50 protein-coding genes and 6 pseudogenes (2 of these 56 cut by a window edge) are annotated in these 57671 nt (G+C 32.5%); 9 read left to right on the plus strand and 47 right to left on the minus strand.

The window, feature by feature from the left end:
* Nucleotides 1-244, plus strand: the end of a protein-coding gene (locus tag MNO09_RS18085; protein ID WP_088107184.1) for an MFS transporter. It extends 983 nt beyond the left edge of the window; only the last 244 of its 1227 coding nucleotides appear in the window; its start codon lies beyond the left edge, outside the window; it ends in the stop codon at nt 242-244.
* 92 nt (nt 245-336) lie between these two features.
* On the opposite strand, the gene MNO09_RS18090 is transcribed toward MNO09_RS18085, so the two are convergent.
* The 11 genes and pseudogenes from MNO09_RS18090 to MNO09_RS18140 all read right to left on the minus strand — a co-directional run bounded on the left by MNO09_RS18090 (nt 337) and on the right by MNO09_RS18140 (nt 14232).
* Nucleotides 337-1146, minus strand: a complete 810-nt coding sequence (locus MNO09_RS18090) for a MerR family transcriptional regulator (RefSeq protein ID WP_088107183.1) — start codon at nt 1144-1146, stop codon at nt 337-339.
* A gap of 115 nt (nt 1147-1261) precedes the next feature.
* Nucleotides 1262-2715, minus strand: a pseudogene (locus tag MNO09_RS18095) (serine hydrolase domain-containing protein).
* Nucleotides 2715-3227 (minus strand): DUF1700 domain-containing protein, encoded by a 513-nt coding sequence (locus MNO09_RS18100; RefSeq protein ID WP_002096590.1) that lies wholly within the window; start codon nt 3225-3227, stop codon nt 2715-2717. Before MNO09_RS18100 ends, MNO09_RS18095 begins: the two are co-directional and overlap by 1 nt.
* Nucleotides 3224-3529 (minus strand): PadR family transcriptional regulator, encoded by a 306-nt coding sequence (locus MNO09_RS18105; protein ID WP_000338007.1) that lies wholly within the window; start codon nt 3527-3529, stop codon nt 3224-3226. Before MNO09_RS18105 ends, MNO09_RS18100 begins: the two co-directional genes overlap by 4 nt.
* 426 nt (nt 3530-3955) lie before the next feature.
* The gene (locus MNO09_RS18110) at nt 3956-7126 is read right to left on the minus strand and encodes an ATP-binding cassette domain-containing protein (protein ID WP_000865433.1); all 3171 of its coding nucleotides are present in this window, start codon (nt 7124-7126) and stop codon (nt 3956-3958) included.
* A gap of 79 nt (nt 7127-7205) precedes the next feature.
* Complete coding sequence (locus tag MNO09_RS18115; RefSeq protein WP_000881623.1) at nt 7206-7685, minus strand: SRPBCC family protein; 480 nt, start codon at nt 7683-7685, stop codon at nt 7206-7208.
* Nucleotides 7686-7787: 102 nt separating this feature from the next.
* Nucleotides 7788-8525, minus strand: coding sequence for a hypothetical protein (locus MNO09_RS18120; RefSeq protein WP_001182539.1), 738 nt, complete (start codon nt 8523-8525; stop codon nt 7788-7790).
* A 79-nt stretch (nt 8526-8604) separates the two neighbouring features.
* A complete protein-coding gene (locus MNO09_RS18125; RefSeq protein ID WP_000985677.1) occupies nt 8605-9162 on the minus strand; it encodes a class I SAM-dependent methyltransferase in 558 nt (185 codons plus the stop codon).
* A 118-nt stretch (nt 9163-9280) separates the two neighbouring features.
* Nucleotides 9281-11521 (minus strand): SpaA isopeptide-forming pilin-related protein, encoded by a 2241-nt coding sequence (locus MNO09_RS18130; RefSeq protein ID WP_144524821.1) that lies wholly within the window; start codon nt 11519-11521, stop codon nt 9281-9283.
* Nucleotides 11522-11674: 153 nt separating this feature from the next.
* Nucleotides 11675-12478, minus strand: a complete 804-nt coding sequence (locus MNO09_RS18135; RefSeq protein WP_000828079.1) for a class C sortase — start codon at nt 12476-12478, stop codon at nt 11675-11677.
* Between the two features lie 92 nt (nt 12479-12570).
* Complete coding sequence (locus tag MNO09_RS18140; RefSeq protein ID WP_000719291.1) at nt 12571-14232, minus strand: SpaA isopeptide-forming pilin-related protein; 1662 nt, start codon at nt 14230-14232, stop codon at nt 12571-12573.
* Between the two features lie 569 nt (nt 14233-14801).
* Between MNO09_RS18140 and MNO09_RS18145 the strand changes: the two genes are divergently transcribed.
* Nucleotides 14802-16028 (plus strand): AraC family transcriptional regulator, encoded by a 1227-nt coding sequence (locus MNO09_RS18145; RefSeq protein WP_000162839.1) that lies wholly within the window; start codon nt 14802-14804, stop codon nt 16026-16028.
* Between the two features lie 298 nt (nt 16029-16326).
* Here MNO09_RS18145 and MNO09_RS18150 read toward each other — a convergent pair whose 3' ends face one another.
* From MNO09_RS18150 to yqeK, 7 genes and pseudogenes are all read right to left on the minus strand, one after another.
* Nucleotides 16327-18999: a M4 family metallopeptidase gene (locus tag MNO09_RS18150; protein WP_088107182.1), complete on the minus strand. Its 2673-nt coding sequence runs from the start codon at nt 18997-18999 to the stop codon at nt 16327-16329.
* Between the two features lie 208 nt (nt 19000-19207).
* Nucleotides 19208-19582 (minus strand): hypothetical protein, encoded by a 375-nt coding sequence (locus tag MNO09_RS18155; RefSeq protein ID WP_001059012.1) that lies wholly within the window; start codon nt 19580-19582, stop codon nt 19208-19210.
* A 108-nt stretch (nt 19583-19690) separates the two neighbouring features.
* On the minus strand, nt 19691-20539 hold the full coding sequence (locus MNO09_RS18160) for a GNAT family N-acetyltransferase (protein WP_000617082.1): 849 nt from the start codon (nt 20537-20539) through the stop codon (nt 19691-19693).
* A gap of 102 nt (nt 20540-20641) precedes the next feature.
* Nucleotides 20642-21277 (minus strand): SDR family oxidoreductase, encoded by a 636-nt coding sequence (locus MNO09_RS18165; RefSeq protein ID WP_000446317.1) that lies wholly within the window; start codon nt 21275-21277, stop codon nt 20642-20644.
* A gap of 15 nt (nt 21278-21292) precedes the next feature.
* Nucleotides 21293-22033, minus strand: coding sequence for a 5'-methylthioadenosine/S-adenosylhomocysteine nucleosidase (mtnN, locus tag MNO09_RS18170; RefSeq protein ID WP_097816410.1), 741 nt, complete (start codon nt 22031-22033; stop codon nt 21293-21295).
* Nucleotides 22030-22704 carry a DUF3885 domain-containing protein gene (locus MNO09_RS18175; RefSeq protein WP_097860291.1) on the minus strand — a complete coding sequence of 225 codons (675 nt, stop codon included), beginning with the start codon at nt 22702-22704 and terminating at the stop codon, nt 22030-22032. Before MNO09_RS18175 ends, mtnN begins: the two co-directional genes overlap by 4 nt.
* A 13-nt stretch (nt 22705-22717) precedes the next feature.
* A pseudogene (gene yqeK / locus MNO09_RS18180) lies at nt 22718-23326 on the minus strand (bis(5'-nucleosyl)-tetraphosphatase (symmetrical) YqeK).
* 192 nt (nt 23327-23518) lie between these two features.
* On the opposite strand from yqeK, the gene MNO09_RS18185 reads away from it, so the two are divergent.
* The 3 genes from MNO09_RS18185 to MNO09_RS18195 all read left to right on the plus strand — a co-directional run bounded on the left by MNO09_RS18185 (nt 23519) and on the right by MNO09_RS18195 (nt 26559).
* Nucleotides 23519-24214, plus strand: coding sequence for a response regulator transcription factor (locus tag MNO09_RS18185; protein ID WP_001038819.1), 696 nt, complete (start codon nt 23519-23521; stop codon nt 24212-24214).
* Nucleotides 24204-25361 carry a sensor histidine kinase gene (locus MNO09_RS18190; RefSeq protein ID WP_001243287.1) on the plus strand — a complete coding sequence of 386 codons (1158 nt, stop codon included), beginning with the start codon at nt 24204-24206 and terminating at the stop codon, nt 25359-25361. The genes MNO09_RS18185 and MNO09_RS18190 overlap by 11 nt, the downstream gene beginning before the upstream one ends.
* 181 nt (nt 25362-25542) lie before the next feature.
* Nucleotides 25543-26559 (plus strand): D-alanyl-D-alanine carboxypeptidase family protein, encoded by a 1017-nt coding sequence (locus MNO09_RS18195; protein WP_088107181.1) that lies wholly within the window; start codon nt 25543-25545, stop codon nt 26557-26559.
* 58 nt (nt 26560-26617) lie between these two features.
* Here MNO09_RS18195 and MNO09_RS18200 read toward each other — a convergent pair whose 3' ends face one another.
* The 5 genes from MNO09_RS18200 to MNO09_RS18220 form a co-directional block, all read right to left on the minus strand.
* Nucleotides 26618-27076 carry a DinB family protein gene (locus MNO09_RS18200; RefSeq protein WP_088107180.1) on the minus strand — a complete coding sequence of 153 codons (459 nt, stop codon included), beginning with the start codon at nt 27074-27076 and terminating at the stop codon, nt 26618-26620.
* A gap of 2 nt (nt 27077-27078) precedes the next feature.
* Nucleotides 27079-27819 carry an alpha/beta fold hydrolase gene (locus MNO09_RS18205; protein ID WP_088107179.1) on the minus strand — a complete coding sequence of 247 codons (741 nt, stop codon included), beginning with the start codon at nt 27817-27819 and terminating at the stop codon, nt 27079-27081.
* Nucleotides 27812-28372, minus strand: a complete 561-nt coding sequence (locus tag MNO09_RS18210; protein ID WP_001039242.1) for a nucleoside/nucleotide kinase family protein — start codon at nt 28370-28372, stop codon at nt 27812-27814. The genes MNO09_RS18205 and MNO09_RS18210 overlap by 8 nt, the downstream gene beginning before the upstream one ends.
* A gap of 51 nt (nt 28373-28423) precedes the next feature.
* Nucleotides 28424-28945 (minus strand): GNAT family N-acetyltransferase, encoded by a 522-nt coding sequence (locus MNO09_RS18215; protein WP_078183639.1) that lies wholly within the window; start codon nt 28943-28945, stop codon nt 28424-28426.
* Between the two features lie 118 nt (nt 28946-29063).
* Nucleotides 29064-29420, minus strand: coding sequence for a hypothetical protein (locus tag MNO09_RS18220; RefSeq protein ID WP_000535579.1), 357 nt, complete (start codon nt 29418-29420; stop codon nt 29064-29066).
* A gap of 711 nt (nt 29421-30131) precedes the next feature.
* Between MNO09_RS18220 and MNO09_RS18225 the strand changes: the two genes are divergently transcribed.
* Nucleotides 30132-30476: a hypothetical protein gene (locus tag MNO09_RS18225; protein ID WP_000560154.1), complete on the plus strand. Its 345-nt coding sequence runs from the start codon at nt 30132-30134 to the stop codon at nt 30474-30476.
* A gap of 92 nt (nt 30477-30568) precedes the next feature.
* Here the strand turns inward: MNO09_RS18225 and MNO09_RS18230 are convergent.
* From MNO09_RS18230 to MNO09_RS18240, 3 genes and pseudogenes are all read right to left on the minus strand, one after another.
* Nucleotides 30569-30848: pseudogene (locus MNO09_RS18230) on the minus strand (N-acetylmuramoyl-L-alanine amidase); the annotation flags it as partial.
* 1 nt (nt 30849) lies between these two features.
* A pseudogene (locus MNO09_RS18235) lies at nt 30850-31018 on the minus strand (terminase large subunit); the annotation flags it as partial.
* Between the two features lie 57 nt (nt 31019-31075).
* Entirely contained in the window at nt 31076-31456 is a 381-nt protein-coding gene (locus MNO09_RS18240; RefSeq protein ID WP_000450250.1) for a hypothetical protein, read from the minus strand.
* Between the two features lie 665 nt (nt 31457-32121).
* Here MNO09_RS18240 and MNO09_RS18245 point away from each other — a divergent pair.
* The 3 genes from MNO09_RS18245 to MNO09_RS18255 all read left to right on the plus strand — a co-directional run bounded on the left by MNO09_RS18245 (nt 32122) and on the right by MNO09_RS18255 (nt 33659).
* Nucleotides 32122-32490: an FtsB family cell division protein gene (locus MNO09_RS18245; RefSeq protein WP_064475289.1), complete on the plus strand. Its 369-nt coding sequence runs from the start codon at nt 32122-32124 to the stop codon at nt 32488-32490.
* Nucleotides 32491-32687: 197 nt separating this feature from the next.
* A complete protein-coding gene (locus MNO09_RS18250) occupies nt 32688-33161 on the plus strand; it encodes an exosporium leader peptide-containing protein (protein WP_078183640.1) in 474 nt (157 codons plus the stop codon).
* 300 nt (nt 33162-33461) lie between these two features.
* The gene (locus tag MNO09_RS18255) at nt 33462-33659 is read left to right on the plus strand and encodes a hypothetical protein (RefSeq protein ID WP_070168838.1); all 198 of its coding nucleotides are present in this window, start codon (nt 33462-33464) and stop codon (nt 33657-33659) included.
* A gap of 443 nt (nt 33660-34102) precedes the next feature.
* Here MNO09_RS18255 and MNO09_RS18260 read toward each other — a convergent pair whose 3' ends face one another.
* The 21 genes and pseudogenes from MNO09_RS18260 to MNO09_RS18360 form a co-directional block, all read right to left on the minus strand.
* On the minus strand, nt 34103-36043 hold the full coding sequence (locus MNO09_RS18260; RefSeq protein WP_070168837.1) for an AMP-binding protein: 1941 nt from the start codon (nt 36041-36043) through the stop codon (nt 34103-34105).
* A gap of 49 nt (nt 36044-36092) precedes the next feature.
* Complete coding sequence (locus tag MNO09_RS18265) at nt 36093-37634, minus strand: acyl-CoA carboxylase subunit beta (protein WP_088107178.1); 1542 nt, start codon at nt 37632-37634, stop codon at nt 36093-36095.
* 2 nt (nt 37635-37636) lie between these two features.
* Nucleotides 37637-38425, minus strand: a complete 789-nt coding sequence (locus MNO09_RS18270; protein WP_241950037.1) for an enoyl-CoA hydratase — start codon at nt 38423-38425, stop codon at nt 37637-37639.
* A 4-nt stretch (nt 38426-38429) separates the two neighbouring features.
* On the minus strand, nt 38430-39341 hold the full coding sequence (gene mvaB, locus MNO09_RS18275; RefSeq protein WP_000775447.1) for a hydroxymethylglutaryl-CoA lyase: 912 nt from the start codon (nt 39339-39341) through the stop codon (nt 38430-38432).
* A gap of 21 nt (nt 39342-39362) precedes the next feature.
* Entirely contained in the window at nt 39363-39578 is a 216-nt protein-coding gene (locus tag MNO09_RS18280) for an acetyl-CoA carboxylase biotin carboxyl carrier protein subunit (RefSeq protein WP_001987345.1), read from the minus strand.
* Nucleotides 39579-39604: 26 nt separating this feature from the next.
* On the minus strand, nt 39605-40942 hold the full coding sequence (locus tag MNO09_RS18285; protein WP_000486754.1) for an acetyl-CoA carboxylase biotin carboxylase subunit: 1338 nt from the start codon (nt 40940-40942) through the stop codon (nt 39605-39607).
* Between the two features lie 15 nt (nt 40943-40957).
* Nucleotides 40958-42103, minus strand: coding sequence for an acyl-CoA dehydrogenase (locus MNO09_RS18290; protein WP_000397261.1), 1146 nt, complete (start codon nt 42101-42103; stop codon nt 40958-40960).
* Nucleotides 42104-42319: 216 nt separating this feature from the next.
* Nucleotides 42320-43288 carry a YbgA family protein gene (locus tag MNO09_RS18295; protein WP_001248618.1) on the minus strand — a complete coding sequence of 323 codons (969 nt, stop codon included), beginning with the start codon at nt 43286-43288 and terminating at the stop codon, nt 42320-42322.
* A 4-nt stretch (nt 43289-43292) separates the two neighbouring features.
* A complete protein-coding gene (locus MNO09_RS18300) occupies nt 43293-43946 on the minus strand; it encodes a TetR/AcrR family transcriptional regulator (protein ID WP_000711164.1) in 654 nt (217 codons plus the stop codon).
* Between the two features lie 24 nt (nt 43947-43970).
* On the minus strand, nt 43971-44990 hold the full coding sequence (locus MNO09_RS18305) for an ABC transporter permease (RefSeq protein ID WP_070168835.1): 1020 nt from the start codon (nt 44988-44990) through the stop codon (nt 43971-43973).
* Nucleotides 44987-45712: an ABC transporter ATP-binding protein gene (locus MNO09_RS18310; protein ID WP_070168834.1), complete on the minus strand. Its 726-nt coding sequence runs from the start codon at nt 45710-45712 to the stop codon at nt 44987-44989. The genes MNO09_RS18305 and MNO09_RS18310 overlap by 4 nt, the downstream gene beginning before the upstream one ends.
* A gap of 178 nt (nt 45713-45890) precedes the next feature.
* Nucleotides 45891-46142: a hypothetical protein gene (locus tag MNO09_RS18315; RefSeq protein ID WP_000548621.1), complete on the minus strand. Its 252-nt coding sequence runs from the start codon at nt 46140-46142 to the stop codon at nt 45891-45893.
* Nucleotides 46143-46349: 207 nt separating this feature from the next.
* Nucleotides 46350-46613, minus strand: a pseudogene (locus tag MNO09_RS18320) (metallophosphoesterase); the annotation flags it as partial.
* 115 nt (nt 46614-46728) lie between these two features.
* The gene (locus tag MNO09_RS18325; RefSeq protein ID WP_078183641.1) at nt 46729-48165 is read right to left on the minus strand and encodes an MBL fold metallo-hydrolase; all 1437 of its coding nucleotides are present in this window, start codon (nt 48163-48165) and stop codon (nt 46729-46731) included.
* A gap of 66 nt (nt 48166-48231) precedes the next feature.
* The gene (locus MNO09_RS18330) at nt 48232-49431 is read right to left on the minus strand and encodes an FAD/NAD(P)-binding oxidoreductase (RefSeq protein WP_000857203.1); all 1200 of its coding nucleotides are present in this window, start codon (nt 49429-49431) and stop codon (nt 48232-48234) included.
* A 750-nt stretch (nt 49432-50181) separates the two neighbouring features.
* On the minus strand, nt 50182-51852 hold the full coding sequence (locus MNO09_RS18335; RefSeq protein WP_088107177.1) for a M4 family metallopeptidase: 1671 nt from the start codon (nt 51850-51852) through the stop codon (nt 50182-50184).
* Nucleotides 51853-52023: 171 nt separating this feature from the next.
* Nucleotides 52024-52298, minus strand: a pseudogene (locus MNO09_RS18340) (IS4 family transposase); the annotation flags it as partial.
* 613 nt (nt 52299-52911) lie between these two features.
* Nucleotides 52912-53991 (minus strand): Ger(x)C family spore germination protein, encoded by a 1080-nt coding sequence (locus MNO09_RS18345; protein ID WP_000832862.1) that lies wholly within the window; start codon nt 53989-53991, stop codon nt 52912-52914.
* A 2-nt stretch (nt 53992-53993) separates the two neighbouring features.
* On the minus strand, nt 53994-55076 hold the full coding sequence (locus tag MNO09_RS18350; protein ID WP_088107176.1) for a GerAB/ArcD/ProY family transporter: 1083 nt from the start codon (nt 55074-55076) through the stop codon (nt 53994-53996).
* 20 nt (nt 55077-55096) lie between these two features.
* A complete protein-coding gene (locus MNO09_RS18355; protein ID WP_000802287.1) occupies nt 55097-56596 on the minus strand; it encodes a spore germination protein in 1500 nt (499 codons plus the stop codon).
* A gap of 536 nt (nt 56597-57132) precedes the next feature.
* On the minus strand, nt 57133-57671 hold the 3' portion of the coding sequence (locus MNO09_RS18360) for an HXXEE domain-containing protein (protein ID WP_000606791.1). 97 nt of this gene lie beyond the right edge of the window; only the last 539 of its 636 coding nucleotides appear in the window; the start codon falls outside the window, past its right edge; it ends in the stop codon at nt 57133-57135.

Below are 57671 nucleotides of genomic sequence, written 5' to 3' on the forward strand. Positions count from 1 at the left end.
AATGACTTGCAATATTGCATGGAATACACTTGTAGCCTCAGTCCGCCAGGAAACAGTCCCATCAAATATGCAAGGGCGAGTTTTAGGGTTTTCACGTGTGCTTACACGATTAGCTATGCCACTTGGAGCGTTAGTAGGAGGCATTATTTCGGCCTATAATCCAGTGTTTGTATTTGCTTTAGCTGCCTTCACAAAATTACTTGAAGTTTTCATTGCACTATATAGTCCGATACGAAAACTATGAAGGAAAGATAATTATGTATGATTGGTTAATTGAAATTTATGGATAAGTTTACAAAGAAAAAAGGCATATCATAATGCCTTTTTTCTTTATCATCATTTAACTGGATAACAAACTTCTGTAACCCACTTATTAGGATCCGATTCCATCGCTGGGCTCACATGATAAATATTAAACATCGGGCCTGCTAATTCATAACCTTCTGACTCAATCCATTTTGCTGCAGCCTCATTTACAGCTGTCATTTGTTCATAACTTCCATTAACTGTTATAGATGCTACATGAGTTGATTCAATATTTTTAAATATAACATCATTTGTATTTTCATGTTTACCTAAAATACTTAGCTGTATTTCTACATCTACATCATTTTCTTTGTATTCACGATCATGGAAAACCGCAATACTATAACTCGGATGAGCAATACTAATATTTTTCATATGAATTTCTTGCATTAATATACTCCATACATCCCCTTCGCAATTATACGATGGAATAATCTTTCTAACACTAGCTACATTTCTTTCTGGAATTTCTTTTATTAAAACATGATAGTTCATCTCAACAACATCCTCTCTCATCATTTTCATTGAGGCTTCGAGAAGACGTAATTGTTTTTGGAGGTCATACATCTCATTATTTATTTGTGCACTACGATTTTCAAATTGTGATTTTATTACTTCCATATTTTCGCTCTCTATTATTTCTTTAATAGTAGCAATATTAAAGCCCATATCTTTTAACGTTTGAATTTGATTTACTTTCTTTAATTGGGCTGCTGAATAGTAACGATAACCACTTTGTTCATCGACTTTTACTGGTTGTAATAATTCCACTTTATCGTAGTGCCTCAACATACGAATACTAATGGAAGATAGTTTTGAAAAATCCCCTATTTTAAACATATTTTCCTCCTATAAATTACATCTACTTCGAAGCTCAACTTCATCTTAAACAATGACATTGTGTGAGAGTCAACTGTTTATAACGCTTAAATTATATTTCTTTAATTATTTACCTTTATACCCTTTTCCTTCTTAAGGCTATAAAGATTGGTATTAATCCGTTCGCAGCTAATAAAATTACTATAATACTTGTAAGGAAGGCCACATCTGCCGCAAATATTTTAATCGTACGCCATGGTGAGCTTGTACTATAAGTAAGAAGCGGGATGAAAATAATAGATACTAGTAGAAATAGATTTCCTACGAATAACCAAGTTAGTTTTTTAACAGTTTTCTTATGTTTATATTTTTTAATTAACATAATTGATGTAATGAAAAGCACGAATATAACTATCGACATAACAATTTGTGTAAATGGTATGTTTTTAGGGGGATCCATGGGTTCTTTTCCATTCAAAATACTAATAATCCCATTCTTCAACACTGATAATGCTGGCTCTTCTAATACATGATTTTTATTCGTTAAAATCATGTATTAGAAGAGCCACTTTTATTTAAAATAAATATTTCTGCACGAGCATCAGGAGTTGATCCTGAATGCCAAATCATCTTGTCACCCTTATTTATATTTGTTGTTCTTAATCCAAAACCATAACTTTTTTCTGAATTATTTTTATAAAGTGATGATAGATAAAGGTCTATGTTTTCTTTCTTTAAAAATTGAGTGTGCTCTTGGCGATTCAAAAACATAATAAATTGAATCATATCTTCTAAACTTGCAGTAATATAGCCATACGGTGCCCCTGCATTATCATAGGACACTACACTTTTTCTTGGTATGCCAAACCACGACTGATAACCTGTTAAATAACCTTTTTCATATGCAGTTTCTTTACTTGCTGCCGCGCCATTCATATTTAATGGCTGAAAAATATGCTTTTCCATATATGATGAATATGTTTCATTTGTGACGGCCTCAATAAGCGCACCAAGTATTATATAATTCGCATTACTATATTGATATTTTTCACCTGGTGGAGCAGTTAATTTTAAATTTGAAAGTTTCATTACATTTTCTTGTAATGCTGTAGAATTTTTGGATTGTTTATCTGATAATGCTAAGCCCTCATATGTACTTATTCCGCTTGTATGAGTTAGTAGTTGTTGGATTGTTATAGTTGAGGATATTTGAGGATCTTTTAGTTTAAACCATGGAAGATATCGTTGAACTGGATCCTCTAATTTTATTTTTTTATCTTCTATTAATTTCACTATAGCTAAAGCTGTTAAAGATTTACTTATTGAGCCGATTGCAAATGGTGTTTTACTAGTTACCTTTTTTTCCGATTCTCCAGTAATCCCCACCGTTTTTGTAAAGAATACGTCTTTATTATGTACAATTGCAACAGAAGCTCCTGGAATGTTCTGCTCCTTTATAAATTTTTCAATATACTTATCTAATGTGATTTTAATATTTTGCTGAGCGTAAACTTTTGGATCTGTAATATATAACATAAATACATTACAAAGAATAAAAATTAGAGACATTTTATAGATCGTATTCTTCATTATGCTTTTGACAGCTTTCTTTTTTTATAACTTACTAAAATAATAAATACTACTACAGAGAGCGTAAAACTAAACATTATTAATAATGAATTCCACCATTGATTCTCTGAAATACGATATAAAAGATTATACTGAAATGTAGTTTTACTATTAGTTGGATTAAATGATTGAGTTAAAAATATTGTAAATGTAGTTTGCGAGATGAAGTAAGTAATAATTACGATGAATATGCCCTGTAAGATAAATGTATTGAATTTTCCTTTTTCATTTTGAAGTTGTTTCATCTTAACTTGTAAATCGATTTCATTTATTTCTAAATAATCTTGAACAAATAATTGAGGTGTACCTAAATCATCTATACTATCTTCACCATGTTCGCGACATTCTTGAATATGTTCTAATATTTGTCGCTTAATATTTTCCCTTTCTTCTAAACTTATATCGTATTGCTGTAATTCCTTAAGTACGTCTGTTAAAAATTGCTTTTCTTTACCTATTAATCTATTCCTCATTTCAGAAGGTCTCCTTTCAAACCGCTTTTTAATAATGTTTGAATATCCGATTGCAATTCTAACCACTCATTAATTTTTTTCTCAAGACGTATTTTCCCGTTTTCATTAATTTCATAATAAATCCTAACTTTACCACTGTCTGTTACTACTTGATAAGTATTAACCCATTCTTGATTTTTCAACTTAGTTAAAATGGGATAAATACTTCCCACTCCTTTCAGTTTTAAATTGTTTACTTCAAGTTCTTTCATAATCTCATAACCATAACTTTTCTTTTTCGACAAAATAGATAATACACACATTTCTAAATGACCTTTAATTAAACTCGTTCTATCCATAGGATAAATTTAACAGAAATATATACTTCATTCAAGTATATATTTCTGTTAAATCCAAAAAATCAGACAACAGAACGAAGATATTATAAGCAAAAGATATTACTTGCGAACTGTTTTTACCCCTAAAAATCACTTTTATAATATAATAATTACATAATATATCAACTGTTTGTCCCTTTTATTTCTCTATCTCTCCTCCATATCATATCTTAGCTGGAAATATAGTATACGGGACATGAAAATACTAAAAATTCCAATTCCTTAATTTTCACATTAAGAAATTGGATCTTCTTTCATTACCTTGTAATACTCATACTGCGTTATTATAAACATTATAAAGAATATACGTTTTATATAAGTTATGTTAATAACATATAAACTAATATAACTTTACTGATTACTCTCAAGACATTCATAAACCGCCATCATATCTCGTTTATCCAATTCGCGAATACGATTAAAAATTGGTATTTGCGAAACAGCTTCTGTTAATAAGCTTTCATCCACAACATCACAAACTTTTCCAGTTAACCATGTTTGTACACCCACGCCCTCAACAACTTCTTTTAGTCCTTCGTCATTAATACCAGTTGCATTACAAGTTACACATGGAATTGTTAGTTTAAATACACCATCATGTAGATTATCTTCCGTAATAACTTTCTTTCCTTTACAAAATGGACATGGATTACTTTTTTTAATTTTATTAATTTGGGTAACTAACTTTTTGTATCCAAACGCTTCGTATACATACGTAAGTTTTTTATATTTACCATTTGTGAAATAATTATCTATAATGGTTTCTCTCGTTTCATAAACATTAGGGAAATCACAAACAGTTACTTTATTATTAACACTAATGGATTCGATATTTCCTTTTATTTCGTCCCAGAATGGTAAGACATTTTGTAACACCATTTCATAGTTTGAAAAGCTTGCCTGTTCTAATTCAAACATTTTCAGTGCAACTTGTGCTTTTCTTGGCAGTAAAGAAACATCTTCTGTCAATCTCATATCGCCACCAACAATAAATTTCAATTTTTGAAGTGCAGGTAAATCACTTACTATTTGCAACACTTCATCAACTGGTTGATTAATAATTTCACGAATATCAAAGTTACCAAATTTAAGCGGTTTATGATGATTTAATACCGTCCCTTCACAAATTGGACATGTCATCTTTTCTTTAGAAGTCTTAATTTCTTCTTTAATAGCTGCTTTTGAAATAACAATATATCCACCAATAATCGTATTAAATCCTACCCATGTTCTGCGTGTCTTTCCTTTTTTATCATAAAATGATTTTTCAAAATATCCGTACCAAAACGTATGCTTTTCTTCTTCTGACATATCATTATAGCTCTTTGATAAATCGTGACCAAGCTCATTTTTAATTTCTTCAAATAGAAATTCTATTTTTTCATATTGATAAAATTTTAATACTTTCATGATTTCCGGATCGAATAAACCATCCCAAAATGGAACGTTTTTATCTTGAATTGCAATATCTTTATCAAAAACTTCAATTTGAAGGCGTCCAGAACAAGATGGACAATGATTGTCCTGTGAATAGAAATCAAAACTTCTCGTATCTTTATTAGTTGGATGAGCAGCTACAATATGATTAATTAGTCCACCAATTTCATATAAGAAACTATATTGACTATATAAATGTCTTTCAAGATCAATAGCAACAACAGGTGCAATTGTATCAGATTCATATTCACTATAAATTAAACGGGCCATTGATGATAAACTTTTTAAAATACCACCCTTATAAATGTTTTCGGCATTTTTAAAATAGTGAATATGATTTTCTTCTAAATAGTGAACGCCTTCTTTATGCTTAAGTGCTGAAGAAATATGTATTTGCTCTGCATTATTCACACTGCTTTTTTGACGATAATAATCTTCATGACTTACTACATCAAGATGCTTTATAGATTCAAGCTGTCTTTTCCCGAAATCTACAATATAATCAGAGCTTTCTAACATATAACTATTATGTTCAATCATGATGATAGAGACTGATTCATCTTGTAATATCCCTCTAACACTATCTATAAATTGGTTTAAAATATTTTGTGATAAACCTTTTGAAGGCTCATCAAAAATAAATAATGTATGTGGATTTCTTGTGTTTGCAAATAACTCCGAAACTAAATGAACACATTGGAACTCACCTGTTGATAATGTTTGTGTTTTTCGTTCTAACGTTAAATAACCTAGTCCTAATTTAATTAATAGACTCAAGCGTTTATACGCAATATCTTCATTTGGGAGTTCTTCTATAATATCCTCAATCGAACGCTCAAAAATATCATCAATTTCTTCGCTATACTTTGTGAGTTTCTTTTTAATATCTAGGAAAGTGGCTACAGTTGATCGACTTGTAATGGATTGATTTCGATCTTGTCCTACCATAACTAATTTATCTTTTGGATATCGTTTCAAGAAATCTGTAGCTAAACATTCATTGACAAGTGTAGATTTCCCGCATCCAGATTCTCCAGTAACCGTCACAAGCCTATTTTTAGGGATTTGAAACTCCGCCATTTGGATATTACGGCAATATAATTCATGGAATGTATAATATTCTGTTGGTACTTCTTTATTTAGATCCGACAGTATTGGTTTTGGTCTTGGCGATTCTTTCACAATTTGTCCACCATATTTTCCGCTACCAGGTCCAAAGAACAATTGCTCATCTGTTGTATCCAGTACAGTATCTGAATGATCAATGAGCCAAATTTGATTTTTACACCCTAACTGCTTAATCTCTTCTAATATTTGTAATAATGTTTCATGATCAAGTCCAACTGAAATCTCATCAATAATAATTACAGCATTTTCGCTTACTGCCATAAATTCAGCCAAATATAGTCTTGTTAACTCTCCACCTGACAACGTACCCATAATTCGATTTAATGTTAAATAACCAATGTTCATATTAATTATATTTTGCAGTATATGTTGCTTTGCTTCACTAATATTTAACTCTTCCGCTAACGAAAGAATAGACTCAACACTTAAATCATTAATATTTGAAATTGTATGTGGTTTAGCAAATAAATCTATCGTATGTTGTTCGATTTCTTCGCTATAACGTTTTCCCTTACATTTTTTACACTCAATATTTTTAGTAGTACCTCGGCCTTTACAGCCAGTACACCAGCCTAACTGGTTATTGAATGAAAAAACCTCAGGTGAAAGATGAAATACATCAGCAAGTTTTTCACGTACCTCTGTGAAAACACCAGTATGTGTACCGATTGTTGAACGTGGATTGGAAGAAATCGATGATTTTCCTAGAAAAAGTACTAAAGGCATATCCTCCATCTTAATAGCACTAAAATTTGTTTCCATGATATTAGGAAATAAATATTGATATTCAGCCTTTGGCAATAAAGAAACTAATCGTTTTTTTGATTCTTCGCCAATCGTTTGGCAAAAAGTTGTTTTACCCGATCCTGATAAACCAGCGATTCCAAACGACTTATTAAATGGAATAGCTGTATCTAATTTATTTATGTTATTAGCAATTAATTGTTTTACTTTCATATTAACCTCTATTCTTATTTTTCATGAAAACCATTTTTACAATATAATAATTACATAATAAATATATTATCTTACGTAATTATCCTCTCACTTCAAGAACCTTATCCTTATATATTTCAAACCACTGTTGCCATTCATCTTTAGAAAATTCTTTTTCTTCTCCTTCTAGAACGGAAGAAAAAAGATCTAAACAAATATGCCACCCAGCTATATCTTTCGGTGTATGATCAGTTAATTCATTAATGTATTCTTTGAGAAGTAACAGAGTACAATTTTCATCTTTATGTATTTCAAATCGAACACGATCTTTATCCCAAGTAAATTCAAGTACTGAGTTTAGTTGACACTCTAAAATATCAATATTTATAAATGAACCGTCCATCATGTCAAACTTGATTATTCCACCTATTTTAAGGCTTTCAATCTGTAAATTAGACATCCATTTTTTTAGCTTACTGTTTTCTGTTAAAACAGACCAAACTTCTTCTATCGAATATGAAAAATAGCGCTCAAATTGCACTACATATTCATTACCTTGTTTATCTATTACTGCTAACATTATTAATTAACCTCCTTTTTGCCCGAACGAACGAATGTACGTTCTATATTTTATTTTACATGATTTCAATCAAAAAAGAAATCACTATTACATCCCATTAATTTAAGAGGTTTTTGTTAGCTCCAAAATTGAGTGACTTATTATATATAAGAGCTCTAATCTAGTTGACCATGCTTTTATAGGGTCAATAATATTATCTTGGTTAAGCTTGTTCACGTATTTTAAACCTTCTACCGCAGTGTAACGAATATTAAAATCTGTAAAAGTATTTATAATCATCGGCCATTCTCCATCAGTCATTCTGCATTTAGAATATTTTATTATGTAATCAATTGCTCGTTTGGATAACGCACATGAACCAGCTGTAATATCTACTTGTTTCCCTAATTGTAATGACATAATTTTATTTGATACTGTTTCTGTAATTTTCCATTCTTCAGGATGTGTCTGAAAAGCTTTCTCCGTTCTGCCAATGATTAAGTAATCTACATCAACTATATTCTGAATGAACGAATTAAGCTCAGCTGGATATTCTTTAATCCAAGTTAGCAAACGATCAAAATCACAATAGTGATAGTAATCATGATTATAGTTACTAACAAACTTCAAAGAATCCCTACGTGCGTTCCCTACTCCTAATTTTTCTACTATATTTATATGGAAGTTACATTCTGCTAGTTCTTTTACAACCTCTTTAGGTGTTACATTACTAATTGTTATATATTTTTTATCATAATTTAAATTTAACAATTCCTCTTTTAGTTCTTTTATTGTAGATAATAAGCTCCCTGTTGGATCATGAGTAATGCATGTTAATGCCACTTGTTTTATAGGTTGCATAGTATATTCATCCCCTTTGCAAAATAAAAAGCAGAAAGAACACTTTCTGCTTTTTATAATTACTTGCTTGAAAAATTTATCATTTAATCGCATCAACAATTAAAGATGGAAAACCAAGTTTATCACCTTTATTTCTAGAATCATACCTTTTCGAACGGAAAATAACACCGTCATTTGCATCCCATTCGTTGTAATAAAACTGACCATTTTCATCACAATATTCAAGTAAAACTACCTCAAATCCAGCAGTTTCAAACATTTTCGTTAATGTTTTATAATTATGAACAATTTTATGACTTGCTGCTGGATGATCTTTCGGACCAGGTCCGCCTATTTGAACTATATTTTGGTATGCTTCGTCTCGGAAAAATGCATCAGGAACACCGCACCGAATGTGCCCTGCTGGCTTTAAAAATTCATAACAAATTTCTGCTGCCCTTACACCTTCTTCAAACGTAAGGTGTTCCCATACATGCTCAGCTAAAATAGCTGAAATAGAATTGTATTCAAATCTTTCTTCCCACGTAACTTTATCTAGTAAATTAAGTTCATCTTCTTGCGTTTGTATCCAACCTGGATTATTATTAAACACCCCAGCTCCGACTACTACTTTAATTTCGTCTTGTTTTATTGCCATCACTTTCACCTCGTAAACATTTTAATTATTAATATATTCTATGTTTACTATTATCCTTCCTTCTTCAACAAATTTAGTAGCATGAATCTAGTACAATGCCGAACTTATCCCCTAAAAACTATCTAATGTAACGATTTTTCTTACAGAAATATAGCACACCAAACATTAGCACAAAACCAGTCACGTAAAAACTTGTTGTTCCGCTGCCACCAGTATTAGGAATTACCCAATTATTTTTCACATTTTTCACTGTTAGTTTTTGTGTCCTTACCGCTTCTGTAATTTCTATTTCTATTGGATCTCTAAGTAACATATATCCGTTTGGCGCTTTTATTTCTTTAACCGTATACTTTCCAATTACTAACTGGTTGGAAATCACCTTTCCTTTTTCATCCGTTGTTAATCTAGTAACTTCTTTACCTTCTTTATCTAATACTTGAAATACAGCACCTTTTAGTTTTAAATTAATATCCTTATCATCAACTTTCTCAATTTCAAATTGCCCAGTCGGGTCTGGTAATTTCTTATTCCCTATTTTAATTTCTACTACTGTATCTTTTTCTATTTTTACAGCTATTTTATCTTTTAATAATTCATAACCTTTAGGTGCTTCTACTTCCACTAGGGTATAGTTACCTATTGGCAATTCTTTTGATATCGCTTCTCCTTGTCCATCTGTTACTAACTCACCAACTACTTTTTTATTTGAATCTTCAATATGAAACTTTGCTCCTGCTAGCTTTTTATTTTTATCTCCCGTATCTACTTTCACTAGCTTCATTTTCCCCATCGGATCTGGTAATTTCTTATTTTCTATTTTAATTTCTACTACTGCATCTTTTTCTATTTTTACAGCTATTTTATCTTTTAATAATTCGTAACCTTTAGGTGCTTCTACTTCCACTAGGGTATAGTTACCTATTGGCAATTCTTTTGATATCGCTTCTCCTTTTTCATCTGTTACTAACTCACCAACTACTTTTTTATTTGAATCTTCAATATGAAACTTTGCTCCTGCTAGCTTTTTATTTTTATCTCCCGTATCTACTTTCACTAGCTTCATTTTCCCCATCGGATCTGGTAATTTCTTATTTTCTATTTTAATTTCTACTACTGCATCTTTTTCTATTTTTACAGCTATTTTATCTTTTAATAATTCGTAACCTTTAGGCGCTTCTGTTTCCACAAGAGTATAGTTACCTATTGGTAATTCTTTTGATATCGCTTCTCCTTTTTCATCTGTTACTAACTCACCAACTACTTTTTTATTTGAATCTTCAATATGAAACTTTGCCCCCATCAATTCTTTATTATCATTATTACTATCTACTTTTTTTATCTTTACTTTTCCTGTACTAGGCTTGTTCCAATGTTGCCAATTAAATTTGAAATTGTGAAATTCAAATCCACCAGTTTGTTGTACTGCACCGACAAATGCTTGTCCATTAATCGAACCGCCTTTTGTTTCTAATACAGCATTTGGAGCAAACACACTCCCAACGACACCATATCCCTCTGTTGTGATTTTTTTTGCATTAGGAAAAACCCAAATCACCTTCCCGTATAACTCAGTGAACGGTGAATTAGGAGAATAGGGTTGTGATGTAGGAATTATATCTGTAGCCCTACCAATATTGTTCGTGTCATATAAGATAGCACCATTTTTAAATGTAACCTCTATTGCATCTGAATACATAACGATAAAATCTTTTCCTTTAGCATTAGGTAAAAAGACATCTCTTATATCTAAATTGATTTTCCCTACCAATTCTGATGAAACATAAATATTAGGATTGTTTATATCTTTTCCGATTCCATAACTCATATTTGGAATTGGGGTATTCGTTTTATATTGACCTGCATTTTTACTGACTTGGTTCACTATGTTGTGAAATTCATTAAATTTCGCGTTAATTTCTAGTTTTTCTTTATAAACGATACGATCATAAGAAGATTGTATGATACGATCTGGATCACTCTCTTTTGTCATTACGACTATTCCGTTTTGAATGATAAAAGATTCCTCTCTTGACTTTTTAAATTTTCCAGACAATAACAAGGATGGATATCCCTCGTCATCCCATTTCCCCCCAACTATATTAGATGTTCCCGCTGCTGCACCTACAATTGTATAACCAGATGCATCCATATCACCTTGAACTGCAATTGCTCCTTCAATGTCGCCACCTACTGCTATATGGTTACCAAAGACAACAGCATTATAACGCGATATATCCCCTAGACCTTCTAAGTTAGTCGTGGATCCATATGCTTCTTTTGGTGCATATACGACAAAACTTACACATAACATTAACAAAACCATAAAATGAATACTTACCAACTTTAATCGTAACCTCAATTCCTTTGTCCCCACCTTTACCGTATTTTTTCTACAGTCGAATAAAGTGAAACTTTTTTCAGTGAGGATTTACTTCATCCCCTATATACCTTCTTTGCTTATCTCTGGATTTTCGGTCCCACTGCCCATTAATACAGGATAAATAAATTCATTCTATCGAGTTAATTTTTTCTTATAAATTGCGACTAGTAACACACATAATAATAGGATTAAGACTACTACGGTCCACTTATTAAACATAAATATCTCTTTACGCATTTTTTGTTTTTCTTTCTCGTTAAACTCCACACGCTCACCTCGAACCAGTAATCTATTTGTGTTTACTCCATAAGGCGTACATGTAATTAATGTTATATAATCTTTCTTTTCCACAATTTTTAAATCGTCCGTTTCGTGTGGTAACACTACTTTAATTTGATCTACTTTATAAGCAAGAATTTTGTCTAAAGAATGAATATAAAAAAGATCTCCTTCACTCAACTTATCTAAATCTGTAAATAATTTTGCTGATGGTAAACCACGATGCCCTGTTAAAATAGTATGCGTATTTTCTCCACCTACCGGAAGTGAAGAATATTCTAAATGACCTACCCCCCGACTCAATACTTCCTCAGAGGTCCCTTGATAGATTGGCAGTTTTATATTAATTTTCGATATTTCAATATACCCCATTACATCACCTAAATTTAACGCATCGGCATATGCTTGATGATTATTTTTTTCTTCAGAAAATGGATCTGCAAATGTTTTCATGGAAGTTTGAACTTGTTTATTATATTCGGTTGCTTCTTTTTCCCTACGTTCAACTTCTTTCTTTTGTAGTGCTTTGATCTTCTTATCGTAGGAGCTAATCTCAGAATAATGTGCACGAGTCGCCAACCAATTACTAATAGTAGGATATAAAAAAATAGCTAATCCAAATAAAAAAATACCTCCTAAAACAAGATTTCGTTTCATATTTCCACCTCTGCATATACTAAAATATCGAAAAGAGGGAAGCATTTTGCTTCTCCCCTTTTCACATCACTTGGTTACATGTTCCTAAAACCTTAATTATTAGCAAACTTTTTTCTAAAGAAAACAAATGCCGCTGTAGCCATTAACGCAAGGCCTAGTACAGTAAATAGAGTCGTTCCGATACCACCCGTTACAGGAAGAATCCATCCACTTTTATTATTTTCAATCAATAATTTAACCGTTTGATTATTTTCGCTAATCTTTACATCAATAGGGTCCTTTAATAATTGATATGAAGCTGTTGTACCATCTTCTTTTGTATAAGTTGGTGCTTTCGTTTCAAAAATTTGATAGTCTCCATACGGAATGTTAGTCCATTTAATAACACCATTTTCATCTGATACACCTGTGACTTCTTTACCTGCCACAACAACTATTTTTCCATTTTTATCTTTAAGTACAAACTCCGCACCTTTTAATTTCTTCTTATCAGCACCATCAACTTTTGTTAACTCGATAATTCCAGTTGTCGGAACAACAACTACAGGTTTAGATTCCTTTTCTCCAATTACATCATTTTTATTTATAAAATCAATTTTTGCTGTATTTAAAATTTCCGAACCAGATAGTACTCCTTCTTTTACTTGTGATTTAATTTGTAAATGAAATTCTTTTTTACCATCTAACTTTGTGAAATCTTTTACTGTAGCTGTTACTTTTTGGCCTTCTACAGCTACCTCTACAATACTTGCATTTACTTCCGCTCCATCAATTTTCACGACTGGTTTTCCTTGAATCATTAAACGATTGTCTAAAGTATCTGTTACTACATATTTTTTGTAGTCTTTAATGTCTTCTGGAATTAATGTTTTGATATCATAATTGTAATTAGTTAACGGATTAATTAGTAACGCTTCCAAATTCCCGTTAATCTTTTTATCAATATTTGGTTCTTCATAGTTTTGCACTTCTACTTTAACTACTGTACCAGAAGTAATTGTTCCATCTTCGTTAATAGTTCCGGAGGTCTTTATAAAAAACTCGTGTTTAGTCAGATCTAGTACATACCCTTTCGGCGCTTTTGTCTCTTGGAAATAGTATTCCCCATACTCTAATCCTTGCACGCGAATATGCCCATTACCATCTGTTGCTAACTCTTTTTTCACTTCTGTACCATCTTTCTTAAATAAAGAGAATACTGCACCTGCTAATGCTTTTTCATTTGCACCAGTCTTTACTAAATCAACTGCACCACGTTTAATCTCATTTTTCGGATACATATGAACATCATAGTTTAGCACCTTACCCTCTTTATTCGTTAATGGAATATCCACTGTATACGTATTTGGATTTAGGTTAACATGCGGAGGTCCTGCCACTTCTTTCACTTCATAACGTCCTAGCGGAAGATCTTTTAATACAGCTTGTCCGTTATCATCTGTTACTACTTGAGTTGGAGTTGCTCCCATTACAGGCTTCACATCTTCTTTCACGATTTTCCCATCGTTTGAAATTTTTTCAAACGATGCAACCCTTTTCACTTCAAACGTTACACCTTTTAACGGTTTCGCATTTGATGGTACCTCTTGATTTGCAGAGCCATCACCTTCTAGCCCCGGTGCGCCATCTTTTTCTTGTTCATATTTATGAATCGTTAAAGTACCTTTGGATGGTGAAGCTGCCTTCACTAATACACTAGACCATGTAGAAAATGTTAAGAAAAATACTAAAAGCACACTAAATATTTTTTTCATTTCTCTTATCCCCTTTACTACTTCTATCATTTTAAAAATCTCTTTATTACTATTACCCTCTTAAAAGCAATAGTGTGCCAAGTACCAGATTTAAACGAGTAACCTAAAACATAGTCGTCCAACAATCCATTGTTTACAATCACTTATTCACTCTTCTTATTTTCTATTATTACGTTGTCTCTCCGTATGATATATGTAGTTTTTCCCCTGAATTACACTTATATCTCTACTTCAAAAATCGTTACACATTAACTTCTATCGCAAATTTTCATTAATTACTTAACTTCAATTCATTAATCTCTTCCTTCCTATCCCTATTTAAAATCCAATCTTAATCATTTTTGATACATATAAGCAATGAACAACGAATAAGTGTGACAATTAATATTTTACGTTACTCCCTAAAACTATTACCTGTATATTCAAATAATATGTACTAACCATGTTAAATTATGGTATTATTCTTAGAAGTTTATAATTTTTATAGATAAAGTTTTTCCGTTTCTACTTATGAAAAAAAGGAATATGTAAACATTCAACTATTACGCACAACTGTAAGGAGGAATAATATGACTAAAAAGCTCAGTCTAGTTGAGATAGAGTACATTTGTAATATGTTTTTCCAATCTTTTGAAATTCCAGTTTGTTTTTTAGATTGTAACAAAAATATTCTTTTAGAATTTACATCAAAAGATGATTCACATTCGTTCTATAAATCAAAAATAGAACAGTTACATGTGCTTTTTCAAAAAAATGATTCATTTAATTCGCCTATCTTCAGAACTCACCAATATTTAGGGCACTTCATTTTAATTCACATAAAGAGTCATTATATGGTGAACGGTACTGTTATTATTGGGCCCTTGACACATGTAAATTTTTCTACAAGTAAAACGGATAGTAACCTTAATTTTATTTCGAATTATAAAAGAACAAGAGATCACTATTTTTCATTGTCAGTCAAAGATCAAAATTTCTTTGTAAATATAGCAATATTGTTCTATAACATTCTCTATAAAAAAAATTCAGATGTAAGTAACTTTTCAAATAACAGTGACTCATTTCATGTAAGTCATAGCAATATCTTAAACGAGGATGTATATATTTCAATGCAAAAAAACGAATCTATCTGTCATAATTTGTATATAGAGCAGCAACTACTTGGAGCTATAGAAAACGGGGATAAAGAAAGCGTACTCAAATATTATTACGAATTCCAACAAGAGACTCTTTCATCCTTATCTTCATTCCATCAATTAAGACGTCATAAAAACATTTGTATTTCATCCATCACACTTGCTACTAGATATGCTATAAAAGGAGGACTTCCTTCCGGGCTTGCTTACAAGATTTACGATCTACACATTCAAAAGACAGAGGATTTAAAAGACACAGAATCTGTATGGGATTTATTAAGAAATGTCTTCTGTACTTTTGCAGACCGTGTAAAAGCACAAAAAGTACAGAAATACTCAAAGACTATCGCTATTTGCAAAAACTATATTTTTGAAAATATTTACAACCAAATATCTGTTAAACAACTTGCTAAATTTGCAAACGTAAATTCAGATTATTTATCTATATTATTCAAAAAAGAGGTCGGTATTTCATTAATTGAGTACATTCAACGTGAACGAATTGAAGAAGCAAAAAAATTATTAACTTTCACAACCTATCCCTTATCAGACATATGTGCTTCGCTCAACTTTAGTGATCAAAGCTATTTTACTAAAATTTTTAAAAAATTCACTAACGAAACACCTGGTAAATATCGAAAATCTCATATTGTCATATAGAGTTAAACTTTCATTAAAACAAAGTGTTTTTAATAACTTATCAATGGCAGATTAGAATTACTTCCACATCCATGACCTTTTAAATTCAGGCTATTTTTAAATCAAAAAAACACGTTACTATTCTTTTATTTGAATGAGAATAGTAACGTGCTTTATATGTAATGTAGGTCTGTAGGAAAAATAGCGTCCAAGCACAAATTTTTATAGAAGCAAAATACACTACTTAAATACTAAAATCTTATTAAGTAAAAAATTCATCTAATAATTATTGTGTGAGAAATAATCCCTACTATTATTTTTATATCTTTCTAAATTTGCGAACCAAAGTGAGTACTGTACCGACAATAATCATCCATATGCCCATTGTTGCACTGTTAGTTGTACTTGCACCCGTGTTGGGAAGCTCTTTATATGTAGATTCTTTTTTATCAGAATTAATGTTCGTGATATTACCGTTATTACTATTATTAGTAATACCTTTAGCTTTGCTAGTATCTTTATCCTTCACTAATACTTTTTGTATTGCATGTACCTCATTACCTACAGAATCTGTGACACTATATATTATTTCAAAAGTACCAGCTTTAGAGGGATCTATATCTCCTTCATAAACTACTTTAGAAGTAAGGTCACCGCTTTCCTTATGAGTAGCTGATACTCCTACCATTGGATCGAATTGATCCCCCTCAGTAATTGTAGTTGTAGCAGGTACTTTTAGTATTGGTATTTCATTTTTAACTTCATCTCTAACTTTGACCGTTACAGTTTGTTCCTCAGTTACTTTATGACCTTTAGAATCTGTAACTGTGTACTTTAATACGTAAGTACCGGCTTTAGAGGTATCTACTTCACCATTAAGTTTTACTTTAGAAGTAAGATCACCATCTTCTTTATCAACAGCTAATACTTTTTCCATTGGATCAAATGAATCTCCTACATGAATTGTCGCTCCAACAGGCGCTGTTAATGTAGGTTTTAAATCTAATGTTTCTCCATTTTCCTCTACAATTACAGTCTGTGTAGCCGTTGCATTCCCCCCTTGAGAGTCAACGACCGAGTAGTCCACAATGTATGTACCTGGTTTAGAAGTATCTACATCGCCTTTATGTTTTACTGTATTTGTTAAATCACCATCTTCTTTATCAACAGCTTTTACATTACTCATCGGGTCAAACGTATCACCAACACGCAGTGTAATTGTAAGCGGTACAGTTAATTCAGGGACTTGGTTTTCTGCAGTTTTTTCGTTTTCTTTCACTGTCCCTTTAATTTTTGCTGCATCAAAAGCGTTTTGGACCGCTTCAACCTCAATTGAGTTCGCTCCATATTTATTTGTTGCAACTTTAAGACACGCTAATCTTAATTCAGAGAAATTAGAAGTCATGTTCAATTCATCAGTATTTGCATAATAGAAAATATCAAACATTTTATCTTCACCAATACTATTTACAGTTACACCGTTATGAGTGCCACCTTGTGCAATTAAATACGCGACTTTATTAATAATACTTGAGTTGAAATGAACGCCCTCATTATCTTCTCCGTTTAAATCACTGTATTTGCTATAATCATCTGGATACGGTACTCCATCAAAAAAATTGATTGAAGATGGATTTTTCATATTACGTAGAACTGAGCCGCTTTGTTCTCCTATTGTCCAATTAAATTCTCCATTATTTATATATTTCTCAATAGCCGTTCCCATAATATCAGATAACGCCTCGTTAATTGCTCCAGATTCTCCGAAAAATTCAAGATTAGATTCGCTAGATGTAACCGCATGCGTAAATTCATGGCCCGCTATGTCAAACGCTCTAACCATTGAATCACCATATATAAGCATACTAACATTGTTAACATTAGCACTAAATGCATTACTCCAATTTTTAGGATCATCTGTTTCTCCAGAATCCCATGCATGTACAACTGATACTACTTTGTTCCCCTTATTATCAAAACTATTACGCTTATATTTATCTTTATAAAAATCATATACCTTTGTTGCTAAGAAATGAGCACTTACCGCCTTTGGATCATTAAATGTTGTTGAAGTGCTAGTTGCTAATATACCAGGATAATATTTTTCTTCAAAACTAATATCTCTATAATTCACATCATATGTCTCAATTCCTTGCCCTCTTGTGTAATCTGCAAGCGCATATTTCCCATTACTTTGTTCAGAAATACCAAATGTGCGAGTTATCCCTAAATCATCTTTACCAGTTCCAGTTAATGATATGGAATTGCTTTTTTTAGTTTCCTTTAAAGATTCCACTTGCTCTTCACTTACTTTTAAGCTTGACTCTTGCACCATATTTTTCAACATATCACCATTATGAGCATTCACTAAATAAGTTCCAGATACATAGTTTGGTGTTGCAGCAGTAAATGTAACTTGATATGCATTGCTAGCCTGTCCATTATTTTCATTTACAAAAATAACTTCCTTAACTTCTGGCTCAGAAATAAATTTAATATCGTTCCCGTACTTCGTATAAATATGTTGTTTTGCTTCTTCTTTTGATAAATTACTAGCATTCTTTAAATCTTCTTGTGTTAAATTTTGTGCACTTTCTCCTGAAATACTTTTAATAATACCCTTTTTATCTACATGAGCAGTCAATTGGTGTCCATATACTTCTTTACCTTCATATATTTGTTGCATACGCACAAGTGTAGTCCCATCATAAGAACTACGTTTTTGAACAACGTTGTAATCTACCCCTTTGTCTCCACTAACTTGTTTTGGAGACAAAGCATGCTCGGTCTTTTCCTTAAGTGCATCTTTCACTATATTCTCTGGCGTCTTTTGTGATGGTTGTGTAAGTTCACCTGTACGGAACGAACCCTCTTGAATATCAACTTGCATTTGACCCGTTTCTTCTGCATAAGCTATTCCATATGGTGTTACACTTGTTAAAATTAACCCTGTTGTTAATGCAACTATAGCTATTTCTTTTTTATTCTTCATTTTATTTTCCTCGTATAATTTCCTAAAATATGAAACTGCTTCAATGTATTCCTATCAAAAATAGAAAAAATAAAAAGTACATCACATTACGCAAAACTGTATTATAAAAAGATGACTTCTGTAATCAACAAAAGTCACCTCTTCAATATGTCATATCCCTAATATGTTTTTAATACATACTTTCTATATGAAAAAGAAAAAGTATTCTTTAACGAGCATTTTGCAATACTTTTATTAGGTCATTTATATTTTCAACTTTTTGCTGAAACTGATCAAGCCTGTTATGTAGCAATGAAGGATTCTTATCTTCAGTTGAAATAACTTTTTTTAATTCTTGTTCTAATTTATCATATGTATCAAAGAAATTATCAAATTCTACACTTATAAGTTCTTCATTTTCACGATAAAATCTTTTTGCTTCTATATAAGTCATATATGATTTATTTAAAAACCCTAATGAAATTAAATATTTAGAAGTGTTTTCTTGATAAATAGCAATATCACATGCTATTTTAATATCAGAATAAGTCTTTTGAACGAAACAATGCAATTCAAAAATCTTAAACTTTAATCCATTATTCATTTCATCCCCTCCCATCCTATCTATTTTACATAAAAAAAGAATATTATACAAAGTAAAATATCAATATAGCAAAAAAATAAAAAGCGAAATAATGACTCCTTTCGCTTTTTATAACAATACATACATTTCATATTGTGCTAATGAATTCTTTTCAAATCCAGTTTTCTTTAAAAACCCTTCCAGTAAATTGTTGTTTGGAAACCCAATTGATAAACTTGATACATGTAAGTTTTCTCTTGCTACTTGTAATAATTTTGATCCAATACTACGATTTCTATAGTCTTTGTCTACGAAAATAAAACTAATTTTACCTTGTTCATTCATACATATTGAACCCTTTAAATCATTATCGACATATGCACCGTAAAATGTATTATTTGTTTTTTCGATATAATCCATATCATTTTGCCAATTTATATGGAAGTGTAACCATTTCTGAATTTCAACTTTAAAAGCTGGAAATTCTAATTGTTTTACTTCAATTTCCTTACAATCTTTATTTATTATTTTAGTCATATCTTTTAAATTATAATAAGATAGATCGTACACTTTTTCATAGCCTAATTTCGTATAAAAATGAATCGCTCGGTCATTGCCTACAATGACTTCAAGAAAAAGTTGCTTACACTCATTTTGAAGCGCCTCTTCCTTATGCAGTTCAAATAATTTTTGACTCACACCAATACCGCGGTAATTAGGATGAACCGCTAATGTTCCACAACGCATTGTTTTTATGTTTTCATAATCCTTTATCCCGCCAAGTATTACACCAACAGATTTGTTACCGTCTAAAGCAAGAAAGGAATGTTTTAGTGAATTCCCTTCTGGTCCCAAAAACCTTTTTATAAAATCTTCTTTTGAAACTTCCATTTTAATAATGTAATCTGAAAATCCATCTTTAAAAGCTTCATACACTAAATCTATACTTACTTCACTGCATCTTTTGTATTGAATCATATAAAATTCTCCCCCACTTACTCGTGTTAAACTTAGCATTCAAATACGTAAAATGTACTAGTGCCAATCTACCCATCATTCTTTAACTTTTAATTAAACCATTTAATTTGAAATAAACGGGCACTTCCCTACATATCTCTCACTGTTAATTTGTTTTATCACAAATGGTGCAATATCACTATTTTGAATTTTGATTCCGGGCATATCTACTAAACTCTCTTTTATATTTCCAATGCTCTTCCCTTCCATAACAAATGGTAATCTAACAATTGTCCAATCTACATCACTACCTTGAATAGTTTGCAATTCTTTATATTTATCTTGCATCATCTTTGATAAAAATGCTTTAAACAAGGTAGCTCCTATTTTATTTACAATTCCCTTCTGATCTCCTGTAACATCTAAAGAACCTCCAGAAATCAGAATATATCGTTTTATTTCAAACTCCTTCATTGCTTCTAAAATATGCTTCGTTACTGTGCTAAAAATATAAGATTCATTTTTCGGTTGACCTACCGCATTAATTACAGCTCGACAACCTTTAAGTAATTCACGTATTGAAGAAAAATCACGTGCATCCCCAATAATAGTCTCTAAATTTTCATTAGTTATCGTCATATTATTAGAATTTCTCGTTAATATTTTTACTTGATATCCCTTTTTTAATGTTTCGTTTACAAGGAATTTCCCGGCTTTTCCGTTTGCACCCAGAATAGCTATTTTATTTGTACTTTCCAATATTAACCCCTCTTACTATCTATTATTTACTACATTAATCTCGTACACACGTAAAAAAGCAATTAAATGCTCGCACGCTCGTTCACATGCCAACATTTTAAAGATTTTTTGTTCCTCTTTCGTTTTATCATTCGCTTGATCTGAAGCAGCTTTTAAACATAGAAAAGGCTTTTTATTGATTTGGCATACATAAGCGAAAGCTGCCACCTCTTGATCAACCGCTAAAGCTCCATATACAGTATGGAGTAAATATCTCATTTCTGAACTACGGATACGTTGATCTCCAGATAAAAATGTACCGAAATGAATCGGATCATAAGATCGTATCTTTTTTATTCTTCTTACAATTGATTTTGTTGTTTCAATAGGTGCTGTTCTACCATTATATAAATTAAAAACATCTTCTCCCGAACCAGCAGCAGTAACGTCATGTTGTATTGCATTAAGCGCTACTACAATATGACCATTTTTCACCTTATTTGATAAACTTCCGCATATCCCTGTCATAAACAACTCATCTGGCTGAAACTCACTAATTAATAATTGTACACAACTTGCACAACTTACTTTCCCAACTCCAGTTATTACGGAGATAACTTCCATATTATTAATATAATGAAAATGAAATTCCCAAGCAGCTCGTTTTTCAATACGTTCACTTGGATAATATTGATGCAAATACGTAAGTTCTGGTTCCCATGCGGATACGATTGCAATACGTTTCATTACACGCTTCACTTCCCCCATTGTTGTCATGTAAATAAGTTATCTATACTTTCTCGTTCATAATCTGGAATCCACTCTTTATATTTCTCATATAAATTTCGTATTGTTTCTTTATTCTTCGCAATTACTTCACATCCTCTATCATCGTAAATAAACATGATAATATCTTTCGATGCATTTATGAGAAATACATCTGGATAAGAAATCTCTTCCTTACGTCCAAAACGAGGATTAAGACCTGGAAAATCTTCATGATTCGTAGCTTGAATAAGTGGTTTATACTTTATATCGCTAGCAAAACATTTTAATGAAAATTGATATGTACAATATAAATTAGCTTCTTCATCTTCAAATAGAAAAGGTAATGTTTCTTGTCTTATTTGGAACTTTAAATCCCTCTTTTTAATAAATCGATTATATACATTTATTTTCTGCGAATTTTTCACGTTTTCCTTTTTAAATCGATAAACATTTGTAACTAAAAATACTTCATCTTCTTTTGAAAATATATCTTCAAATAAGTATTTATTATATGTATATAGTTGAGAGAAGTATTCCATATTTATATCGTCGGTGCCTTCTACATTTTGATGTTTACCTTTCCCAAAATCAAAATACAAATAATTTTCCCCCTGAAAGGATATATGTGGTACTAATGTAACCCCAGGAAATGTTTGATTCATATATTCTTTTAATTGCATTCTTATACCCTTTCTACTCTACAATTTCTTTTAACTGCCAATATGCTTCTTCTAGCCACGGATGTATAACTTTCAAAGTGTCTTTTCTATCCCACAAATATGAAATATATGCAAAAGCAGCATGTTATAAAGATTTTTCTAATCCTTTTTTTACTTCTATTAAATATTGCGGTGTACTATTTTGATCCCATTCTATTTTATCAGCAACAAATAACACTAAATCCATTTTCGTTGCATGTTTACGTAGTGTTGTATGACAACAAATTGCATTTAAAATCTCTTCATCTTCCACTTTAAATATCTCTTTTGCAATTACTTTCGATAACTTTTGATGAATAATCATTGGAAATTCTCGTTCTTCTTGTAATATCTCTATTCCAAATTGCTCAGCAACTACAATCCGATCTTCATTCGGAAAGATTGCACTAATATCATGTAAATATCCTGCAATTGCTGCCTTTTCTTCATTTACATTATAAGTAACCGCAATTTTACGAGACTCATTTGCCACCCAGATTGAATGTTTATATGTAACTTCTTTGCTGTATTTTAATAGAAAAGCTTTTATATCATTTTCAAATTTTCCAGTTGGAGTAAATGAATAGATATCTTTATTTAACATTGCAAATCCCCCTTATTCCTCACTTTCAATATAATGCATTATTTAAATATCCTTCTTCTTTGTATTCGTTATGAATGTTTTAATCCCCTTTTTATACGTTACATGAAATTTTATGGCGATTCATTGCTACAAAATACATAAATGTTTGATATTATAGTAATGTTAATGATTTGTTAGGAAAGGAACTACATAATGAATAAAAACATATTAATTATTGATGATGATAAAGAAATTGTTGAGTTACTTGCTGTTTATTTGCGAAATGAAGGCTATAACATTTATAAAGCATACGATGGCGATGAGGCATTGCAAATGATTTCTACATATGAAGTTGACCTTATGGTTTTGGATATTATGATGCCAAAACGCAATGGATTAGAAGTTTGCCAGGAAGTTCGTGAGAATAATACTGTACCTATTCTTATGCTGAGTGCAAAAGCCGAGGATATGGATAAAATATTAGGTCTTATGACAGGTGCAGATGATTATATGATTAAGCCATTCAATCCATTAGAATTAGTAGCTAGAGTGAAAGCTTTGTTACGAAGATCATCTTTCCAAAATGCCACTTCCTCCAAAAATGAAGAAGGTATTATTCGTATTCGTTCTGCTGAAATACACAAACATAATCATACTGTTAAAGTAAATGGAGAATATATTAAACTTACATCTATTGAATTTGATATTTTATATTTACTTGCGAGTAATACCGGAAGAGTATTTAGTTCCGAAGAAATTTTTGAACGCGTATGGCACGAAGATGGTTATGGCTCAAATAAAACTGTAATGGTTCACATTAGTAATTTACGGGATAAACTTGAAACAGGAATGAATGGAGAGAAATTTATTCATACTGTTTGGGGAGTAGGCTATAAAATTGAGAAATGAAGCATTTGATATATTAAAAGATATCCCAAAATGGAAATTGATTTTTTGGTTCATGTTAGCTATCACCCTTACCCCTATTACTGAATTAATAATATATCGTCTTGTTACAAGTGTAATTGAAAGTTCACTTACATTAAGCGAACTTGGCAAAGAATTCATTAGAATTTTTGGATATGAAAAATATAAAGGAATAAAGGAATCTCTCTGGATGATGATTGTATCTTATTTATTTTTATTTTCTATTTTTTCATCCTACCTATACATTTTTTATCGTCATGAAAGAAAGCTTTACTATGAAACTTGTATTAAAAAAATGATAGAAGAGATTCGTTATATTGCAGATGGAAACTTCAATCATAAAATTTCTATCGTACATCATAATTATCTGGAAGAGTTAGCGACCGGTGTTAATCAAATTGTTGAACAATTGAAAGTCTCAATTGATGAAGAGAGACAGGCGGAACAAGCTAAAAGTGAACTTATTACAAATGTATCGCATGATTTACGTACTCCTCTTACCTCTATAGTTGGATACGTAAATTTAATCCACCATGATAATTATAGAGATGAAGTGGAATTACGCTATTATATACAAGTCATTTACGATAAAGTAACCCGTCTTAATGCATTAATGAATGATTTGTTTGAATATACACGTGTTCAAAATAAAGAGTTAAGTTTATTTTCTGCTCCTATTGATATTGTAGAGCTACTTGGACAATTAACTGTTCAATTCCGCATACAGGTTCAAGAAGCTAATATAGAATGTCGACCTTCTTTCCCATCTCAAAAACTCATGGTATTAGCTGATGGAGACAAATTAGTGCGTGTGTTTGAAAATCTTATTATAAATGCTATCGCTTATGGAAACGACGGTGGATATATCGACCTTGCTGCCTATGAAAGCAATAATATGATTAATATAGATATAACAAATTACGGACAACCTATTCCTAGTACGGATTTACCTCATATTTTTGAACGTTTTTATCGCGTTGAAAAATCTCGCTCTACGAACACTGGTGGATCTGGACTCGGATTGGCAATTGCAAAAAGTATTGTCGAATTGCATAAAGGAACAATTGAAGTATATAGTGATGATAAAAAAACAACTTTCACTGTAAAACTACAACCATATAAATGTTAATACAACTTAATTTCAGGTCCAATTTCTTACCATATAAGAAATTGGACCTTTCATTTTCCATTAAAATCCAAAATTTAATAATATTTTATAATTCTTTAGAAATTCTTTACCTTTTCTTTCTTCCTAATTAAGCATTACTTTTTACAATAGTATTATTGATGTCATAGTAGGAGGATCGCTTATGCAATTCTTGAAAAAGTTCACAATTTTATTCTTATCTTTTGTTATTACAGCACTTATCGTTTTATATTTTTACCTTTATGTAAATGGTCCAATTATTCAAGCTAAATCAGCTATTTTAATAGATTCTAATTCAGGTGAAGTTATTTATAAAAAAAATGAAGAAATTCCTATACAATCAGCTACTTTATCTAAATTAATGACAGAGTATATCGCAATGGAACAACTGAATGAAGGAAAAATACAGTTAGATGAATTAGTAAAAATAAGTAACGAAGTTTTCCGAGCAGAAACGAGTCCTATACAAGTAACTTCGAAAGATAAAACGACAGTTCGTGATTTACTTCATGCATTGTTTTTGACAGGGAATAATCGTTCCACACTTGCCCTTGCAGAACACATTGCTGGAAACGAAGATAACTTTACACTTTTAATGAATGAGAAAGCAAAACAACTAAAGTTATCACAACCATCCCCGTTTCTAAATGCTACTGGAATGAATAACGATACAAATAAACAATCAACTACAACAACTATAGACGTAGCTAAACTAGCGACACAATTAGTAAAAGACTTTCCAGATGTATTGAATATTACGAAACTAACCTCTTACCAATTTACCTTCAAAGACTCAAAGGTTTTCAACACAAATAAAATGATTTATTCCCTTAATAAAAACATTAAACTCCAAGGTGTTGACGGCTTACAAACTAGTTTTTCAACTAATGGTAATTATAGTTTTGTCAGTACAACAAAACGAGGAGATACTAGACTTATTTCCGTAATATTAGACTCCAATGAAGAAAACAGTACTTTTATTGAAACAAAAAAGTTACTACAGTACGGTTTTGATCCTTCCTCGTACTCTGCACTCCAAGCTTTTAAAGATGCTGTTACATCTTGGACAGTTTTGCTTCAATTTAAAAATTTAATCATACAAACATTGTTGATTTTCTTCATCATTACAATTTTAATGTTTTTACATATACGTCAGAAAAAATCCGAGGATTTCAACTAGGAAATCTTCTTATATATAAAAACCGGCTTGCCTTTACAGTGCAAGCCGGTTTCTAAATTTATAATCCTCTTCCAATTAAATTCGCTGAAACAGGCTGAAGATTTAATTCTCTCGCCCATATAGATAGCTGACCGATATGGTGAATTTCATGCACAATTACATGTCTTAAAACTTCACCGTATGTATATGTTTTATCTGTCCACGAAGCTTTTAATATCTTACATTCTAGGCTAGATGACCACAACTGTAAAAAAACTTCTAATTCTCGTATATATAAATCAGATAGCGCTTTCACTTTTTGGATGGATTGATAATCTTTAAACTGCGGTTCATTATCTTCTTTTCCTTGAAGCGCACGAATCCAGCTGTACTCAACATCGACAATATGGAATAATGTTTCTAAAACACTACCAACACCACCTACACGCTTGCGGAGTAATTCTTCCTCTGAAAGTTGTTCACACCACTTAAACCAATCATCTCTTACTTGCCAATTGTATTGAAATAACGTGTACATATTTATCTCTCCCCTACTCCAATTATCCACCTAACAGCATCTATTACATAATGTGGCTCATCTTTTTGAATATAGTGACCGCTTTGTTCTGCAATTACAAATTTATTATTGCTTGATAATCGTAATAATTCTTCTTGCAACTGTAACCACTTCAGTTGTGCAGCTTGCGAATAAAAAGTTTTTTTACCAGCAGCTAACACGACAAGTGGAATATTTCTAGTTGACTGACAATGTTTATCTGCTTCGCCTAGACTAAACATAAACTCTTCATAAGAACTTTCATATACAAATTGTTTATAGTAAGCTTCTTGAAATTCTGGGGACATGATTGGTAAAAAATCTTCTTTATAATTTTCTGGTGTCGAATCCAACAAGACGATTCCCAGCATATCTTCGGGATAAAAAGCCGTAAATAAACGTGCATTTATACCACCAAAAGAATGTCCTACAAAAATATAAGGTGGTTTCAATTGTAATTGCTCTAAGCAACTTCTTAAATCTTTTACCATTTCAGAACTAATACGTCGCTTGGAACTCTTCCCACTTTTTCCTAATCCAGCTCGATCATATGTAATTACCGTCCCAAATTCAGTCAGCCCTTCAGCAATATGCTCCCATGCCTTGGAATATTCTCCATAACCTGCTTCCATTATAATAACAGGTTGCAACTGCTTTCCTTGGAATACTTTTGAATACATTTTAAAATCATCAACTTGTACATATTCCTCTATACATTTAACCATTGACGATTACTTCTCTCCGATTAAGTGACTCTAAAATTTGATTAATTATTTCATCGACAGATAAAGATCCATCCAAAACAATATCTGAATTTGGCTTTACGGTATGAAGTGCCTCTAAATAAGCTTTTCTAGCATATGTTATATAGTGTTTTAAATCATTTTGTATTTCACTCATTGTATCTTCCTTAAAATCTCGCAAAATTCTTCTAGCCATCGCAATATCTAAAGGTGTGTCGATAAATATGGTTACATCAATGAATTGTCGCATTTCACTATTTAGGTATGCAAAAGGATAATCTACAATAATATAATCTAGATAACTATTTTGTAACAGATGCTGAATATCCTTAATTAATGGTGTAAGTACCCATTCATCATAATTTGCTCCATCATCAATCCATTTACAAATATCAGCAGGACAATTATCAAAGTCATAGCTATCAAAATATAGTGCTTTTGAATTCATTAACTTGTGAGTTAAACTTTCTGTAACAGTAGTTTTACCTCCTCCTGAAACAGCTGCAACTGAAATTACTTTAGTATTTTTATTCATAACTTCCCACCATACCCCTTTTAATTGACATAACATAATTATAAAAAACTATTATTTTTTATCACTCCATTCATATTCTAACATACTCATTTCCCATAAATTCCAATATGTTTCTCCTACTTTTTTGGATTCTCTTAATAAACCTTCTTTTACAAATCCTATTTTTTCATAACATGAGATGGCCGACGTATTAAAATCATAAACACCAAGAGTTACTCTATGTAGTTTTAATTCTTTAAATGCAATTTGTAATACTGCTCTCATCATATGTTTCCCTATAGAACGCCCTCGCATTTTCGTATCACCAACTAACACTTTTCCAATTCTTGCAGATTTATTTATATTGTCAATTTGCCCAAGTGAAATATGACCAATTACTTTTCTAGTCTCTTCATCTATTACTTTAAATGCAAGCGTATTTTTGCTTTCAATATATTTTTCTAATTGTTGTTCATGTAAAGGGTATGTAAATAAATTTCCTGACCACTGTATTAAAAATTCTTCGCAATCAATCCAATTTATTAATTGTTTGAAATCAGTTCTTGTAAATTGTTTCAGATTGATCACTCTCATTCTCCTTTCACACAACCTTTTATACACCTTCAAATTTATTTCTATATGAAAAATATATTCCCTTTTAAACAAAATAAAAAGCCATTCATAAGAATGGCTTAGCATCAATAAAGCATAATTACTCTTTATTTGCTACGTCAACACCGTTAAAATCAAACTCATCAGCAACAGTTGTAGCAGGTGGTAAAATCGCTTCAATTTTACAAAGAGATATAATTGCTGCAACTGAACCAGGAATAGCAGCCAGCTTAACAACATCGCAAGTTACAGAAGAAACAGTACCTATATAAGTACGTCCTTCAGTGTTAATTCGCACTGTTTTATTAATTAATTTTTTAAGTTCGTCTCTAATTCCTTGTACACAAGAGCTGTCACATTTCTCATGCTGTTCTTTTTTACACTCTTCAAAAACATCCCAACAATCATCATGTTTACACGTACATTTTTTTCTACAATTATTAAATCGAGAACCCAAATCCTCACCCCCTAATCCTTTCTATTAGTAAAGTATGTCCAATAGCTTAAAAGTGTACGAGACAAAAGCATAGAAACAAAAAAACAAACACTTGTACTAAACCTTTTTATATATATTAAAAACGAATATACTACTGTATGAATACTCAATTCAAATACTCCAAATATGTAGCATTATTAGTATAAACGTGCTTTCAACGACAATAACATTCTTTTCTTTATTAATAACAAAACGGACCTCTAACAATTAAAGGCCTGTTTAATGATTGGACTTGGATTTAATTCTGCTGAATTTAAAATTTAGACAACCTCTTTCTCAAACGAACCTGTTTTTTTTTATAAGCCGGCTCCTTTAAGAGGGACCAGCTTTTCCTATTACTTCACATATACATAGGCTTTGTTTGCAGTAATATAGTATGTTTTTCCTTTGCTGTTGTGAAATATACATTAAAAAAAGCGTACTCCAAAATAAGATATTATTTAAAATCAGAACGTTTTCTTCAACAAGTGTTTGTTGATTAATATCATAACCAGCAGTTCTCTCCACTACCTTTTGAAAATTAAGCATAGTTTGTATGAATTCTATATTTAGTAGAAAGCACTCTATCATATAAAGGTAAAATAATAGGTTAATAAACAAGCCATTTTTTTACTAAAACATAGAATAATATGAACCCTAATTGAAGGGAGGTATAAAAAATGTCCTGGAAAAATGATTGCTGGAGTTCTAAGAAAAAGCATTGTTGTGATGACTGGTGGAAATCTAAAGAACAGCACCATTGTGATGATGATTGGCGTTCTAAAGAAAAGCATTGCAATGATGATTGGTGGAAATCTAAAGAACAACACCATTGTGATGATGATTGGCGTTCTAAACGAAATAAGTGTCGCTGTAAATGTTTCTTTATTTGTTGTCATTGTAAAAGAAAACATTGGTAATATATTAAATGTCAACTTAAAGGAAAGAATATGTCTTTTGGGACCGATAAATACTAGAATATATAAAAAGCTGACTAAATATAGTCAGCTTTTTATATATTCACACGCAGAGATTTAAACTGGCATCTATAATTACTAGTTGAGTGGAGTATTGAAAAATAAGCTGACTCTTATAAATCGACTCTTTAATTACTTCACATACAAATAAGCTTATTTACAGCAGTATGTTTTTCCTTTGCTATTGTGCACCTTGTATTGTAGTGTTCCTTTAACACTTACTTTTGCATCAATAACAAACTCTAATCATACATTAACAGAACCAGCAACGTCTTTATCCTGCCAAGTTGATGAATCATAGAAACATAAATTATTTCTTTTAGAAACACCACGTTTTCCTCCAATAGATGAATCTACTGTACTTTTTTATCGAACTTCACATAAAAGAATCGTATTTAATCTATTGCTCTTCGCCAAGATTCAACCAGCCGTCTATGAGTTTTAAAAATGTACGCACCATTTTGTCTAACTAAAAGACCACATACACCAAAATCCCGAATACTCGCAAATTCTAATGCTCCTATAAATTTTTGAGCATATAAATTAGGGAATGGACGATTTGTAAGCAAGAATTTCTGACCATTTCGCAATGCAACATTCTAAAATTAGTATTATAATGGAATTTTCTCATATTTTATTAACTTCCTTATTAGAAAAAGATTATTTTATATAGATTACTATAAGCATCCATAAAGCCAAGGCGCCAATGATAGCGAGCGCTATACGTGTAGATAGTACCCTTACTTCAAAGTCTGTTTTCTTGGAAGGTTCAGGATATACAATTATGTAGATTCCCTTTAATAATGCAAGCCATGCAATAAACGTTAGGAACCCCTGCCAGTTGAATACCCATACATTATGTAGGATTACACTACCTAACCCTAGGAAAATCGATAGAAAACCATACATAATACCAAATCCTCTGTCTTCAACCACTAATTTTTTCAATTCACGTAGTACCGATGGACGTACGAAAAGTATTCCCGATACAATAACCGTTACCCATCCCCAAAACAATCCTAAAAAAGTACTAGTTTCCATTATTAGTTCACTCCCCTCAATTATTTATATTTCAGATATTCCCCCCTTTAGAACAATTCCAACATCTTTATATATAGGCTAAATTCTGCTCTTTTTTAATACAAATATGGCATATTCTATGCCCATCCTTAATCACCTTATTTCTCTACGAAATGAAATTTTCACATCATTCTTCGTCATCATCTATCCGAATCAACCAAAGTCGCTTTGTACTATTACCGCACACTTTTTCATAGCTTGGAACTAACATGCACCGAAGCCAATATAATGATTTATTCGCCTTTTCACTAACCTCAAAAATTGTCCCCTCTGTAATAAAATGATCACCTTGATACAATGTATACTCGCTTGTCCCATGGAATCATCATTATTCCCCTCCCTATTAAAATAGCGTTTTTGTTTCAAATGATGCTCTCATTAATTCGGATGAATTTACCAGTGTTTTTACCAAAAAATTCATGATATCGTTAATTAGTCGAGTACTTCATTATTTGACGATTTCCCTTAGGAGCCCGCAGACAATCGGGGTTTCTTTTATTTAAATAAAAATTTTGTTTAAACTTTACAAAACTCACCTATATTAAAATATCTTCTAAAATCCTTATTGAACATTTATAATACTTTTAAATAGTTTAAATTCTACAATCAGTAATGGAGGCCTTTTAATGGGAAACATCCCAAAAGTATCATCCCAACAATCAAATCCTAATATACCCTCACAGCAAGTGAACCCTAACACCCAACAAGGTAGTAATAAAAAAACAAGACGCCGTATTATAACTATTTTGGTTTTAATATTACCTATAATTTTTGTCCTTCAATATTCTCTTAATAACCAACAAGAAATGATTAAAGAAAAACAAATCACGCTTAATACGGAGCAACAAAAATTATCTTCTTTAAAGAAGGATGGTCATTCCCTTAAGAATGATGTTAAAACTTTAACAGATAGTGAAGAAGAAATTTTAAAATTCGCAAGGAAACTGTATGGATTTTCCAAACCGAATGAAACTATTTTTCAAATAACTGAATAAAATTACACTGCATTACCCAAAAGGCAATTTGAAAATACTCGCCTTTTTATATTTAATTTCTAAAGGAATCGTACTAATCTCTCTTTCTATCAAATAAAAATTTTGTTTAATTTATTAAAATACAACCGCTTATCCATTTCACTTTGCTCTATCATTACATTTACTATTAGTAATACGATTTTTAGAGGTGATAAATAATGGACGAGTTTTTATCTTTTGCTGCACTTAATCCGGGTTCTATTGGACCTACACTTCCACCTGTTCAACCCTTTCAATTCCCTACTGGTCCCACCGGTTCTACAGGAGCTACGGGTTCAACCGGACCCACTGGACCAACTGGATTTAATCTTCCTGCTGGGCCTGCATCTATTACTTTGACTTCTAACGAAACCACGACATGTGTATCCACTCAAGGAAATAATACTTTATTTTTTTCGGGTCAAGTATTAGTAAACGGTAGTCCTACTCCAGGAGTAGTGGTCAATTTTTCATTTAGTAATCCTTCTCTTGCTTTCATGGTTCCTCTTGCTGTCATTACAAATGCTTCAGGTAACTTTACCGCTGTATTTCTAGCCGCTAATGGGCCTGGAACAGTAACCGTTACTGCTTCACTTCTTGATTCTCCTGGAACTATGGCTAGCGTCACTATTACCATTGTGAATTGTCCGTAATGGTTTTATCTTTAAGTACTAAGCAATTTCTGATAAGATGAGCACTGATTTACAGTGCTCATCTTATCATTGGGATGTTCCTTTCAAATGAAATTTCGAAACACCCTACTAAAATAAAGCTTTTATTAAGAACTAATGATCTTTATATTTCTTAAACTTGTCATCACAAGTGATTTTTATAATTAGTTAAATTCTCAATATAGTTTATGTATATAATTCCATTCAAAGATACATAATACCCACGTAACTATTTAAAAACACTTCGTTTTTATATCTAAATTCAAAAAGGAGCTACATAACATGGATAAAAAAAATCTATTAAGTCAACAACTTGATTATGTGTCATCGGATGCGCTGAATACCCCTAGTAAAGCCCAAGAGCAAATGCAAGAAACATCTCAGAAGGCACATGATTCAAACAAAAAGGACAGTACTCAAGCTTTACATGGCGACGATTTACCAATTTCAGATGTATATAGAACAACGAACAAGCAGTAAATTTAAAAGGGAAAAATCTTAAGAACGAGTGAACTTAATTCTTTTCCCATTTCCTATTTAATTGACACTTTTATATGAAACCCGTACACATTTTTGACACATCTACTATCACAATCTCCTGAAAATTCGTGATAATATTAATTTGTCGAATACGCCAAATTTCGACATTGAACGACAATGATATCTCCTTTATTGAATCCCTGTCCCCCAGGGATTTCTCCTTTTATTCATTACTTTTTTCTTCACTAAATGTTCATTCTTAACAAAATTCAATTACTCCATTGGATAGATATGCAACAGTATCCTATTTTGATAAAAACTAAAAACAAACAGACATACTTAACACTAATAGTAGATTTTTTAACTTCAAATTTACTTTTTCTCTCTTATCTTTTTGTAAACATTAAAAATGAGCTCTATTTACATAGAGCTCATTCGTAATTTTATAGTTTACTAGACTGTAACCCCTGAATAAACGGAACTACTTCAGGATTTACAAGTGATGATAAATCCCCTAATTCTTTTCCTAAGTAAGCAGCTTTAATGACGCGTCGCATTACTTTAGAATTACGTGTTTTTGGTAAATCTTCTACAACGTGAATATCTTTTGGACACAATGCTTTTCCGATATGAGAGTTTACTAAACTCATTAATTCTTTCTTTAACTCTCCTGTGAATGTTACATTGTCCCTTAATACTACAAAACAATGACAAACTTCACCTTTTACATCATCAGGTACACCAATCGCGGCAGCTTCTATGACATCATTATGCTTAACAAGAATAGATTCATATTCTGCAGGTCCAATACGTTTTCCAGCAATGTTTAACGTATCATCTGAGCGTCCTGTAATAATATATTGCTCACCATCATAAATCACCCAGTCACCATGAACCCATTTATTTTCAAAACGTGACCAATACGTGTTCACATAACGCTCATCGTCTTCCCAGAAACTTTTCGTCATACCAACCCAAGGTTTCTCTAAACATAATTCTCCAACTTCATCACGAATTGGATTGCCTTGATCATTGAGCACAACCGCTGCCATTCCTGGTAAAGATGCGTTAAAACTAATCGGTGCAATCGGTTTAATAAGGACGTTTCCGAAAATCCCACCAGAAATTTCAGTTCCGCCTGAATAGTTACAAATTGGTACATTATTTTTTCCAACTGTTTCAAATAGCCACATCCAAGGATCTGGATTCCAAGGTTCACCTGTTGATGCGAATACTTCTAAACTCTTGAGCGAATGTTTATTTACATACTCATCACCCTTTGCCATTAACGCACGAATTAATGTTGGTGATATACCGAGATGTGTAATTTCATATTTATCAACGGTCTCCCATAAACGATCTGCTTCTGGGAAATCTGGAACACCTTCGTACATAACCATCGTTGCTCCATTAATGAGAGAGCCGAATAGTAAAAACGGTCCCATCATCCAGCCCATATCAGTTACCCATAATACGCGGTCACCTTGTTTGATGTTCATTCCAAATCCTGCATCAAATGCAGATTTCAAAGGGAAACCAGCATGTGTATGTACTGTTCCTTTCGGTTTCCCAGTTGTACCTGATGTATAAATGAGCATTAACGGATCATCACTATTCATTTCTTCAGCATGTGTAAATGGTTTTTCTTTTTCTAGCGCACTCCATGAGAAATCGTAATGATGCGGTGTAAAATCATTTCCTGCATGACGAACGATAACAACTTTTTCAACAGTTGGACAATGTTCACAAGCTTTATCTACTTCATCTTTTAATGAAACAATTTTACCACGGCGTGAAAAACCATCTGCAGTAATGATCATTTTTGCCCCTGCCGCTTGCACGCGTGTCATGACTGCATCAGACGCAAATCCTGAGAAAATTGGTGAAATAATTGCCCCAATCTTCATTACAGCTAGCATCGCAACAACTGTTTCTGGAATCATCGGCATATAAATTGTTACACGGTCACCTTTTTCAATACCCGCATGTCTCAAACCGTTTGCAACGCGACTTACCCAGTTGTCAAGCTCTTCATATGTAAATGATTTTGAAGTTCCATTTTCCCCTTCATACTGCAGTGCTGGTTGCCTTCTTGTTTCATCATCTGCAAGCCAGCGTGATAAAACTGATTCTACAACGTTACATGTTCCGCCATTATACCACTGTGCAAACGGCGTACCATTTTCTAAATCTAGCACTTCTGTATAAGGCTTCATCCATTGATAGCCAACCGCTTTCTCAGCTTCTCCCCAAAACCAATCTGTTTCTTCAATAGATTTATTATAAAACGTTTCATAATCTTCATAGCCCAATGATTTCATCCAACCATATAAACGCGTTTTTTCTTTATATTCTTCTGTTGGAAACCAAACTGCTTGTTTCAATGTTTTCCCCTCCTTGACTTTTTGAGCAAGAAAGCCCTAAATAGGGCTTTTAAACTGGATAAACAGGATGTTTACGATCTGTAAATACTTGATATTTACTCATATACATTTCGAATCGTCCTTTTAACTCTTCTCTTAAATTGTTTGGATGAACAATACCATCAATGACCATCTCTGATGCCAAATGGTAAATATCAATATCTTTCTTATACTCTTCGCGTTTTTCAGCAATGAAGCTATCACGCTCTTCTTCTGGTAAAGCTGCAATCTTATTTGCATATACAGCATTGACTGCCGCTTCTGGACCCATTACTGCAATAGAAGCTGTCGGTAATGCTAGGCAGCAATCTGGTTCAAAGGCTGGACCTGCCATTGCATATAAACCAGCACCGTATGCTTTACGAACAACAATAGAAATTTTCGGTACAGTTGCTTCACTCATTGCAGAAATCATCTTTGCACCATGACGAATAATACCAGCACGCTCTACTTTAGTACCAATCATAAATCCAGGTACATCTGCAAGGAATAACAATGGAATATGATATGCATCACATAAATTAATAAACTTCGCTGCTTTATCAGCTGAATCGTGGAATAATACGCCGCCTTTCATACGCGGTTGATTTGCAATAATACCAACTGGCTTACCATCAATACGTGCTAAGCCTGTAATTAGTTCTTGAGCAAATAATTTTTTCACTTCATAGAAAGAACCTTCATCAATAACTCTATTAATGAGATCTTTCATATTGAAAGGAGCATTTTGATTTTCTGGAATGATTTGTTCTAACGTTTTTTCGAATTGTTTCGGTTCTTGAGGTGTAACCAATGGAGTCTTCTCTAAGTAGTTGTTTGGAAAATATGAAATGTATTGTCTTGCTTGTGTAATCGCATCTTCTTCTGTTTTACATAAAACATCTCCGCATCCTGATACAGAGCAATGCATACGAGCTCCGCCCATCTCCTCTAAAGTTACCTTCTCGCCGATAACCATCTCCGCCATACGAGGAGAACCTAAGTACATAGATGCATTTCCTTCTACCATCATAACAATGTCACAAAAGGCTGGAATATATGCGCCACCAGCTGCCGAAGGTCCAAATAATAAGCATACTTGAGGAACTTTACCTGATAATTTCACTTGATTGTAGAAGATTCTTCCTGCACCGCGGCGCCCTGGGAACATTTCTACTTGATCTGTAATACGCGCTCCAGCAGAGTCAACTAAATATAATAACGGAACACGTAATTTTTCTGCCGTTTCTTGAATACGTAAAATCTTTTCAACTGTACGTGCGCCCCATGATCCAGCCTTTACCGTTGAATCATTTGCCATTACGCATGCAGTACGACCATGTATTTTACCCGTTGCCGTTATAACACCATCAGCAGGTAATCCAGTTTGTTCACAGTTTGCAAATAATGCATCTTCTACATATTCACCATTATCAAATAGAAGCGCTAAACGATCTCGAACGAATAGTTTTCCCTTTGCTTTGTTTTGTTCATGATATTTTGGTGCGCCGCCTTGTTTAATCGTTTCAGCTCGTTCTTCAAATGTATTCGATTGTTGTTTTTGGTCTAACATATTTACTCCCCCTTATACATTGGTGTGCGTTTTTCCTTGAATGCTTGTAATCCTTCTAATCTATCTTTCGTATGGATTACACCTTCATACGCTTGTTTTTCCATTTGTAATCCGGTATGTAAATCAACTTGAATACCGTTTGAAATTGCTTCTTTTGCTAATCGAACAGCAATAGGACCATTACTAGCAATTTTCTCTGCTATTTCAATTGCTTTCTCTTCAAGTAAATGAGCTGGTACAACAAATTCTACTAAACCATATTCTTTTGCTTCTTGCGCCGAAATACGTCTTCCTGTATAAATTAATTCCTTCGCTCTACCAACACCAATTAATCTTGGCAAACGCTGCGTACCACCTGCTCCTGGTATAATTGCAAGTGTAGTTTCAGTAAGACCAAGACTTGCATATTCAGCCGCAATTCTAAAATCACAAGCTAAACTTAATTCCGTACCACCACCAAGTGCGATTCCATTTATAGCAGCGATAACTGGCTGTGGTAATTGTTCAACCATTTCCATAGTAGTGCGAATCATACTAACAGCATGACGAACTTGTTCTTCATTCATACCAGCGCGTTCTTTTAAATCAGCACCAGCACAAAATGCTTTTTCACCAGCACCTGTTAGAATAACTACTCTAGTATTTGACTCTTCACTTATTTGAGTTAATATGTTTTGTAACTCTTCTAATAACGCTAAAGATAATGAGTTTGCTTGTCTTTCACGATTTAATGAAATCTTTACAACGTGAGGTGTTACATAATCAACTGAAATGTTTTGTAATTGTAGCATCTTCTCACCTACTTATCGTTTTATGTTGAAGCGCTCTATACACATGACTTGGTAATTGGATATTTAATTTACTTTGAATAAATTGACTCGCTCTCAATAACTTCTCTTCATCAATATTCGTTTGGACCCCTAACTTATGGAGCATATAAACTAAGTCATCAGTTGCAACATTACCTGATGCTCCAGGTGCATATGGACAACCCCCAAGGCCACCACAAGAACTGTCAAATGTTGTAATACCGTATTCTAAAGACTTAACTACATTCGCCAGAGCCATACCGTACGTATTATGGAAATGCATTGCAAACTGCGAAGCATCGTATTTCTTTAATAAATGTTCTAATACTCCCTCTACTTGTAGCGGATTCGCTACACCGATCGTGTCACCAAGCGAGACTTCATAAATGCCGTATGAAAATAGTTGATTACATAATTCATCAACTGCTGCGGTACTTATATCCCCTTCATAAGGACATCCAAATACAGTAGAAACATAGCCTCTTACCTTTTTCCCTTCGAATAATGCCTGTTTTGTTATATCTTCAATTACAACTAATGCTTCTTTAATTGATTTATTAATATTACTTTTATTATGAGATTCACTTGCTGATAAAAAAACATTCACCTCATCTACATTTTGCAAAAAAGCTCGTTCCAAACCATTTTGATTTGGAACAAGCGCTGCATATGTAACATTTGGTTCCCTTTTTAGCTCAGAAAACACATCATTTGCATCTGCTAATGCAGGGACCCATTTAGGGTGAACGAATGAGGAAACTTCAACGTACGATAATCCCGCCTCTGTAAGTAGTTGAATCCATTTTACTTTATCTTTTGTGCCAACAATCTTTTTTTCATTTTGTAAGCCATCACGTGGCCCGACTTCTTTAATGACAGCAAAATTAGGTAGTTTCAATTCACTTCCCCCTATATCTCCCTATTCAATTTCTAGTAATACATCTCCTTCATTTACAAAATCGCCTTCTTGCACATTAATTTTCATAACTGTGCCAGCTTCTTCTGAAATGATTGGAATTTCCATTTTCATAGATTCCAAAATGACGACATCTTGCTCTTCCTCTACTGTATCTCCTACTCCTACAACAATCTTCCATACATTTCCTGCCATCGATGCATATACTTTCGTCATCATTTTTTCCCCCTTAATATTGTTAAATCTTATTTTTTAACAAGTTGTTTCGTTACAAAACCTGTTGTATAAATACCACTTTTGAACACATCGTCTTCCAATACTTGAAGTAACATTGGCGTGTTCGTTTTAATACCTTCTACTTTTAATTCTTCTAAAGCATCATGTAATTTTGAAATTGCTTCTTCACGAGTTTCACCATGAGCAATGACTTTCGCAATCATTGGATCGTAGAAAGGTGTAATCGTGACTTGATTCTCCAAAAAGTGATCAATACGTACATTTGATGGAAGCGTTAAATCTGTAATCTTTCCAGGTGATGGGAAGAAAGTTTTCGGATCCTCTGCATAAATACGTGCCTCAATGGCATGACCACTACGTTTTACATCATCTTGTGTAAATGATAGTTTCTCACCGTATGCAATTAGAAGTTGTTGTTCTACAAGATCTAAACCTGTAATTTCTTCTGTAACTGGATGCTCTACTTGTAATCTCGTATTCATCTCTAAGAAATAAAAGTTCTTCTGATCATCTACAAGAAACTCAACTGTACCTGCATTTGTATAGCCTAGAGCTTTGGCAGCTTGTACAGCAACTTCCCCCATCGCTTTTCGCGTACCTTCATCTAAAAATGGTGAAGGTGCTTCTTCAATTACTTTTTGATTTCGGCGCTGCACTGAACATTCACGCTCCCATAAATACACTGTGTTACCATGTGTATCTGCTAAAAGCTGAATTTCAATATGGTGTGCATCTGCAATATAGCGCTCTAAATACATTTCTCCGTTACCGAAGAAGTTTTGTGCTCTTGTTTTGTTACTTTCAAATGCTTTGGTGAGCGTTTGCTCAGTTTCCATCAACTGCATTCCAATGCCTCCGCCGCCTGCGGATGCCTTCAGCATTAATGGATAACCAATTTGTTTTGCAATTTCAATTGCTTCTTCAGCAGTTTCAATATTTGTAGTAATACCTGGAACTACTGGGACATCTGCAGCTTGCATTGCAATACGAGATTCGATTTTACTTCCCATCTTCGTAATAATTTCTTCTGATGGACCGATAAATACAATTCCTTCTTCTCTACAGCGAACCGGAAAAGACGGATTCTCTGATAATAATCCATATCCCGGATGGATTGCTTCAGCATTTGTCTTCTTAGCTATTTCAATAATTTTTTCAAGGTTTAAATAGCTTTCTTGGACACGCGGTCCACCTACTAAGTAAGCTTCATTTGCCATTTTTACATGTAGGGCATTTTCATCAGCCTCAGAATAAATAGCAACAGTGCGAATGCCAAGTTTTTGACAAGTTTTCATAATACGAACTGCGATTTCCCCGCGATTAGCAATTAATATTTTTTGAAACATAGTGATTCCTCCTTTTTATCTACATCCTAAATGTCTTGCAATTACGAGACGTTGAATTTCAGAAGTTCCTTCACCAATTTCTAATAGTTTTGCATCACGAATATGTCGTTCCACTTCATATTCACGCATATAGCCGTATCCACCGTGAATTTGTACCGATTGATTTGCAATACGACTAGCAGCCTCAGATGCAAATAACTTTGCCATAGCCGCTTCTTTACCGAAAGGTTTATCATTATCTTTTAACCAAGCCGCTTTATGTACTAAATTACGTGCAAGTTCTACTTCAGTCGCCATATCAGCTAATTTAAATTGAATCGCTTGGAAATTAGAGATTGACTTTCCAAATTGTTGACGTTCTTTCGCATATTGCAGCGCACGTTCAAATGCAGATTGTGCAATACCTACTGCTAATGCTGCGATTGAAATACGTCCTCCATCAAGTGTATATAAGAATTGTTTAAATCCTTTATTTACATCACCAAGAATATTTTCTTTCGGTACACGTACACCATCAAGTACGATTTCACATGTATTAGAAGCACGAACACCCATCTTATCGTAAGGACTTGAGATCGTTAATCCTTCACTTGTAGTCGGTACGATAAATGCCGAAATACGTTTTCTACCATTATCTTCAACACCGTTGATAGCGGTTACAATAATTGTATTTGCATACTCTGCATTTGTAATCCAACACTTTTCACCACTAATAACATACTCATCTCCATCTAATACTGCTTTCGTTTTTGTACCGCCTGCATCTGATCCAGCGTTCGGCTCCGTTAATCCGAAAGCACCTAATGTTTTACCTGACGCCATTGGAACTAAATATTTCTGTTTTTGTTCTTCTGTACCGAAATAATAAATTGGAGAAGCACCTAATGAAATTGTTGCAGCGTAACTTAATCCTGTCCCACCACAAGCACGACCAATTTCTTCAACTGCTAACGCGTACGATACAGTATCGCCACCTGAACCTCCATACTCTTCAGGGAATGGGATACCTAATAATCCTAGTTCGCCCATTTTTTGAAATGTTTCATATGGAAATTCCGCAGTTTTGTCATAATACACAGCTTTCGGTGCGATTTCCTTTTCAGCAAAGTCACGTACCATTTCTTTAATCATTTGTTTTTCGCGAGTTAGAGTAAATTCCATTCCGCTACACACCCCTTATCGAATATTGAGTTTCGACAGCGTGCGAGTTTCTACTACAAACATTACGAATTAAAAGACACGAATATTAGTTAGACAATTGCTACAATTCTGTCATAACTTAATTTTAAAACAGATTCTGTACTAATGCACAAAAAAATTCCTACATTGTTCTACAACAACATAGGAGTTTTCTTGTCGAATTATGTAATTTTTTGTTTAATAATCTCTACCTTTTCCCGAATCAGAAATTTCTACTAAAGCTTCAGGGTAAGGTTCAAAATATGTTTGTCTTAATAAATACTTTTCGTCAAATCGAATGGCCCATGATTTTAAAATTGTAAGTAAGCTACTAAGCGGGACTTTCTTTTCTATATACTTTTGTATCAAATCTAAAAAATGATCTTTTTCTTGTTTTTTCAACTTTGTTTTAAAATATCCAAAAATATGCTCACATACATTTACATTCGATGTATAGCGGGAGGTGCGCATAAATAATTCATATAAAGTCTTCTCATACTTATCAAATACAACTTCAATCGTTTCATTTTTTTGATTTGCAATAATACGCCCTAATTCTTTTTGTTTCACTTGATTATATGCCATAAATAAATACTTATAGTCTGATTGAAATGATACGAGTTCTTTTATGTTTTTAGTATGTTTAATCATTTTGTAATGCGCGATTGTAAACAGTCTTGTAAAGAAATGTTCTCTAATAATAAAATTCGACAATCTACCCTCTTCTTCAATTGGAAGATGTGAAAATTTTTTTATTACTGCTCCGCCAAATAAGCCAGATCCCTTTCCTTTTACTGGCGCTTTTTCAAAACCAGAATAAATTTTCACATCGCGCGTACCACAACTTGGCGAACGATTCTTTAAAATAAAACCATCCACATCGGATATCGTTTGTAAAAAGTCATTTGAAAATTGCTCCATTTTTTCAGTTACATCTTCTCGTGTCGACGGCTGTACAAGCCTATTCGCACCATTTTCTTCTACGATTCGTATCGTTTCACGAGGAGTCCCCAATCCGATCTCGACTTCTGGACAAACAGGTATAAATGTAACAAATGGCTGCAAATTTCGTATTGTTACATCTGGTATCATCTCTGCATTATAACGACAGGCATCAAATTCTAAACATTTACTTACAACAATTGTTGGTTTTGCAAATTGGCGCATCACATTACCTCCGTGGTGTTAATCCATACAATATAAATTGAATTGTATTTTCAATTTCCACTTCATCATCCCATTTTTCTTCAGGCAATAATAAAAATCGTGTTAATAGTAAACCTAATACAGCTGATAAAGTAAGACGTAATACAGAAGATGGAGGCATCTCAATAATTTCCCCTTCTTCTTGAAACTTTACAATCAACTTTTTAAAATGTGAAAGTAACTCTGTTTCTACTAAATGTTGTATTTCGTTTTTCAATTCTGGCTGAAATGGCACTTCTTGAATTAATATTTTTATCATTGGAAAATGCTTTTTTGCAAATTCAAATCTATTATGAATAACAACTCTTAGCAGCCCTTCATACGATTCATACTGCGATTTGAAAATTTCCTTTGCAAAGGCTTGTACAAAAAATGGTGCAGCAAACTTTGTTAATGTCGGCATGACGACTGCTAACAATAAATCTTTTTTTGTTTTATAGTAGCGGAAGATTGTTCCTTCCGCTACACCAGCACGCTTTGCAATTTCACTTGTAGAAGTTGATGCATATCCTTTTTCTCCAAACATATCAACAGCTGCCTCTAAAATACGCATTTGACGTTCATTTCGTTTATCCGTATTAGTTGCGGCAATTAATTCATCCAGCCAATCCTTCTTCATCTATAATGCCCCTTTGTACCGTCATTATATTTTTCGATGTTTCTTTAATGCATATACATTTCCTATTGCAAATAATAGAGAAAAAAGTAGTAATACAGTAAGATCTAATGCAATCTCTGTAAATCCTTGATTTCGAATCATCACTTGTCTCATTGCGTCAGCTCCATATGTGAGCGGAAATAATTCCCCTAACATTTGTAGCCACTTATTCATAGATTCAATTGGAAACAACCCAGAAAAGAAAATTTGTGGCACAATGACAAGCGGTATAAATTGAATCATTTGAAATTCATTATTTGCGTATGCTGATAAAAACGTCCCTAAAGTTAATGCTGTTAAAGAAAGCATACATGTAATAAGTAGCGTTAACCATATGGAGCCAGCTACATACAAGTCTAAAATATAAACTGAAAAATTCACGATTATAATTGATTGTATAAATGCAAAGATTCCGAAACCAATAATATATCCTACAACTATTTCCCATCTTCTCACTGGAGTGGACAATAACCTCTCTAATGTACCACTTAAACGTTCTCTAACAAAGGAAACTCCAGACAATATAAATACAAAGAAAAATGTAAAGAAACCAATCAATACTGGACCAAGCCCATCAAACATTGTAAAGTCTTTAGAGCCATGTAAGTAATTTACTTCAGGCTTCATAACTGATACTTCATTCTTTTCTGTACTCTTTTGTAAAACTTGAAGTACAGCACGATTTTTTGATGAATCACTTCCTTCTAATAAAAGATTCATTTTCCCATTCTCTAAATAAATTACTGCATCTACCTTTTGCAGTTCTAACTCTGAAATTGCTTTCTCTTTGCCGTATTCATAAATTGAGGCTTCTTGAGTTTTCATTGTTTTTACAATAGGAGCAGGCACATCAACTACAGCAATATGCGGTACATAGTCTTTTTGTGTAAACACTAGAGACAATAACCAAAGTAATAACATAGGTGCCCCAAACATCATCGCTAACGAACGTTTATCTCGAAAAAATTGGCGAATAATACGAATGATTACACCAGTAACTCTCATGATAGGGCCACCTCTTCCAACAAAAAGACATCTTCAATCCGTCCTGATGATACCCGTTTTTTCAATTCTTCAGGTGTTCCAGTCGCAACTAGTTTTCCTTCTCTAATCAACCCTAGACGCTCACAAAACTCAGCTTCATCCATAATGTGCGTCGTTACAATAATAGTTGTGCCTTTCTTTTTCAAATCATAAAATTTTTCCCAGATTGTTTTTCTAAGAAGTGGATCTATCCCCACTGTTGGCTCATCTAAAATTAATATTTCAGGTTCATGAAGGAGTGCTATCGCTAATGATAAACGCTTCTTCATCCCACCTGAAAAATGCTGCACTTGCTGTCTTATATGTTGTGATAATTGTACAAGGTCAAAAACCTCTTCGATTCTTTCTTTTTTATGTTTTCCCTTTAATCCATACATCGTTGCAATAAAATCTGCATTTTCATATGCTGATAGTTCTTCATATAATGCATCAGCCTGAGCCATATAACCAATTCTTTTCATTTCATTTAAATTAGGCATGTTCGTGTTGTATACAAGCACTTCACCTTTCGTTGCCTCATGAATACCTGCAATCAATTTAATAAGAGTCGTTTTCCCTGAACCTGAAGGCCCAACTAAACCAAATATCTCTGCTTTTTCAACTTGCAATGAAAGATTGTGTAACACTTCTTTTTTCCCAAAACTTTTTGATACAGTCCGTAAAATAATGGCAGGTTGCTGCACGTATTCTTCCCCCTTTTCTAAAATGAGTGAGTACTCACTTTTATTTTACTCTTGCGTAATTATATGTCAAACTTCATTGATTAGTATGTATTTTCAATCTTAAACAATGAAACAGAGTCGACATTAGAATATCATTTCTTAAAGTCGACTCTGTTTCATTTAAATTATATATTTTATTTTACGTTTTCAAATTCATATATTTCCTAATTCTAGCAACATCTAAAGAATATTCGATAACTAATTGCTGTAACGGTAATATAACTGTGTCGGGATATAAATGGGCATATTGTAATGTTTCTGCATATTTTTCTAACCTTTTTTCTAAATACTTTATAATTTGATCAGGATGACTTACTAATAAACATTTACAATAATAATGTATTTGTTCCTCAATCGCCGTATACTCTTCAATTTCATATTCTTTATGCATTTGTACACCCCTTTATGTTTTTATACAGATTCCTTATCACACTTTTCACTCGACTAATTTTTAAGTTTTTTGATTATTTACACTATAACAAACTCTACGGGTCAAATTTTGTTACTTTATGTAACGTAGAAAATTTTTAACAAAATTGTAATGTTAACTTGTATAAATTACATATGGCTTATTTTTCTATACAAAAAATCGTACAGTTCAATTTAACTGTACGACTACAAGTTCTGGCCTATTAAAAATTCTTTGCGGAATGATACTATTGCCTAATCCTCTACTCACTACCATAGACGTATTTTATTTTTCATATAAACCAGCTGTATATGTAGGGAATATACCTTGATTCGGGGCAACTAACCCTCCGATAAATGGCAATCTAACTTGCCCTCCATGAGCATGCCCCGATAACACTAAATCAATTTTCTCAGCAGCATAATTCTGAATAAATTCAGGTCTATAGAATAAATCATCTATTTCTCCTATTTTAATACACTATCTAAATGTATTGCTCCTATATATAGATATATTCCTATTTAATCCGCAATTTTCCTTATCGGATAAATTAATAAAAATTATTTCCCTACACATTGCGATTACATGTTATATAAGGAAGCTCCTCTTTTTTCCATGCAAGAAATCCTCCCTTTAAATTCACTACTTCCTTTATACCAGCTCTTTGTAAAATACTAGCTGCTATAGCGGAACGCAATCCGGTTCGACATTGTAAAACTATTGGGCAATCTTTCGGTATACAATCTAGCTGCTTAAATAGATTTCCTAAAGGGATATGTATTGCATCATGAAGATGTCCTTCCTCCCACTCTGTTTTACTACGTACATCGATAACCTTAACGCTACCATCCTTTATATGCGGATTTAATTCAATCGATGTTTTTTCTTTGTAACTTTCAAATCTATCAAGTCTTTGTATAACTTGTAAGGGTGCAAAAGCAATAATATTATTTAGCCCAATAGATTCAAAGTCTCTAATAACCTCCTCCACTCTAACCTTTTCCTCATCTAGAATGATTAAAGTTTCTGTTTTATAATCTAGTAACCAGCCACACCAAGTTGTGAAGGAATTGTTATACGGTATGTTAATTGATTTCTCAATGTGACCAGAAGCAAAACTTGCTACATCCCTTATATCAACTATTTGCTGAACGCTCCTCATAATTTCTTGAAGTTCTTCTACTGTATTAATAGCAGTAACTTCTCTCTTATTACGAATTGGTGGACCGTACTTATTTAAATTCTTCATTAATGAAAAATACTTTGGAGGCTCTGGCTGTCCCGTCAATAAAGTCGATACAAAATCACTTTCTTTATTACACTGAAATGCCCAATTAAACATCTTTTCATAACCTAATGTAGAAGTTGGAATTGCTCCTAATGCTTTTCCACATGCGCTTCCTGCTCCATGTGATGGCCATATTTGCAAATAATCAGGGAGTATTTTTATTTTTTGTATAGAATCAAATAATTGTTTCGCTCCTATTTTTGCAGTATCTTTCATACCTACAGCGGTTTCTAATAAATCCGGTCTTCCTATATCTCCTACAAATATAAAATCACCTGTGAATATTCCTATCGGCTTATCATTCTTATAATTATTTTGACTTGTATCAGTTACTAAAAAAGAAATACTTTCAGGCGTATGCCCTGGTGTGTGAATTACATTAAATTTTATATGACCTACTTTAAACTCTGTGCCCTCTCTAACCAAATTATATCGACCTTCGTTAAGATATTGATATTTCCAATCACAATCTCCTTCGTCAGATACATATAAATTTGCATCATAAAGATTAGAAAGTTCCCTAGACCCAGAAAGAAAATCTGCATGAATGTGAGTTTCAGCCGCAGCAATTACTTCCATCCCCTCCTTCTTAGCAAATTCGATATATTGTTCTATATAGCGACCTGGATCAATTACAATTGCTACACCTTCCTTCTGACAACCGACTAAATAGGAAGCATGTGCTAATTTTTCATCATAAAAATATTTTAAAAGCATAGCTATTCCCTCCAAATAGTTATTTCAACTTGCTTTTCAATTTTTATTACCACTTTCTCTCTCCTCTTATAGAATCCCTTTCAACATAAAGTTCCAATACATATAGGGCAACATATATCTTTTAAGTAAAAACATACTATACCGTTCTTTCGCTTGATTAAACGGAAACGTTTCTTGAGGTTCATGTTCATAGTTAAATTCAGCTAGTATTAGACTTTTATATCCTGTAACAATCGGACAGGATGTATATCCATCATATTTAGCCTGTAAGTCTCTTCCGTTAAGTACGTCCATAATATTTTGTTTTAAGATAGGTATTTGTTTTCGAATTGCCGCTCCAGTTTTAGAGGTGGGTAAATTGGTACAATCTCCAAGTCCGAAAATATTCTTATACTGTACATGCTGCAAAGTATAAGGGCTTATATCTACCCACCCCTGAGAATCACTTATCTCACTCTCTTTAATAAAACTAGGTGGCCCCATTGGTGGAACAACATGGATCATACTATATGGTACTGTTTCTCTTTTCAGTGTTTGCGTATCTTCAAAAATTGCTTCTTTCTTCTCAGCGATAATTTCTACTAAGTTTTTATAATAATTTGTTATAATTTGCTTTCTTTCAATTACTTGTTCTAATGTATTTGCATAAAGTGGAACCTGAAATATGTTAGCGTTCGCAGTATAAAACATTACTTCACTTTTGTTTCTTACACCGCTATTACAAAAATATTCTTCTGCTAAATACATTATTTTTTGTGGAGCACCACCGCATTTTATAGGCGTATTGGGGTGGGTAAAAACAGCATTTCCTCCTTTAAATTTTTCAATTTCTCTCCAAGTAGAATCAACATATTTATAAGAGTAATTGCTACAAACCCCATTAGTCCCAATAGACTCCTTTAAGCCTTTAATGCCGTCCCAATTTATTTGTATACCGGCTGCTACAATAAGAATTTCATACTCAAGCAGCAGTCCATCATCTAAAAGTAGCTTATTTTCTTCCGGAAACAACTTAACAACACTTTTAGGGATCCACGTTGCCCCTTTTGGAATAAGCAATTCTTGATTACGCATCGTACTTTCCTTTAAAACAATCCCTCCCCCCACTAAACTCCATAATGGTTGGAAATAATGTTTTTTTGATGGATCAATAATTGCTATACTTTCTTTCAATAGGGGTACATTTCGTAACAAATGTGCAGTAGAAGATATTCCTGCAGTCCCAGCACCAATCACAATGATTTTATATCTATCTCTGGTCTTCATTATCCTCTTCCTATCTAAAATTGATTTTTAAAATAACTAATTCGTAGCCGTATTTTCATTGAAGTAACATTATTATAAGTTAAAAACTCCATAATTTTATCTGATTTAAATGAATTTTTTGTTAATTTTACCATCAATATTACTTTATGCGTAAATCCCCTATGCTACTTCCATATTTCATATTTTTCAATACTAGTCTTTGCCCTATCTTACTTTTATTACAGTTTCTCTCTACACTCAAAGCTATCTTTATCTTCTTTTTCGAAGAATACCTCGTTACTTGTAATTGGAATTTAAAAGTTCGAATAGTTTTTCTTAAATATATAAATTTATATAATCGTATAGAGGGAATTCTATTTAAATATGGAGGGTTTTTATAACGCGCTAGGTATTCATGTGAAAAAATTACCAATTACATAAAAATTAGCAACGGTTCATATTCAATTGAGTGAAATTATTGAGGTTACTGAAGATAAAATATATGCTGATGTTAAAAAAGGAGAAGTAAACCTTATTGGTAAAGTAGAATTATCTATTATTTGCTTTCAATAAAATAGTCCTTTTAAATATAATGAATGCATAAGTATTGCTGTATTGATTAATCTTAAAAATAACCAGATTTGGATTCTAGTTCTTAAACAATACAAAAAACAACGAAAAATAACACACCTTTTTGCATTATACAAGTGTGTTCTTTTCTTTTTTTAGTTTTAATTGCTATAATTCTTAGCCTATAGTAACTAAATTAAATTATTTTACACCGACCTGATTCCAAGCATTTTCTATAGCTTTATACGTTACACTATCATAACCATCATAATCAGCCGCAGATTGTAATAAAGCAGTACGAGCTTGTTTAAAGTCGCTAGTTGGAGTCAAATATGTTGTTAACGCACGATAATAGATTTTTTCTGCCTTTTCTTTACCAATAGAATTAATTGTCAGATATGCAGCCTTATTCGGAATACCGCTATTTATATGCACTCCACCATTATCTCCTTCTTCAGTTTCTGGAAGATATTGATAGTTTCTCATATGAGCAGGCTGTCCATATTTCTCAGGATTTGATAAGCTTCGCAGTGCGTCCCCAGAAACACCAGGTGTAAATACAGCATCTCCTACATCCCAATTGGTAGGATCAACAAAATAGCCAAAAACATCAGAGAAAGATTCATTTAATGCACCTGATTGATTTACGTAACGAAGATCAGCAGAATACTCTGTAACAGCATGAGTTAATTCATGTGCCACAACATCAAAAGAACCAGAAAGCGGAATAAATCTGCGACCATCTCCATCCCCATATATCATTTGCTGGCCATTCCAAAATGCGTTATTTACGTTAACTCCATAATTCACAGCCGAGCGAATTGTTTTACCTTTTCCATCAATACTGTTACGATTATGAACGTTTTTATAATAATCATAGACTTTTCCTGCATGATAATGGGCATCAACTGCTGGCCCTTGATCTTTATTTGTCCAAGCATTATCCTCATCAAACAGACGATAATTTATTGGATAATCTTCATCACTATGATTAACTGTAAATGTTTCAATGTAGCCACCATTCATAGGTTTTGTTGTGTCTTTTAAGTAGTATTTTCCCTTTACACTACTAAAAGTTGTATTCAATTCTTTTTTATCACCTAATACCCCATATCCGTAGCCTTTATGAGCACTATCTGCATCTGTAACTGCATTATATGAATCTACAATTGTTCCATCTTCCGCATTAACATAGATGTGCCAGTTAGCACCATAAGGTTTAATAAATTGTAGTTTCACTTTAAACGTTAAATAGTATGTTCCATCTTTTTCATATACAACTAAATCTGCTGTTTCATTAGTAGACTCTAAGTTTTCTTTTATCTGATCTAATGCATTCCCGTCCATTTTTACTAGCGTATCAATTTTTGTAAGTTTACTATGTTTCCAAGCATTTGAAAGTGCTGTTTCCTTTGTAATCTTTGCTTTTGTATTCCCCTTTAAACTCTCCTCTGCAGCTGGATGGACATCTCCATTGACCGTTGTTACTTTCCCCTCTTTATCTGTATGTACAATAAATTGTGCACCGTCAACAGGTATTTTATTTATAGATCGTGTATAAACATAATGTTTCATACCTAAATCATCTGATTTCACTTCTTTAAGTGTTAAATCTTTTTGTGGATTTATTTTAAATAATTCTTTATTTTCTTCAAGAAACTCTTTTACCGCTTTTTGAGTCTCTACCTTTTTATCAGATAAATCACCTGAAAGAAATGATGGACTTCCCTGTTCCTCATTCCAATTTTTTTGTAGTACCTCCATTTTATCCATTGCTTCTTGTTGAGAGACTTTTTCTTCTGCAAACGCAGTTGAAAAAGGAGCACCTAACATTGTTCCCGCAGCAAGTAATGTAATAACCGTTTTTTTCATTCGTTTTCCCCCTTCAATATGAGTAATTTAAAAGATATAATTGCAAAATTTAATATACAATTATTTTTGGATTTTTTGTATAAATATGAATAATTGCATATTATTCATTTATTAATTTATTGAGATATAAATTACTTATAAGGGTACTAACCCATCGCTATCAAGCTATGCTCATAAAACGTCAATTAGAGTAGAGGCTGTTTTCTTATCGTATCGATGAGATTTTTCGCCCGTTTTGCTGTTGGAGGTTGAACAGGCGAATTAGAATCTTTGATAGCTCTTGGGTATCTTTCTGTATAGCTTGGAAAAGAAGAAAATAATCTTTAATCATATATATGGCCTTATATTTACTCAGTTCTCGTTTCTTTTTAAATAAGAAGTAATTACCATATTTGAAACATGATAGAAGAAAAAAGTAGGATGGTTGTCAGTTGTCCATACACATAAAGCGATTAAATCTTTTGCTTGGTATTTACTGGTTCGTTGAACAAAATCAACATCTCTAGCAAGATTCCGTAAGGCATTTGGAGAAAAAAAACCTTGAATTTCTTGAGCAAATAGTTATAATTCGTCAAACACAGAAACAGACACAAAAAACGCCATCCTTTCCTATGATTTAAAGAAAGAACAGCGTTTTTTTTAATTTTATGGAGAACTAATTATTTCTTTTTTTATAATAAGAAAGGAGATTTATTATCATATTAATTAAACATATAAAGATAAGTGAGTACTTAAAAATAGTACTTTTATAGTTTCCAAAAAACAAAAATAGTATAGCTAAAAGTGATATTATACTAATAATTAAATGATACATATATTGAGACTGTTTCTTCATTAATCATTACTGTTATTCATCTAATATAAATATATAGATTATATATTATCATAGAGGAGATTAAAATAAACAAAATATGCCTATTGCATATCTAATAGCAAGATACCACTCCATACCTCATTAACTAAAAAATAACCTGACCTTTCAAAGAAGTTTCTCTTCTCCCTACTCTCCTGCGAGACCATATTTTTTCATTGAAATTTTCCATATCTTATTTGATTTATTTATTCTGTAACACCAGATTGAGTTACTTTTACATCAGCTGTTACACGAAAACGTAAATGTTTATAGGATTCTTCCCATTCTTGACTGTTCCATTTTCTTACGTGAGTTCTACCGAGCTTTCTAAGTCCTATAGGATCTGTGCCTTTTTTAATAAATCTCTTTATCAATGTAGTTGCTTTTTTTTCTATTTCTTTTTCCATAATTTTTTCTAATTTTTTTATTTCTTTAGGATTATCTAGATTTTTGGTTTTTGTAAATTCTTGAATTTCAGCTTTAACTTGAATATGAGCATTTACGAATGGATGCTTACTATTCCCCTCCATCTTATATTTTGTTCTAGCTTTTATATTCTCTATCGTGGCGTAAGTATTTGAAGAACTAGGTAGTTTGAATTGGTATGTACCTTGTTTAAATTTATCTGTCAACAATTTAAATACAAATAAATCTTTAGGGTTCACTTTATCAACCATTTTACATCTTTTAAAAAGTGCTATTCCATTTAACTCCAACACGTTCCCTTTTTTAGATATCATCGGCAAATAGGAATCCCTCGCATCATCATCAAGTTGATTTAAAAACATAAAAAAGTTTGTTTTTGGTTGCGTCCCATTGTTCATATTTTGCTCCAGTAAAGAGGATAGATAGGAAGCAATTTCTTTTTCTTTAGAATAGTTCCCTTTTAATAGTGATTCCCCTTTTACATTTGTAATTGCTAAATAAATTGCATTTCCTACACTAGGATTTCGGTTCAAAGTCTCTAAAATTTCCTGCATTCCCTTTTCAATTATTTTTTCATTAAATATAATAACACGCAATTGACCCAACTCTAGAGGTCCAGAAGATTTTTCGGATGCCCTTGCAAGAACTTCTCTACCAGTCTGGCCTGATGCTGAATAGATTTTTGTTTCACCTTCTCCGCCTCCTTTATAAGCTGAAATCGCAAAGGTTCCTTTTAGCTTACCTTCTGCTTCAGTATCATATGCCGCAACTTGAACTAAATCAATGTCATCCACAATTTTTGTTTTAGCACAACCTATTAAGAAGACACTTAATATAAGGAAAAGTATCCATCTCTTCATGTTTATCTCCTTAACTTTATTTTGGCGGTTTGAATTAGCCATAGTACAGGTAGGTATACATATATATATACAAAGCCAATTTGACCTGTCCAAGTATTTAATAAGTTAATTTTATTACGGTTATTCAAGAAAAATGATAAAACAAAGATGAATACGATGATAACTGGCAAAACATATTTTTGCTTTATTCCCAGTGCCTCTTTTATACCACGACTTACTCCCCATAATGTAAAGGAAACATTAGGTAATATAAAAAAAGCCCAAACAGAAACAACAATGTATTCAAACCGCTCTATAAAGGGAAATTGTATAATTTTAATCATGCTTAAATATGCCCATATCGCGTTCGCGAGTTGTTTTTCACTAAAAAACGCAAGAGTTAAAATCATAAGGTATGTGTAGACAATAGTCGTTACTAAATTTGCATAGTGCGCATATTTTTGAGACTTTTTTGCCTTTCTAATAAATGGGTAGTACAACAATAACATTTCAAATCCAAAAAAACTAAACATATTTCCTTTCATTCCTTTCATAATTTCTAGGAATGAATGCTGTGCAATTGGAAATAAATTCCGGGAATCTGCATACTGCAAAGGATAAAAAAATGTAAAGATTAGAATGCTTGGGATAACGATTCCAAAGAAGCCAATTCCGACAACTACACGAAACCCTCCAGTCACAATGTAATAACATAAGCCTAAAAAAGTCCCCGCTATAACCCAAGATGAAATTGAAGGAAACATCCAAACATGTACTACTTCGATATAAGTATGTAGTGTTGTTGCACCTAACAATACAATATAGGATAAAAAAATGAAGTTGAACAATCCACCAACCCATTTTCCAAATACGTTTTGATTGATTGCAATGATGTCTCCATTACCCTGATTTAAAATCTGATATATAATCCAAATCATAAGATTAACAGATATTCCAAAAAGTAGCGTGCTAATCCACGCATCATTTCCAACTAACTTTGCACCAATCCTTTCAAAACCAAGCATACCAACCCCCATCTGTATAGTAATAATCGAAAAAAACACCATATATGGAGATACTTGATACTCAATCGGGATCTGTTTCATAATGCTCCTCCATGCTAAATTCAATCATCAAAATCATTTCGTGATAAGATTTTATTTTTCTCTACCTCTTCTGGATTAAAACGAAAACGCTGTTTAGATCTTGAAAAAATCGGACGTCTGAACATCGCTGAGATTGGCATACGTATAATGCTGTCTTTCCAATCTGTAGGGCGTGTAGGATAAAAAGGGAACAAATACGGACGACTTAATGATTCTGTACGTAATAAGCGTGCTAAAAGGAAAGAACTTGTTAAAACAATTCCTAATAAGCCCAACAGGTGTGCAGCCATTATAAAAGGAAAACGAATTACTCGAATTGTATTACCAATTCTATATATTGGTGCTGTAAATGAACTAAGAGCTGAAAGTGCAACAATGATAATTAGTACATTACTTGTAAGACTTGCCTCTACCGATGCTTGGCCAATTACAATACCACCTACTATACCGACAGTTAAACCCACTTTAGTTGGTAAACGTGCCCCCGCTTCTCTCAGCAATTCAATCGTTATTTCTAAAAAAAGTGCTTCAATTAATGGAGGAAAAGGTACTTTACTTCTCGATATGATTAACGTTTCAAGAAGCTCTTTTGGAATAAGCTCGTAATGATATGTTAATATCGAAACATATAATGGAGTCGTTAAAACAGAAAACATAAAAGCAAAAAGCCTTAACAGTCGAAAAAAGGAGGCAATAATCCAAGGCATGGTGTAATCTTCTGTCGTAGAAAAAAAGTCAATTAATGTTGTTGGCAGAGTGATAGCATAAGGTGAGCCATCTACAAAAAGTGCAATTTTCCCTTCTGCCAATACAGCTGCTACACGGTCTGGACGTTCTGTATTCAAAAATTGAGGGAATATAGAATTAGGATTGTCAGCAATTAATTGAATCAAATAAGTACTATCTAAAACATGGTCTGTTTTTATTTGACTCACTCGTTTTATAATTTCTTGTAGATTTTGATCATTTACAATTCCCTCAATAAATACAATTGCAACGGTTGTGTTAGAGAGAGATCCTACCTTCAATTCCTTCATTTGTAAATAAGGTGTTGGAAGCTTTCTACGTACTAAATTTAAGTTTACATCTAAATCTTCAACAAATGCGATTTGTGGACCCACGATATTGTATTCAATTTCAGCTTTTGTAATATCTCTTTTTTCTTTCTTTGACACATTTATTAACAAGCCATTTAATTTATCTGTATCGAACTGAATAAGTATATAGCCGTTTAAAATACTATCCTGAATATCTTTCATTTGATTTGTTACTTTTGAATTTTCAAAGGGTAAGATAGACTGAATATCTTGTAACGAATCGAAGCTCCTCTCTTTTATATAAGTTAAAACCTCTTCATGAAATATATTTATATCGATTAATGTTCTAAAATATGAAATGACTATAGCGGAATTCTTTGAAGCAATCTCCAATGTTATAAAATCTTTAGATTTTTTTAGCAATTGCATTAATTCCTGCAAAGATTTTATAGAGTGAATAGGTACTTTTTCATGTGGTTTCAATTGATAATACCCTTCCTTTCAAAAAGAAACTATATATAGTTTTTAGGAAATTTCTATTTTTAAAATTAGGGATAGTTATATGTAAATATGCTCATTGAAAATAATGTCTTTGGAAATAACTTAACCAAAAACAGTTAAAAAATGTACGTAAAGTAAAAATAAGGAATGATTATAAACGAAATTATGATGTGGATTAGATGGTATATCCAGCATTTCGGAAAGTTCAAGCCAGTCAAATGTCATTGCTCGAAGAAACTTTTTAAAACGATAGCCGAGACAGAAAAAAGAATCTTAATAGGGGTCACTGTACATGCCTATCAACTTAAGAATTCAGTATTATCCTAAAACGGTAAAATGAGCTTTTTTGTTACAAGTTAGCAGAAAATTTCGTTCTGGGGGTGCTATAAAATTTTAGCTTGATGCAATGTGGCGCTACCCCAAAATACAAAAATCTCTTTCAAAAAAAGAAAGGCGCCTATGCACCTTTCTTTTTTTATTCACTTGTACTCTCTTCAGCATCCAAAAATCCTTCTGAATCACTTTAATGCATCATTGTACGGACCTAATTGCTTTTTAGAAAAGTAATGAATTGTCTCCTTACTTTTCAGTAACATATTTCCTTTTATAATTAAAAAATAGGTAGCTACTAGAAAATAGATTATCCCTAATATCCAATTCAAATTTGTAGCTAAATTGTGTAAAAGAACATATCTCATATATGCATAACCAATTGGTACATGTAGTAATACAACCGCACCTAATCCTGGGTTGTATATTGTTTTAGCTTTTATATTCGCAAAAATACCATGCCATATGAATTGAAAAAATCCCATTAAAATAGGTCCCAACCCAAGCCATATAATATCTGGAAAGAAAACGGGAAGTAAATAAAAAACATACGCAATCAAAACATTTATTACCATAGCAGATTGCTTATTTAATGGATAGCGATCTGGTATATCACTTTTAAATATAACTACATTAAACAGACCAGCGAAATAACCTGGCCAACGATACTCTTCAAATTGATGCACTAAAATGGCTACAAAACTTAACGCTAACAGTACTTTTATTT

Origin of the sequence: Bacillus sp. N5-665 (assembly GCF_022637375.2) — a bacterium.
Taxonomy (GTDB): Bacteria; Bacillota; Bacilli; order Bacillales; family Bacillaceae_G; genus Bacillus_A; species Bacillus_A wiedmannii.

Coding starts and splice junctions, on each gene's coding strand:
- MNO09_RS18250 (WP_078183640.1), top strand. CDS start 32,688: ATGGACGAGTTTTTATCTTTTGCTGCACTTAATCCGGGTTCTATTGGA.
- MNO09_RS18215 (WP_078183639.1), bottom strand. CDS start 28,945: ATGAGAGTGATCAATCTGAAACAATTTACAAGAACTGATTTCAAACAA.
- MNO09_RS18270 (WP_241950037.1), bottom strand. CDS start 38,425: ATGCTACAATTACAAAACATTTCAGTTGATTATGTAACACCTCACGTT.
- MNO09_RS18135 (WP_000828079.1), bottom strand. CDS start 12,478: ATGAAACGAAATCTTGTTTTAGGAGGTATTTTTTTATTTGGATTAGCT.
- MNO09_RS18150 (WP_088107182.1), bottom strand. CDS start 18,999: ATGAAGAATAAAAAAGAAATAGCTATAGTTGCATTAACAACAGGGTTA.
- MNO09_RS18240 (WP_000450250.1), bottom strand. CDS start 31,456: ATGGAAACTAGTACTTTTTTAGGATTGTTTTGGGGATGGGTAACGGTT.
- MNO09_RS18185 (WP_001038819.1), top strand. CDS start 23,519: ATGAATAAAAACATATTAATTATTGATGATGATAAAGAAATTGTTGAG.
- MNO09_RS18120 (WP_001182539.1), bottom strand. CDS start 8,525: ATGCAACCTATAAAACAAGTGGCATTAACATGCATTACTCATGATCCA.
- MNO09_RS18195 (WP_088107181.1), top strand. CDS start 25,543: ATGCAATTCTTGAAAAAGTTCACAATTTTATTCTTATCTTTTGTTATT.
- MNO09_RS18140 (WP_000719291.1), bottom strand. CDS start 14,232: ATGAAAAAAATATTTAGTGTGCTTTTAGTATTTTTCTTAACATTTTCT.
- MNO09_RS18225 (WP_000560154.1), top strand. CDS start 30,132: ATGATTGCTGGAGTTCTAAGAAAAAGCATTGTTGTGATGACTGGTGGA.
- MNO09_RS18145 (WP_000162839.1), top strand. CDS start 14,802: ATGACTAAAAAGCTCAGTCTAGTTGAGATAGAGTACATTTGTAATATG.
- MNO09_RS18090 (WP_088107183.1), bottom strand. CDS start 1,146: ATGTTTAAAATAGGGGATTTTTCAAAACTATCTTCCATTAGTATTCGT.
- MNO09_RS18255 (WP_070168838.1), top strand. CDS start 33,462: ATGGATAAAAAAAATCTATTAAGTCAACAACTTGATTATGTGTCATCG.
- MNO09_RS18200 (WP_088107180.1), bottom strand. CDS start 27,076: ATGTACACGTTATTTCAATACAATTGGCAAGTAAGAGATGATTGGTTT.
- MNO09_RS18305 (WP_070168835.1), bottom strand. CDS start 44,990: ATGAGAGTTACTGGTGTAATCATTCGTATTATTCGCCAATTTTTTCGA.
- MNO09_RS18325 (WP_078183641.1), bottom strand. CDS start 48,165: ATGCTTTTAAAATATTTTTATGATGAAAAATTAGCACATGCTTCCTAT.
- MNO09_RS18155 (WP_001059012.1), bottom strand. CDS start 19,582: ATGAATAATGGATTAAAGTTTAAGATTTTTGAATTGCATTGTTTCGTT.
- MNO09_RS18330 (WP_000857203.1), bottom strand. CDS start 49,431: ATGAAGACCAGAGATAGATATAAAATCATTGTGATTGGTGCTGGGACT.
- MNO09_RS18335 (WP_088107177.1), bottom strand. CDS start 51,852: ATGAAAAAAACGGTTATTACATTACTTGCTGCGGGAACAATGTTAGGT.
- MNO09_RS18300 (WP_000711164.1), bottom strand. CDS start 43,946: ATGAAGAAGGATTGGCTGGATGAATTAATTGCCGCAACTAATACGGAT.
- MNO09_RS18100 (WP_002096590.1), bottom strand. CDS start 3,227: ATGAGGAATAGATTAATAGGTAAAGAAAAGCAATTTTTAACAGACGTA.
- MNO09_RS18295 (WP_001248618.1), bottom strand. CDS start 43,288: ATGCGCCAATTTGCAAAACCAACAATTGTTGTAAGTAAATGTTTAGAA.
- MNO09_RS18345 (WP_000832862.1), bottom strand. CDS start 53,991: ATGAAGAGATGGATACTTTTCCTTATATTAAGTGTCTTCTTAATAGGT.
- MNO09_RS18265 (WP_088107178.1), bottom strand. CDS start 37,634: ATGTTAGACCAAAAACAACAATCGAATACATTTGAAGAACGAGCTGAA.
- MNO09_RS18350 (WP_088107176.1), bottom strand. CDS start 55,076: ATGAAACAGATCCCGATTGAGTATCAAGTATCTCCATATATGGTGTTT.
- MNO09_RS18285 (WP_000486754.1), bottom strand. CDS start 40,942: ATGTTTCAAAAAATATTAATTGCTAATCGCGGGGAAATCGCAGTTCGT.
- MNO09_RS18175 (WP_097860291.1), bottom strand. CDS start 22,704: ATGCAATTAAAAGAATATATGAATCAAACATTTCCTGGGGTTACATTA.
- MNO09_RS18205 (WP_088107179.1), bottom strand. CDS start 27,819: ATGGTTAAATGTATAGAGGAATATGTACAAGTTGATGATTTTAAAATG.
- MNO09_RS18125 (WP_000985677.1), bottom strand. CDS start 9,162: ATGGCAATAAAACAAGACGAAATTAAAGTAGTAGTCGGAGCTGGGGTG.
- MNO09_RS18315 (WP_000548621.1), bottom strand. CDS start 46,142: ATGCATAAAGAATATGAAATTGAAGAGTATACGGCGATTGAGGAACAA.
- MNO09_RS18115 (WP_000881623.1), bottom strand. CDS start 7,685: ATGTTAGCAGTAATAGATAAACAAGGTAATGAATATGTAGTGCAATTT.
- MNO09_RS18160 (WP_000617082.1), bottom strand. CDS start 20,539: ATGATTCAATACAAAAGATGCAGTGAAGTAAGTATAGATTTAGTGTAT.
- MNO09_RS18245 (WP_064475289.1), top strand. CDS start 32,122: ATGGGAAACATCCCAAAAGTATCATCCCAACAATCAAATCCTAATATA.
- MNO09_RS18210 (WP_001039242.1), bottom strand. CDS start 28,372: ATGAATAAAAATACTAAAGTAATTTCAGTTGCAGCTGTTTCAGGAGGA.
- MNO09_RS18110 (WP_000865433.1), bottom strand. CDS start 7,126: ATGAAAGTAAAACAATTAATTGCTAATAACATAAATAAATTAGATACA.
- mtnN (WP_097816410.1), bottom strand. CDS start 22,033: ATGACAACAATGGGGGAAGTGAAGCGTGTAATGAAACGTATTGCAATC.
- MNO09_RS18290 (WP_000397261.1), bottom strand. CDS start 42,103: ATGGAATTTACTCTAACTCGCGAAAAACAAATGATTAAAGAAATGGTA.
- MNO09_RS18105 (WP_000338007.1), bottom strand. CDS start 3,529: ATGTGTGTATTATCTATTTTGTCGAAAAAGAAAAGTTATGGTTATGAG.
- MNO09_RS18280 (WP_001987345.1), bottom strand. CDS start 39,578: ATGATGACGAAAGTATATGCATCGATGGCAGGAAATGTATGGAAGATT.